Below are 56,489 nucleotides of genomic sequence, written 5' to 3'. Positions count from 1 at the left end.
GCGCTGGCGATGGTCACGCGCATCCTGTTGCTGCTGTCGATCACCTGGGTGATGCAACTGACCAACGACCTGTTCGTGGTGTTCGGCCAGGGCATCTCCGGTCGCGACCTGATCCTGTTCTTCGGTGGCCTGTTCCTGCTGTGGAAAAGCTCCCAGGAGATGTACCACGCGCTGGAAGGTGAAGACGAAACCCACGACGAGCCGAAGGGCGCCGGTGGCAAGTTCATCTACACCATCATTCAGATCGCGATCATCGACATCGTGTTCTCCCTGGACTCGGTGATCACCGCGGTGGGCATGGTCTCGCACGTACCGGTGATGGTCGCAGCGATCGTCGTGGCGGTACTGGTGATGATGCTGGCTGCCGGCACCATCAGCGAGTTCATCGACAAGCACCCTTCGCTGAAGATGCTGGCGCTGTCGTTCCTGCTGGTCGTCGGTACCGTGCTGATCGCCGAATCCTTCGATGTGCACGTGCCAAAAGGCTACGTCTACTTCGCCATGGCGTTCTCGCTGGCGGTGGAAGCGGTGAACATCAAGATGCGCACTGCCATCGCGAAAAAGAAGAAACAGCAGGATCCTGTGAAACTGCGCAAAGATATCCCGGGTCAATAACACTGACTCGCTGCTGAAAAAGGGGCTTTCGAGCCCCTTTTTCTCGTCTGCAAAAAGCTGATTTCATGACAGTTTTGTTTCAATCCCCAGTTTAGCTATGCGATGCTGGCGCAGAACCCATTCGCCAACTACAGCTTAATCACTAGACGTAGAACGGCAGCGGCAATTCTCATTTGCGTCGATTGGCGCACACCCATACGGGGGGCCGAGCATGCTGACCTTGCTCAATCTGCTTTCCGCCGTGACCCTGCTTATCTGGGGCACGCACATCGTCCGTACCGGCATCCTGCGGGTCTACGGTTCCAACTTGCGCCAAGTCATCGGGCAGAACATGTCCAAGCGCTGGCTGGCGTTTATCGCCGGTATCCTGGTGACTGCCATGGTGCAGAGCAGCAACGCCACGGCGATGCTGGTGACGTCCTTTGTCGGCCAGGGCTTGATGGGGCTGATGCCCGCCCTGGCGACGATGCTCGGCGCCGACGTCGGTACGGCGCTGATGGCGAGGGTGCTGACGTTCGACTTGTCCTGGCTATCGCCACTGCTGATCTTTCTCGGGGTGATTTTCTTCCTGTCGCGCAAACAGACGCGGGCAGGGCAGTTGGGACGCGTGGGGATCGGCCTCGGGCTGATCATTCTCGCGCTGCAACTCATCGTCGAAGCCGCTGGGCCTATCACCCATGCCCAGGGCGTCAAGGTGCTGTTCGCTTCCTTGACCGGCGACATCCTGCTCGACGCCTTGGTCGGCGCCTTATTCGCGATGATCTCCTACTCCAGCCTGGCCGCCGTCCTACTGACCGCCACCCTGGCCGGCGCCGGTGTGATCGGCTTGCACGTAGCCATCGGCCTGGTGATCGGCGCCAATATCGGCAGCGGTGTGCTGGCCTTCCTCAGCACCAGCATGCAGAACGCCGCCGGTCGCCAAGTCGCGCTGGGTAGCCTGTTGTACAAATTGATCGGCCTGTTGCTGATCATTCCGGTACTCGACCCGCTGGTGCTGTGGATGGACGGCCTGGACTACAGCGCCCAAGGCATGGTCATCACCTTCCACCTGCTCTACAACGTCACGCGTTGCCTCATTCTGCTGCCCACCATCGGGCCGATGGCACGGCTGTGTGCCTGGCTGCTGCCCGAGCGCGAAGAAACCAATGGCAAGGCCAAACCCCGTCATCTTGACCTGGCCGCGCTCGCCACGCCGAGCCTGGCATTGGCCAACGCTGCTCGGGAAACACTGCGCCTGGGCGACCTGATAGACAACATGCTCACCGCCATGCAGGAAGTACTGCGCGGCAAACAGACGGCCATCACCCAGGAAATGCGCAGCCTCAGCGACGACGTCGAATCGCTGTACAGCGCGATCAAACTCTACCTGGCGCAAATGCCCCGCGAAGACCTCAGCGAGCAAGACAGCCGGCGCTGGGCTGAAATCATCGAGCTGTCGATCAACCTGAAACTGGCCGGCGACCTGATCGAACGCATGCTGCGCAAAGTCCAGCAGCAGAAAACCTCCCAGCGTCGCCAGTTTTCCGAAGTCGGCCTGGAAGAACTCACCGGCCTGCACGGCCAGTTGATCGCCAACCTGCGCCTGGGCCTTTCGGTATTCCTCAGCGCCGACCCGGAAAGCGCTCGCCAATTGCTGCGCGAAAAACGCCGCTTCCGCGCCCAGGAACGCCGCCTGGCCCATGCCCACGTGAGCCGATTGCAGCGAAAAATCGTACAGAGTCTGGAGACCAGTTCCCTGCACCTGGAACTGATTGCGGACATGAAACGCCTCAACTCGTTGTTTTGCAGCAGTGCTTATGTAGTGTTGGAAACGTCCGACACCGGCGCGCTCTCCGCCGAAGATATTGCCGACATCACACATTCGCCCTGAACGGATGATGGCCCGTGAAGTCAGTTAACATTGACCTCACACGCCAGGAAGCTTGTTATGCGTCGCCTGTTGTTCGCTTGCCTACTCATGGGTTCTGCCCACGCCTTTGCCTTTGACCGTCTGCAAGTCGAGGGCTACACCTTGCCCAATGGCCTGCAATTGTTGCTCAAACCGGGCACCGAGCGCGGGCATGTGGCGATCCGCCTGGTGGTAGGCGTGGGCCTGGATGACTTCGGCTGCGAAGACAAGGAATTGCCACACCTGCTGGAACACTTGCTGTTCAGCGGTATCGACGGTGGCGGCGAAGGCGAGCTGGAAGACCGCATGCAGGCCCTGGGTGGCGAGTGGAACGCCTACACCAGCAACGCCGATACCACCTTCGTGATCGAGGCGCCCGCGCAGAACCAGCGCAAGGTGCTGGACCTGCTGCTGGCGATCATCACTCGCACCGAACTGACCGACGCCAATATCAACGCCGCCAAGCGCGTGGTCGAACGCGAAGACGGCGGCCACTACTCACACCTGCAACGCCTGCTGGACCGTCAGGACCTGGGCCACACGGCCAGCAACCAGCTGGCCGTTGAACTGGGGCTCAAGTGCGCCGAACGCGCCCAGGTCGACCACCTGACCCGCGACCAGTTGGAGAACCTGCGCAAACACTGGTACGCGCCCAACAACATGACCCTGATCATCGTCGGCGACCTCGACAAACTGCTGCCGGCCTATCTGGAACGCACCTACGGCCAACTCGAACCGGTCGAGCCCAGCGAACATTTGGCGCTGCCTGAGATCCAGCACGCCGCCGCCAGCCATCGTGAACTCATCCACGGCTGGGTCGGCGACGGTGCCAAGCTGCACTGGCTGTTCCCTGAACCTGTGCTGGACGACGGGCATGACGAAACCTACGACCTGCTCAAGGACTACCTCGACTGGGCGTTGTACCGCCAACTGCGCCTCAAGCATGGTTTGTCCTACGGCCCGTGGAGCGAGCGCGAAGTACTCGGCGGCGTTGGTTTCCTCAGCCTGAATGCCGACCTTGAGCGGGAAAATCTCCCCGAAGCCGAACAGGTACTCCAGGACCTCAAGGCACACCTGCTCAAGGACGGTCTCGACCCGGCGGTATTCGCCCGCCTGCAACAAGCCGCCATCGCCCGTCAGGCCTGGGCGGTGCAGGGCAACAGCGCGTTGGCCGATTACTACTGGAGCGCATCCGGGGATTACAACAAAGGTCACTTCAGCGACCCGGTCAAACGCATCAAAGCCGTGAGCCTGGACCAGACCAACCAGGCCATGCGCGACGTGTTCAAGCAGCCGGGCTACTGGCGCATCGAAAAACCGCTGCTGAGCTACGATGCTCTGAGCTGGATCGGCGCCGGGCTGCTCGGCTTCATCGCTATTGTATTGATCGGGCTACGGAGTTATCGCAAACGGATCGCGTAATGAGGCACCGAACGCCAGGCTAAGACGCTATTCTGTCTGGGATTTTTTCCTACAAAGACTGCGAACTGTCGAATGCAAACCCTGACCCGCTTGATCACCCGCATCCTCGAACTGATGAAGCGTTACCCAGGGGTGATTGCACTCGGCGGCTTCATCTCGGGTGTGGGCAGCTTCATCCTGGTGGATCGCCAGCAGGGCATGGCCAGTTGGATCGCGGTGATCATGCTGGTGAGCTGGCTGTGGCTGATGTTGGAAAACAGCTTCACCCAGCTGTTCGCCCAGGTCTTCAAGCGCGAAATCCCCGAACCGCTGCTGCGCTACGCGACCCAGATGATCCACCAGGAAAGTCTGTTTTTTGTGTTGCCGTTCTTTTTCATCACCACAGCGTGGAACAGCGGCCAATCGATTTTCACCGGCCTTCTCGGCGCGGCGGCGCTGGTGTCGATCGTCGACCCGCTGTACTACAAATGGCTGGCGCCCAAACGCTCACTGTTTCTCGCGCTGCACACCTTCACCCTGTTCGCCGCGCTGCTCACCGCGTTGCCGATCATTCTGCACCTGACCACTGCCGAGAGTTACAAACTCGCCTTGGGCGTGGCCATGGCATTGTCGATTCCAAGCCTGGCAGTGAGCTTGCCGCTGCGCAGTATCAAAGGCTGGGCGATGTTGCTCGGGGTCACGGCTGCGATTGGTTGCGCCGGGTGGTTCCTGCGCAGTTGGGTGCCACCGGCCACCTTGTGGATGACCGAAGTGGCCATCAGCACTGAGTTGCAAGACCGCACGCCAGGCGACGATCTCAAGGAAGTCACGGCCGCCCAACTGCGCAGCGGCGGGCTGTACGCCTACACCGCGATCAACGCGCCGCGCGGGTTGGACGAGCGGATCTATCACGTGTGGCAATTCAACGGTAAAGAGGTCGACCGTATCGCCCTGGATATTCACGGCGGGCGCAAAGAGGGCTATCGCGCCTGGACCCACAAGCAGAACTTCCCCGGCGACGCCGTAGGCCGCTGGCAGGTACGGGTGCTGACCGAAGACGGGCAGGTGATCGGCGTGCTGCGCTTCAAAGTGACGGACTCAGCACAAACGGACAACCCAAAGTAGGCAGGTTCATGCTATTACGTAAGAATTGCGGATAGCCAAACAAGCTCGGAGCTTATGACCCCCCCTACGACGGCCGGTGCAGCCCACCTCGATACGTCCACCACCCCGCCACAGCTGAGGATTACGGGGGACTGGACGCTTGCCCACTATGCCAGTCTGAAGAAGCTGTCAGACAAGCTCGACGGCCAATACGACGCTGGCGCGCGCATCGACCTTAACGGCCTAGGTGCCCTGGATACCGCCGGCGCCTCGCTGCTGGTGGAGTTGCTGGGGCCGACCCGCATCGAGCAATCTGCGGAGCAGACCGATTGCAGTTTGTCTGCCGCCGACCGCGCACTGCTCAAGACCGTCTACCGTTCCCTGAATGATTTTTGCGTGCCGGACAAGGCACCGGAAGAAGCTGCCGGGATTCAGGTGCTGGCCCGCATCGGTCGAGCCGTGGACACCGTCTGGCAGGACAGCAAGAAACTGCTGGGCTTTATCGGCCTGATTCTCGAAACCTTCGCCCGTGGCATTTTCCGACCCAAGCGCTGGCGCATCACGCCGATGGTCGCGCATATCGAACAGACCGGCCTCGATGCTGCGCCTATCGTAGCCTTGCTGACCTTTCTGGTGGGCGCGGTGGTGGCGTTCCTCGGGGCCACGGTGCTCAAGAGCTTCGGCGCGACGATTTTTACCGTGGACCTGGTGGCGTTCTCTTTTCTGCGCGAGTTTGGCGTACTGCTCACCGCGATCCTGATCGCCGGTCGTACGGCCAGTGCGTTTACCGCGCAGATCGGCTCGATGAAGGCCAACGAAGAAATCGACGCTATCCGCACGCTGGGCCTGGACCCAATGGAACTGTTGGTATTGCCGCGCGTGCTGGCGTTGCTGGTGTCCTTGCCGATGCTGACCTTCCTGGCAATGCTCTCAGGGATAGTCGGCGGTGGTGTGGTGTGCGCTGTAGCGCTGGATATTTCGCCAGCGATGTTTCTCTCGCTGCTGCAATCTGACATTGGTGTGCAGCATTTTCTGGTGGGCATGGTGAAAGCGCCGATCTTCGCTTTCCTGATCGCGGCCATCGGCTGCCTGGAAGGCTTCAAGGTCAGCGGCAGTGCTGAGTCCGTCGGCGCCCACACCACCTCCAGCGTGGTGCAATCGATCTTCGTGGTGATCGTGCTGGATGCGGTGGCCGCGCTGTTCTTCATGGAGATGGACTGGTGAGTCGCCTACACCGAGCGCCCGCCGAGGCGGTGATTGAAGTGCGCGGCCTGTGCAATCGCTTTGGCAGCCAGAGCGTGCACGAGAACCTCGACCTGGACTTGTACAAAGGCGAGATCCTCGCAGTGGTCGGCGGCTCCGGCAGCGGCAAGTCGGTGCTGCTGCGTAGCATCGTCGGCCTGCGTCGCCCCACTGAAGGTGAGGTGCGGGTGTTCGGCAAGAACCTGCCGAGCCTGCCGGAACATGAGCGCTCACTGGTGGAACGGCGCTTCGGCGTGTTGTTCCAGAAGGGCGCGCTGTTTTCCTCGCTGACTGTCACCGAGAACGTTGCACTGCCGTTGATCGAACACGCGGGCCTCAGCCGCCGTGACGCCGAGCATCTGGCCGCGGTGAAACTGGCCCTGGCCGGGCTGCCGCTGTCGGCAGCCGACAAGTACCCATCGTCGCTGTCCGGCGGCATGATCAAGCGCGCCGCCCTGGCCCGCGCGCTGGCGCTGGACCCGGATATCTTGTTTCTCGACGAACCCACCGCCGGCCTCGACCCGATTGGTGCGGCGCAATTCGACCAACTGATCCTGACCCTGCGCGATGCGTTGGGCTTGAGTGTGTTCCTGGTCACCCACGACCTGGACACGCTGTACACCATCACCGACCGCGTGGCGGTGCTGGCACAGAAGAAAGTGCTGGTGGCCGATGCCATCGATATCGTTTCGGAAACCGACGACGCGTGGATTCACGAATATTTCCACGGCCCCCGTGGCCGCGCGGCATTGGATGCCGCTCAATCGCTAGACGAGGTATGACATGGAAACCCGAGCCCATCATGTGATGATCGGTCTGTTCAGCGTGATCGTGGTGGTCGGCGCGATGCTGTTCGGCCTGTGGCTGGCCAAGTCCAGCGTCGACAGCGCCTTCCAGGACTACGAAGTGATCTTCAACGAGGCGGTCAGCGGCCTGTCCCAGGGCAGCGCGGTGCAGTACAGCGGGATCAAGGTGGGCGACGTCACCAGCCTGCGCCTGGACCCTAAAGACCCGCGCCGCGTTTTGGCACGCATCCGCCTAGCCGGACAGACACCGATCAAGGAAGACACCCAGGCCAAACTGGCGCTGACCGGCATCACCGGCACCTCGATCATCCAGCTCAGCGGCGGTACTCCGCAAAGTGCCGAGCTCAAGGGCAAGAACGGTGAGCTGCCGCAGATCATTGCGTCACCATCGCCCATCGCGCGCTTGCTGAACAACAGCAACAACCTGATGACCAGCATCAACCTGTTGCTGCACAACGCCAACCACATGTTCTCCCGCGAGAACGTCGAACGCCTGAGCAACACCCTGGACAATCTGCAGCAAACCACCGGTGCCATCGCCGACCAACGCGGCGATATCAAGGTGGTGATGCAACAACTGATGCAGGTGAGCAAACAAGCCAGCGCCGCCCTGGAACAGACCACCGTGCTGATGCGCAACGCCAACGGCTTGCTCAATGAACAAGGCAAGCAGGCCTTCGGCAGTGCCGAGCAGGCCATGAAATCCCTTGAACAAAGCACCGCGACCCTCAACACCTTGCTGACCAACAACAAGGACTCGGTGAACAGCGGCATGCAAGGCCTCAACGAACTGGCGCCGGCCGTGCGCGAACTGCGCGAAACCCTCGGTTCGCTGCGCGCCATCTCCCGCCGCCTGGAAGCCAACCCCAGCGGTTACCTGCTGGGCAGCGACAAGAACAAGGAGTTCACGCCATGAAGCGTGCTTACCAAATAATCGCCCCTGTAGCCTTGGCGCTGGTGAGCGCGTGCTCGATCCTGCCCAAGGCCGACCCTTCGGATGTGTATCGCCTGGCCACCGCGCAGACCACCAGCCAGGCCACGCCGGTCAGTTGGTCACTGCGTGTGAACAAGCCGCAGACCAGCGAGTTTCTCGACAGCCCGCGCATTGCCGTGGTGCCCAATGGCGACCTGATCAGCAGTTATGCCAACTCGCGCTGGAGCGACCCGTCGCCGGTGTTGCTGCGCAACCGCTTTATGGATGGCTTCCAGCGCGATGGCCGGGTGACGCTGCTGAGCACCGACGATACCAATCTGCAGGCCGACTATGAGCTGGGTGGGCAATTGCAGGCGTTCCAGAGTGAGTACCACGGCAGTACGGTGGAGGTGGTGATTCGCCTGGATGCGAGATTGGTGCGTGGGCGTGATCAGCGGATTATCGCCAGCCGACGCTTTGAGGTGAGGCAGCCGGTGAACGACACCCAGGTGCCGGCGGTGGTGGCCGGGTTTGGGCTGGCGGGGGATCAATTGAACAAGCAGGTGGTGGATTGGGTGGTTACGCAGGGCAATGCATCAGCGAAACGCTGAGGGCCTCTTCGCGAGCAAGCCCGCTCCCACAATCGACCGCGTTTCGTCAGGATGAACACGGTCTAATGTGGGAGCGGGCTTGCTCGCGAAAGCGGTACAAGCCTCAGCCAAAGAACCAGTAGCACACCGCAATCGCCGCCACGACACCGGCAAACTCTGCCAGCAACGCACATCCCACCGCATGCCTGGCGCGCTGAATCCCCACCGAACCAAAGTACACCGCCAACACATAAAAGGTGGTTTCCGTACTGCCCTGAATCGTCGCCGCCACCAGCGCCGGGAAGCTGTCCACGCCCTGGGTCTGCATGGTCTCGATCAGCATCGCCCGCGCGGCACTGCCGGAGAACGGCTTGACCATCGCAGTCGGCAAGGCATCGACAAAGCGCGTGTCCATGCCGGTCCAGGCGACCACATGGCGAATGCCTTCCAGGCCGAAATCCAGTGCGCCGGAAGCGCGCAACACGCCGACGGCGCACAGCATCGCCACCAGGTACGGCAGCAGGTTCTTCGCAACGTCGAAGCCTTCTTTAGCCCCTTCGACGAAGGCCTCGTAGACCTTCACCTTGCGCAATGCGCCGATCACCAGGAACAACATGATCAAGCCGAACAGCGTGAGGTTGCCGAGGATCGACGACAAGCCCGCCAGCGCAGTCGCGGAAAGTGTCGCCAGCAACGCCATGAAGCCGCCCAAGACCAGTGCGCCCGGAATCAGATAGGCCAGCACCACCGGGTCCCATAGCCGCAGGCGCTGCATGATCGCCACCGAAAGCAGGCCGACAAGGGTTGAGGCGCTGGTCGCCAGCAGGATCGGCAGGAACACCAGCGTCGGATCCGCCGCGCCTTGCTGGGCGCGGTACATGAAGATGGTCACCGGCAACAGCGTCAGCGACGACGCGTTGAGTACCAGAAACAGGATCTGTGCGTTGCTCGCGGTGTTGGGGATTGGGTTGAGCTCCTGCAGCGCCTTCATCGCTTTCAAACCGATGGGCGTTGCCGCGTTATCCAGGCCCAGGCCGTTGGCGGCGAAGTTGAGGGTGATCAAGCCGATGGCGGGGTGGCCGGCGGGCACTTCCGGCATCAGGCGGCGGAACAGTGGGCCGAGGGCCTTGGCTAGCCAATCGACGATCCCGGCCTTCTCGGCGATGCGCAGGAAACCCAGCCACAAGGTCAGGGTGCCGAACAGCAGCACCATCACTTCCACGGACAGCTTGGCCATGGCGAAAATGCTTTCGACCATTGCCGCGAAAATCCCGGCGTTACCGCCGACCAGCCATTGCGCCAGTGCCGACACCATTGCCACGACAAAGAAGCCAAGCCACAGGCCATTGAGCATCAGTTGAATCCCCCGAAGAATGGAGCGAATGATAGCGGGGCTGGCAGAAACGACAAACCCCGGAATTGTCCGGGGTTTGTCTTAGCGCTGTCGGCCTATCAGCTGCGGGTTGCTTGAGCAACCGGCGCGGCGTCCTTGCTGCGCCAGTGCGGCAGCGAGTTCCAGTAGCGCTCGCCCTTGGCGTCGTCGTACATGCCTTCCCAACGGGAGATGACCAACACGGCCAGGGCGTTGCCGATCACGTTCAAGGCGGTACGCGCCATGTCCATGATGCGGTCGACACCGGCGATAAACGCCAGGCCTTCCAGCGGAATACCCACGCTGCCCAAGGTGGCCAGCAGCACCACGAACGACACGCCCGGGACACCGGCGATACCTTTGGAAGTGACCATCAGGGTCAGAACCAGCATCAATTGCTGGCCGACCGACAGGTCGATGCCATACAACTGGGCAATGAAGATGGCCGCGATGCTCTGGTACAGGGTCGAACCGTCGAGGTTGAACGAGTAACCGGTCGGCACCACGAAGCTGCAAATGGCTTTCGGCGCGCCGTAGGCTTCCATCTTCTCAATTACGCGCGGCAGCACGGTTTCAGAGCTGGCGGTGGAGTAGGCCAGGACCAATTCATCCTTGAAGATGCGCATCAGCTTGACCACCGAAAAGCCGAACAGGCGGGCAATCAGGCCGAGGATCACGAAGGCGAAGAACAGGATAGCGACGTAAACCAGGATCACCAGCTTGGCCAGCGGCAGCAAGGAGGCGAAGCCGAAGTTGGCGACGGTCACGGCGATCAGTGCGAATACGCCGATCGGGGCGTACTTCATGATCATGTGGGTGACTTTGAACATGCTCTCGGACACGCCCTGGAACATTGTCACCAGCGGCTCGCGCAGCTCAGGCTTGAGGCTCGACAAGCCGAGGCCGAACAGCACGGAGAAGAAGATGATCGGCAACATCTCGCCACGGGCAACAGCAGCGAAGATATTCGACGGGATCAGGTTGAGGATGGTCTCGATGAACGCATGCTCATGCTGCACTTCGGCGGCAGTGGCGGTGTACTTGGAGATGTCGACGGTACCCAGGGTACTCATGTCGATGCCTGCACCCGGGTGGAACAGGTTGGCCAGCAACAGTCCGACCACGATGGCGATGGTGGTGACGATTTCGAAGTAAAGGATGGTTTTGACGCCGATACGCCCGAGCTTCTTCGCATCACCGACACCGGCAATGCCGACGATCAGCGAGGAAATCACAATCGGGATCACGATCATCTTGATCAGGCGGATAAAGATATCGCCCGCTGGCTGCAACACATTGCTGATCCACCAGGCCTTTTCAGCACTGAAATGGTTGAGCACTGCACCGATTGCGATCCCCAGCACCAAACCGATGAGGATCTGCCAGGCGAGGCTTAGCTTTGCCTTCTTCATGTCATTACCCTTACTTCAAGTGAACTTAAGGCAAATGCGCCAGCTGCAACGCTCGAGAGCGAAAAAGTGTGTGCATCTGCCTCCATGGAAGGTCACCGCAGCGTGGCCGAAATGGCTTACTGGCAGGCGAAAAAAGGCGCAACTATTCCCATGCAAGGGGGCGACGTCTAATGCCGTAAACGCCTACCCTATGCCGAATCGGCATGGCTTTTTTTAATAATAACTGTCCGAACGGTCAGTTCAAATGTGACATTTTGTCCAGCAAACATGCCGTGAACCTGCCAAACCCGGCTCGCGCAGAGAATCAGGACGTCTCTGGAGCGTTGGCAGAAATGCCTGGGATTACCGCTGCTTAGCGTCGGAAATGTCCGATGGGCCTGGCCAAATTTTATCGATAGATGGTCGACCCGACACACTAAGTAATGGTTGGGAAAGTGCAGAAAGGAATTTTGCGGCTATGAGGGACATAAGAAGCGGCAATGAGCCTGATAAGCCCGTCGCAGGTTCAGCAAGCCATGAGCTTGTGAACCTGCGCCGCAGCTTTTCGCCTGACCCGGCCCTTGCGCAGGCACTCCCTGTACCCGTAGGTCACGCCGATCGCAATTGATCAGAGCAACCCGGCCCCCTGGTCATGCACCCCCTCTTTTCAGGCGGTGCAGACAGAAAGAAGCGTGGGGCTTCTTTCTATGGACGCTCGCCCCGTAGACGACACTCGCGTCAGACGGAACCTAGTACCAATTAGGATCTTTCTTCAGCTGCTCCATGAGCAACTTCTGCATGCCTTCATCCGGCTTACCGATAAACCGGTAATCGGCATGCCGCGTCGGGGATTTATCCGCCGGCAGGCCGGCAGGGACTTCCACCAACATGGCGTAGGCATCTTCCTTGTCTAGGCTGAAGGCAACGATCAGGCGCTTGTTCAGGCAGGTGTCCGCGGTTTCGCAGAGCGGCCCGACCAAGTACTTGTCGCCGTCTTCTTCCACGGCATTCATCTGCTCGGCGGTGCCTGACAGGTTCATGACCCATTCCGGCAGACGCTCTTCTTTCTTCACCACGCCTTGCCAGGTCTCACGGTATTGCGGATCCGCGCTGAGCAATTCGTTGGCTCGGGACTGACCGTCGTTGGCGGCCATTGCCAAGCCGCTGCCGCCCAGAAGCAGGGCGGCAGTAATGGCTTTGAAGGACAAAGTGGTCATTTTCAGCCTCGGCCGCGACGACCAAAGAAGAAGGAAGCGATGAACATCACCAGGAAGACCACAAACAGAATCTTTGCGATACCCGTGGCGGTGCCCGCGATACCACCGAAGCCCAGGACTGCAGCCACAATGGCGATGATCAGAAATGTGATTGCCCAACTCAACATGGTGATTCTCCTTATGCTTCTTTAAGAGGTAACAGCGGTAGTGCCGTGCGGCCACTCAACACGAGTGGCCATTTGGTGCCTAGAACACCCAACGGTCTTGGGATGGCAGCTCACTCAGGGAAGAGCCCTGGTCAACCATCCGCAATTGCGGGGCTGTTGCATCGGCAGCTACGCTGCCAACGGAACGGAAATGGGTCTGGGTCATGACTGGACGTTCAAACTGGGGAATCTGCTGCTGACTCTGCTGCCAATGTTGCAGCTGCTGGCCGCCAATCAACGTGACCATCAGGGCCAGGCTGGCAAACAGACCTTGCTGCAAGCGCAGTGGCGATACACGCAGTTGGTTGAGGCTTTGGCGAGTCATGCTGCTGTTCTCCCGCATTTGATTATTCGTTGGGAGAGCTATTGCAGAGCGCATGCCAGCTTTTTTACAAAATAAAACTCAATAAAATCAATGAGTTAAATATTCTCAATCCAACCACAGCACAGCATCCTGCACGATGCCCTCTCGGAGGCCGTGCGAAATGCACGATGTCCAGCGGTCGGATCGAGGGATAGAACCGGCAAAGCGAGTTGCCGAAGTAGCAAGACGGTATGAAACGCCATCAGGCGTTGCTTTGTAGGAAGGGATGCAGATATCTGCGCGACGCGGCCTTTTATCGATCAGAATAAACCATGCAACTTGCCCGATTATTACGGGACTAACCACCATCATTCATAGTTTAAGGAGCGCGGGACAGATGGAATCAGCCAAGGAACTTCAAGGCCGCATTCTTTTAGTGGATGACGAGTCCGCGATCCTCCGCACCTTCCGCTATTGCCTGGAAGATGAAGGCTACACCGTTGCCACTGCGAACAGCGCGGCCCAGGCCGATACCCTGATGCAGCGGCAGGTCTTCGACCTTTGTTTCCTCGACCTGCGGCTGGGCGAAGACAACGGCCTGGATGTGCTGGCGCAGATGCGAATCCAGGCGCCATGGATGCGCGTAGTGATTGTCACCGCCCATTCGGCAGTCGATACCGCCGTTGATGCCATCCAGGCCGGTGCTGCCGACTATCTGGTCAAGCCTTGCAGCCCCGATCAGTTGCGCCTGGCCACCGCCAAGCAGTTGGAAGTGCGTCAGCTCTCCGCGCGCCTCGAAGCCCTTGAGGGCGAAGTACGCCAGCCGAAAGACGGCCTCGACTCCCACAGCCCGTCGATGATGGTGGTGCTGGAAACCGCGCGCCAAGTGGCCGGCACAGATGCCAACATTCTGATCCTGGGCGAATCCGGCACCGGTAAAGGCGAGTTGGCCCGCGCTATTCACGGCTGGAGCAAGCGTTCGAAAAAATCCTGCGTCACCATCAACTGCCCGTCGCTGACGGCAGAGTTGATGGAAAGTGAATTGTTTGGTCATAGCCGCGGTGCATTTACCGGCGCGAGTGAAAGCACCTTGGGCCGCGTCAACCAGGCTGACGGCGGCACGCTGTTTCTCGACGAAATCGGCGACTTTCCCCTCACGTTGCAACCCAAATTACTGCGATTTATTCAGGACAAGGAATACGAACGCGTCGGCGACCCGGTCACCCGCCGCGCCGATGTGCGCATCCTTGCAGCCACCAACCTGAACCTGGAAGACATGGTCCGCGACGGCCGCTTCCGTGAAGACTTGCTGTACCGCCTCAACGTGATCACCTTGCACCTGCCGCCGCTGCGCGAGCGCAGTGAAGACATCCTGACCCTGGCCGACCGCTTCCTGGCACGCTTCGTCAAGGAATACGCTCGCCCCGCACGCGGTTTCAGTGATGAAGCGCGTGAAGCACTGCTCAACTACCGCTGGCCGGGCAATATCCGCGAGCTGCGTAACGTGGTGGAGCGCGCCAGCATCATTTGCCCGCAAGAGAAGGTGGAAATCACCCACCTGGGGATGGCCGAGCAACCGGGCAACAACGCCCCACGCATTGGCGCGGCGCTGAGCCTGGACCAGCTGGAAAAAGCCCATATCGGCGCCGTACTTGCCACCAGCGACACCCTGGACCAGGCAGCCCGCACCTTGGGCATCGACGCGTCGACCCTGTACCGCAAACGCAAACAGTACAACCTGTGAGCTGTACCTTATGAAGTTAGCGATGAAGCTGCGCACTCGGCTGTTCCTGAGTATCTCAGCGTTGATCACGGTCGCCCTGTTGGGTTTGATCCTGGGCCTGGTCAGCGTCATGCAAATGGCCAAGACCCAGGAATCCCTGATTCGCAGCAACTTCATTACGCTGGACCTGGGGCTGAAGCTGCGCCAGAGCCTGGGCGATCAATTGATCATGATGCTGGAGGACCGGCCCGACCCCGAGGCACTGAAAGCCTCCAAGCAACATTACTTCGACCTGCTGGACCAAGGCATTGCCCATGAACAGCGCGACAATCGTGGGAGTGGATTCAGCCTGGCCCGAAGCCAGTATCAGGACCTGTTGGATGCGTTTGACGAATCCCAGCAACCGACGCCCCCTCCAGGCGCCAAGGAAAAGCTCACTGAAACCTTCAATGCCTTGCGCAATGGCCTGATCAACGAGCACAAGCAGGCACTGGAAAACATCAGCAACAGCGAACACAAGTCTCGCGAGCGCGCTTTGCTGATCGCCGGTTTGCTGGGATTGGTGGGGCTTGCGGTGTTAATCATTGGATTTGTCACAGCCCACGGCATTGCCCGGCGTTTCGGCGGCCCGATCGAAGCGTTGGCCAAAGCCGCCGACAAGATCGGCCAGGGCGATTTCGAAGTGACGCTGCCGATCTCGTCCGCAGCAGAAATGAACCTACTGACCCGCCGGTTCGGCATCATGGCCGAAGCGTTGCGCCAGCATCAGGCGACCAATGTCGATGAACTGCTGGCCGGCCAACAGCGCCTGCAAGCTGTACTCGACAGCATCGACGATGGCCTGCTGATGATCGACCGTCAGGGCCGCCTGGAACACCTCAACCCTGTAGCCCAGCGCCAATTGGGCTGGGATGAGGAACGCCTCGGTCAAGGCCTTGGCGAAGCACTGGTACGCCCCGAGTTGGATGAGCAACTGCAACTGGTACTGCGTGGCGGTAGCCTGGAGCGAGCGCCGGAGGATTTGGAGGTGGAGGTCGAAGGTGAATTGCGCCTGCTGACCTACAGCCTGACCCCCGTCAGTCATACCCAGGGGCATATTCTCGGTGCGGTGATGGTGCTGCATGACGTCACCGAACAACGCGCCTTCGAACGGGTACGCAGCGAGTTTGTACTACGCGCTTCCCATGAGCTGCGTACGCCGGTGACCGGAATGCACATGGCCTTCGGGCTGTTCCGCGAGCGTGCGAAGTTTCCGGCAGAGTCCCGTGAAGCGGATTTGCTGGATACGGTCAATGAAGAAATGCAACGCCTGATGCAGTTGATCAATGACCTGCTCAACTTCTCGCGCTACCAGAACGGCCTGCAGAAACTCACCTTGGGGCCATGCGATGTGACTGACCTGTTGGAACACGCCCGTGCGCGCTTCGTCGAGCCGGCCAATGCGCAAAACATCGAACTGCTGGTAGAAGCCCAATCCGACCTGCCCCGCTTGTATGCGGACCAGGCACAACTGGAACGGGTGCTCGACAACCTGCTGGGCAACGCCCTGCGCCACACGGCGGCCGGTGGGCAGATTCGCCTGCAGGCGCGCCGTCATGGCGAGCGAGTGATTGTCAGCGTCGAGGACAACGGCGAAGGCATCGCTTATGGGCAACAGGGACGAATCTTCGAGCCGTTCGTCCAGGTGGGCCGCAAGAAAGGTGGCGCCGGCCTGGGCCTGGCGCTGTGCAAGGAAATCGTGCAACTGCACGGCGGCCGCATGGGCGTGTATTCGCGGCCGGGACAGGGCACTCAATTCTATATGGCGTTGCCGCTTTAATTTCGGTTCAACGCACGCAGGATTGCGGCGCTTTCCGCATCCGGTGTGCCGTCGAAGAGTGACGGCCGGAAACGCATCTGAAACGCCGCAATGACATGACGCGTGGCGACATCCAGCTCGCCGGTCTGGGGCGTCTGGTAGCCCAGGCGTGCCAATTCTTCCTGGAACCAGGTGATGCTCGGCAGCTCAGCGGCATATTGCACTTGGAACCGCGCAACAGCCTGGGCATTCGGCCACACGCCCAACCCTTCATCGGCCAGGCGCTTCCAGGGAAACAAAGGGCCCGGGTCCAGTTTGCGCAACGGCGCGATGTCACTGTGGCCAATGATGTTCTTGGGGTCGATGCCGTTGCGCTTGCTGATGTCCTTGAGCAGCACCACCAGGGATTTAACCTGCGCCTCCGAGTACGGGTACCACACGCGACCGGTCGGGGTGTCTTTGTAGCCAGGATTGACGATCTCGATGCCGATGGAGCTGGAGTTGAGCCAGGTGCGCCCCATCCATTCGCTTTCGCCGGCATGCCAGGCGCGCTGACTCTCATCAACGAGCTTGTAGATGGTGCCGGAGGCGTCGTCGCCGATCAGGTAATGGCTGCTGACTTGGCCGTGGGTGAGCAATGCCAGGGAGCGTTCAAGGTTGGTGGAGGTGTAGTGGACAATCACGAACTGCACGCGGTTGTCGTGATTCACCGAAGGATGGCTGGTGTCCATGCGCGGGCCGCTGGCACAACCTGCAAGCAGAAGAAACACAAAGGCGAAGTACAAGGATTTCATGGCGGAAGACATTACACTGAAGACGATAATGCAACAGTGTAACGTACCCTTTGTGACCCGACCGTCAAATTACAAAATGGAACATCTTTTAGGCAGGCTGCACCCGGTTCCTTCCCGCCGCCTTGGCCCGATACAACGCCTCATCAGCACGTTTGAGCGCCAGGTCACTGCGCTCTCCCGGCTGGAACTGCGCCACACCCATTGAAACGGTGATCGTCACCGGCTCGCCCTTGAAGTGAAACGGGCACGCTTCAATCGCTGCGCGCAATACTTCGCCCGCCGCCAGCGCATCCGTCAGGGATGAGTCCGGCATTAGCAATACAAACTCCTCCCCACCAAAGCGCGCGATAAAGTCGGTCGAACGCAGACGCTTGCGCAGTACGTTGGCGATGATTTTCAGCACTTTGTCACCCGCCAAGTGACCATAGCCATCGTTGATGCGCTTGAAGTGATCCAGGTCCAGCATCGCCAGCGAGAGGCTGTTGCCACGCTGGTGCCAAGTGTTGACCTCCTGATCGAGGCGCTCGCTCCAGGCTGCGCGGTTGGGCAGCCCAGTGAGCGGATCGATCAAGGCTTTCTGGCGTTGGACCTCCAGATGCTCGCGATAGCCCTGAGCCTCCTGCTCCATATTGGCAACGCGCTCGGCCAAGCCTTTCAAACGCGCTGCCGTTTCCTGCTCGCGCTGGTCACGCTGCTGTTGGTGCTCGTCCATCGTCCCGAGCAGGCCTTCGAGATGGCTCTCCAGTACGTGCTTGAGGCTGTCCAGGTCGGCCGCGCCCTGCACGCTGCTTTGCAGGCCATCGACCTGTTCGCGGATCTGCGTGTCCAGCTCGCGGGCCGCGGAGCGACTATCGGCGTGGCCATCGCTGGCAACCTGCAGGTGCCCCTGGAATGCTTCTAGGCGCTCGTTAAGCTGCTTGAGGTAAGCCTCGAACTCATGCTGGCCGCTGTCGGTGATCGCCAGCATCAACACCGCCAAGTCATCAAGGATAGGCAGCAGCTCGTACCAGTTCAGGCCATGGGCCAGGCGTTCGCGCATCGCTTCGGCCTGCGGCCGGTGGCGTTCGGGCAGCGAGAGCTCTTCCAGCAGGCCGAGCAGGGTGTCCTCGATGTGTTTGGCCACGGAGCTGTAGGACGGCTCCGGCGAGTCGGGCAAGGCATAGGTGCCGTCCGCTTGCAGCTCGTCGGGATCAGGCTCCTCGACCTCCAGCACCGGAGGGAGCGACAGACTGCCAATGGCAGTCTCATCCGGGGTTTCGACCTGAATTTCAGGTGTTTCGATGAAGGCGGCGAGGGCGCTTTCCGTTGCAGGCGCTTCGACTTGAGGCTCGGGCTCGGGCTCGACACGCGCTACGGGTGTTTCAATGGGTGCGGAGCGAGGCGGGGCTTCGTAGACGAACGTTTCGCTGGAGGCGTCAGCCACCTTGATGGGCGCGGCGTGCTCAATGACAGGGGCGACCGTTTCTTGAGGCTGTGGCGTAAAGGCGCGCAACGCTTGCTTCAGTTCCTCGGATTGCTCGGGCGGCTGTGCCTCGGCAGCGGCTGGTTTGGTCGGCGCAGGCTGCGGGGCCGGGCGAGGTGTCGGTTCGTTTGCCACCACCTCATTCGCGACGTCCTTGGAACCAAACAGGCGCTGTAAAAGCCCCGGCCCCGAACGCGCGGTATCGCCATCCGGCTCCAGGTTGTTGAGCGCCTGGCCTTGCAGGCCGCTCAACTCGCTGAGCAGCAAAGGGATCTCACGTGCCTGGCTGACCCGACCGTCCAACTGCTTGGCGAACGTTTTCAGTGGCCGGGCCACTTCACGCGGTAATGGCAGTTTTTGCAGCTGGGTGACCAAGGCCGTCAGCGCGGTACTGATCTGGTCGACTCGGGTTTCGCGGCGCTGCTCTGAATCCAGCACCGCCTTTTCCAGGCGCGGCAGCAAGGCGGCGAGGGCGGCGTCCATATCATCAGTGCGGACAACGTCACGCATTTCCTTCATGCATTGGTCAACCGCGCGGTCGGTGCCTTCAGCGGCCAGGGTGCTGCGCACCAGCCCACGGCGCAGCAGGTCGAGGCGGGCGGCCCAACGGCGTTCGAGCTTTTCTTGTTGCTCGATGCTTTTAAGGTATTTTTCTTTCCAGCGCTGGGCGTCGTCGCTCATGCAAGGGGTCCGCGAGGGCCGGGGCTCAACGCGGGCAATGCATCAGCCGTGAGCGAACCCGGCAGACGAATCTCTACCGCGACCGGCAGGTGATCGGAGATGGGCTGCGCCAGCACCTGCACACTCTCAAGTGTGAGGGTAGGACTGAGCAGGATATGATCAAGACAGCGTTGCGGACGCCAGCTGGGGAACGTGGCTTCGGCTTGCGGCGCCAGCAGCCCGAGGTCGCGCAACGGAGAATTCTGCAGCAGGTCGCTGGCGTGGGTGTTCATGTCCCCCATCAGCACCTGGTGTTTGTAATTGCCAATCAGCTCTCGGATGTAGGCCAGTTGCATGGTGCGGGTGCGAGCCCCCAGCGCCAGATGCATCATCACCACCACCAAGGCTTCCGGGCCTTCGCCAAACCGTACGAGGATCGCACCCCGGCCCTTGGGGCCTGGCAGCGGGTGATCTTCGATAGCCGAGGGCTTCAAGCGACTCAGCACGCCATTGCTGTGCTGCGCCAGACGCCCGAGGTTGCGATTGAGTTGCTGGTACCAGTAAGGGAAGGCACCGAGCTGGGCCAAGTGCTCCACCTGGTTGATGTAACCGGAGCGCATGCTGCCGCCGTCGGCTTCCTGCAAGGCAACCAGGTCGAAATCGTTCAACAGCTTGCCGATCTTTTGCAGGTTGCCGGCACGCCCGTTGTGGGGCAGCAGGTGCTGCCAGCCACGGGTGAGGTAATGCCGGTACTTTTCGGTACTGATGCCTACCTGGATATTGAAGCTCAGCAGGCGCAGGCGGCTGTCTGCCGGCAGGCCCGTGGATTCCAGGTGATGTTCGTTGACCTGCGGATCATGCAGGCCAACCACACGTTCGGTACCCCAGCGGCGCATGACGGGCCCCTTACTTGGCTGCGCGCTCTTTGGCGATCAGTTGGTCGGCAACATTGAGGGTCTGCTCAGGACCACCGGAGGTGCCCAGGTCAAACCGGTATTTGCCATTGACGATCATGGTCGGTACGCCCTGCACGCCGTACTTCTGCGCCAGTTCTTTAGCCTGTTTGATCTGGCCCTGGATGGCGAAGGAGTTGAAGGTGGCCAGGAACTTGTCCTTGTCTACACCTTGGGTGGCGACGAAGTCAGCCATTTCGTCCGGCTTGGTCAGGCGCTTGCCCTGCTTCTGGATCGCATCGAATACCGCGTTGTGGACCTTGTGTTCCACACCCATGGCTTCCAGGGTCAGGAACAACTGGCCGTGGGCATCCCATGGGCCGCCGAACATAGCCGGGATGCGCCGGAAGTTCACGTCCTTGGGCAGTTTCTCAACCCATGGGTTGATGGTCGGCTCAAAGGCGTAGCAATGCGGGCAGCCGTACCAGAACAGCTCCACCACTTCGATCTTGCCAGGTTCCGAAACCGGAACCGGGTTAGCCAATTCAACATAGGTTTTACCGGCTTCAAGCGGCACGTCGGCAGCTTGTGCGGTCATGCCGAAGAGGCTGGCAGTGACGAGAGCGGCGCTGAGGATCAGATTACGCATGCTTTACTCCTGGACAAATAAAGTCGCCTCACGCGACCTTTGTTGTGACAGGTCTACGCGGGCATGAGTTCGTTAGTGTAACGGCACCGGCCACAAAAAAGGGCGGCCTGGGCCACCCTTTTTATGCTTGCATCGCGGGATTAATCGAGTGTTAACGTTACATGCACCTTAGTGCAGGCCCTGGATGTAGCTGGAGACCGCCGCAATGTCTTCATCACTCAGTTTGCGAGCGATGGTACGCATGATTGCCGTGTCGCCATCATTGGCTCGCCCTGCCTCTTCCTTGCGGAAATCGGTCAACTGCTTGGCGATGTAGGTAGCGTGCTGGCCGCTCAAATGCGGGAAGCCGGCGGCCGCTATGCCCGCGCCATTGGGCGAGTGGCAACCGGTGCAGGCAGGCAGGCCTTTCTCCAGGTCACCGCCGCGGAACAGTTTCTCACCACGGGCCACCAGTTTCGGATCGGCAGCTCCCACACTGCCTTTCTGGCTGGCAAAATAAGCCGCGAGGTCTGCCAGGTCCTGATCGCTGAGGTTGGTCAGCAAGCCGGTCATTTCCAGGACCGTACGCTTGCCATCCTTGATGTCGTGCAGTTGCTTGGTCAGGTAACGCTCACCCTGGCCGGCCAGTTTGGGGAAGTTCGGCGCCGGGCTGTTACCATCCGGTCCATGGCAAGCACCACATACGGCGGCTTTCGCTTGACCGGCAGTGGCATCACCTTTGAGGGGGCCCTCTGCAGCGACGGCAGCGCCTGTGATGCCCAAGGTCAACAGCAGACTCACGATCAGTTTGTTCATCAGCTAATCCAACTACGGCTAAGGGGTTTAAGAGTTATCTACCGGGTTTACTCACCATCAATTCAATGATGGCCTGGTAATCCTCAGTACTGCAGTCCATGCACAAACCACGCGGCGGCATTGCCTTGAAACCCTGGGTCACGTGTTGCACCAGCGTGTCCATGCCCTGCGCCAGTCTTGGCGCCCAGGCTGCCTGGTCACCCCGTCTGGGGGCGCTGGGCAACTGGCCGGCATGGCAAGCCACGCAAACTCGGTTGTACACCGCTTCCGGATCCTGTGTAGCCTGAGCGCTGTAAAGCGGGACCAGGACACCGATAGCGAGCAACCACTTGGTCATACGTCGACCATTTCAGGGTTTGAGAGCGTTTTGCGTTCTAATGCGCAATAAAGGTCTATCGCTCCCGTGAACTTCATCCTTCGCTGGGACAAAGCACACACAAAATCTGCGGCATTATATACTGGCGCTACTGAAACGGAAACGACACCGCTTGCCGCACCCTTTTTCGGCACCGCCCACATCGGAAATCTCATGCAACTCAAGAATCCCATCCTCGGTCTGTGCCAACAGTCCACGTTCATGCTCAGCGCCGCCAAAGTTGACCAATGCCCCGATGACGAAGGCTTTGAAGTCGCCTTTGCCGGTCGTTCCAACGCTGGCAAATCCAGCGCGCTGAACACCCTGACCCACGCCAGCCTGGCACGCACCTCAAAAACCCCAGGCCGCACGCAGCTCCTCAATTTCTTCAAGCTAGACGATGATCGGCGTCTGGTCGACCTGCCGGGCTACGGATACGCAAAAGTACCTATCCCGCTGAAGCTGCACTGGCAGCGTCACCTGGAAGCTTATCTGGGCGGCCGCGAGAGTTTGAAGGGTTTGATTCTGATGATGGACATCCGCCATCCGATGACCGACTTCGACCTGTTGATGCTCGATTGGGCCGTCGCCAGCGGCATGCCGATGCACATCCTGCTGACCAAGGCCGACAAGCTGACCTACGGCGCGGCCAAGAACACCCTGCTCAAAGTGCAGTCCGAAATCCGTAAAGGTTGGGGTGATGCGATCACTATCCAGCTGTTCTCGGCGCCAAAACGCATGGGCCTGGAAGAGGCCTACACCGTGTTGGCAGGCTGGATGGAATTGGCAGACAAGGGCGCGGAATTGGCCGAGTAATTTTTCTGCAGGCAAAAAAAACCCCGGACTTCGTATGGGGAGGGGAAGTTCGGGGTTCAAGTTCCGGACCGCTAGGGCGGGGTCCAGATATCTGCCAACACTTAACACAACATAGGAGCATTGAAGGGCTTCACCACCCATTCAGTAACTCTGAGTAGCAATTCACGGGTTAAGTTCCGGCAAGTTCGAAAATCTATTTGAAATAACCGACGGCGACTTTCGGACTAAAGCACTCTGCCACCACCCAAGGTGATGGCAGAGCCCGGCAATCAGTGCGCTTCGTCCCAGTTGTTGCCCACGCCCACTTCCACCAGCAGCGGCACGTCCAACTGCGCAGCAGCACTCATGTGCTCGCGGATTTTCTCGCTGACTTGCGCCACCAGGTCCTCACGCACCTCAACCACCAGTTCATCGTGCACCTGCAGGATCACTTTGGCATCCAGCCCGGATTCGGTCAGCCAATTGTCCACCCGCACCATGGCCTTCTTGATGATATCCGCCGCCGTACCCTGCATCGGCGCGTTGATCGCGGTACGCTCTGCCGCTGCGCGCTCCTGGGGCTTGTTGGAGTTGATATCCGGCAAGTACAGGCGACGACCGAAGAACGTTTCGACATAACCTTGATCAGCCGCCTGGGCACGCGTGCGCTCCATGTATTCGCGAACGCCAGGATAACGGGCGAAATACACATCGATATACGCCTTGGCCGTCTTGGTATCGACGCCAATGTCCTTGCCCAGCTTCTGCGCCCCCATGCCGTAGATCAGGCCAAAGTTGATCGCCTTGGCACTGCGACGCTGATCCGAAGTGACGTCGCCCAATTCAACCTTGAACACCTCGGCCGCCGTAGCGGTGTGCACGTCCAGGTTGTCGCGGAAGGCATTCATCAAGCCTTCGTCCTTGGACAGGTGCGCCATGATCCGCAGCTCGATCTGCGAGTAGTCCGCCGCCAGTAGCTTGTAGCCCTTGGGCGCGACGAACGCCTGACGGATCCGCCGCCCTTCGGCGGTACGCACCGGAATGTTCTGCAGGTTCGGATCACTGGAGGACAACCGCCCGGTCGCCGCCACCGCCTGGTGATAAGAGGTGTGGATGCGCCCGGTGCGCGGGTTGATCTGCTCCGGCAGCCGGTCGGTGTAGGTGCTTTTGAGCTTGCTCATGCTGCGGTACTGCATCAGCACCTTTGGCAGCGGGTAATCATCCTCGGCCAGCTTGGCCAGCACCTCTTCAGCCGTAGAGGCTTGGCCCTTGCCGGTTTTTTTCAGTACCGGCAGGCCGAGCTTTTCGTAAAGGATCGCGCCAAGTTGCTTGGGCGAACCCAGGTTGAACTCCTCGCCAGCGATCTCGAACGCCTGTCGCTCCAGTTCGACCATCTTGTTGCCCAGCTCGATGCTCTGGATGCCCAGCAGATCCTTGTCGACCAGTGCGCCCTGACGCTCGATACGGGCCAGCACCGGCACCAACGGGATTTCGATATCCGTGAGCACACTCGCCAGGCTCGGGATCGCGCTAAGTTGTGCAAACAGCTCCTGGTGCAGGCGCAAGGTGATATCGGCGTCTTCCGCCGCATACGGGCCAGCCTGCTCCAACGCGATCTGGTCGAACGTCAGCTGCTTGGCGCCCTTGCCGGCGATGTCCTGGAAAGCGACGGTGTCGTAGTCCAGGTACTTCTTGGCCAGACTGTCCATGTCATGCCGTGTTGCGGTGGAGTTCAACACATAGGATTCGAGCATGGTGTCAAAGGCGATGCCGCGCACGGTAATGCCGTGTGCCGGGTCGCCGCCGATGGCGCAGTTGGCCAGGATATTCATGTCGAACTTGGCATGCTGGCCGACCTTGAGCTTGGTCGGGTCTTCCAACAGTGGCTTGAGGGCCAGGAGCACGGTGTCGCGATCCAACTGCTGCGGCGCGCCTATGTAGGAATGGGTCAGCGGAATGTAGGCCGCCTCATGGGGCTGGACGGCGAAGGAAACACCCACCAACTGCGCCTGTTGGGCGTCGATACCGGTGGTTTCGGTATCGAAAGCAAACAACGTCGCTTCGTTGAGCTTTTTCAGCCAGATATCGAAGGTCGCCTGGTCGAGGATGGTGGTGTAGCTCGCCTCTGTTGGCGCCACTGTTTCAACAACGGCTTCAACTGCAGGGGCCGCCTTGAGTTCTACGCGCTTGGCGTCGCGCTGGATTTCATCAAACCAGCTCTTGAACTCCAGCAGCGTGTACAGCTCCAGCAGCTTCTCGCGATCCGGCTCGATCAGGTGCAGGTCATCCAGGCCGACATCCAATGGCACATCACACTTGATCGTCGCCAACTGGTAGGAAAGAAACGCCATCTCCCGATGCTCTTCCAGCTTGGCGGGCAGCGTTTTGGCGCCACGAATAGGCAGGGACGGTACGATGTCCAACTGCTCATAAAGCTCTTTGATGCCGCCATTCACGCCGACAAGTAAGCCGGAAGCGGTTTTCGGACCAATGCCCGGAACGCCTGGAATGTTGTCGGATGAATCGCCCATCAACGCCAGATAGTCGATGATCTGCTCGGGAGCGACACCGAATTTCTCCTTCACGCCCTCGATGTCCATCGCGCTACCGGTCATGGTGTTGACCAAGGTAATGTGCCCGTCGACCAGCTGTGCCATGTCCTTGTCCCCGGTGGAAATCACCACCGGGCGGTCAGCGGCCGCACTGCTGCGGGCCAGGGTGCCGATCACGTCATCGGCTTCGACCCCCTCGACGCACAGCAACGGGAAGCCCAGGGCGATCACGCTCTGGTGCAGTGGCTCGATCTGCAGGCGCATGTCATCAGGCATGCTTGGGCGGTTGGCCTTGTATTCGGCGTACATTTCATCGCGAAAGGTCCCACCCTTGGCGTCGAACACCACCGCGAACGGACTGTTCGGGTACTGCTTGCGCAGGCTTTTGAGCATGTTCAACACGCCCTTGACCGCGCCGGTGGGCAGGCCTTTGGAGGTGGTCAGCGGTGGCAACGCGTGGAACGCGCGGTACAGATAGGAAGAACCGTCCACCAGGACGAGGGGTGCTTGGCTCATGAGCAGAATCAACCTTTTCGGCGGGTCAGGCGCTAGAATAGCCGGACCAATGACGACAAAGGGACAAGGTTATCATGCGTACATTCAAACGCCTGCTGTTGACCGGCTTGATCGCACTCGCCCCGATGGCTGCCATGGCGGCAGACGATGCGCCTGGGGGTGATCCGGAAGTGACCATTCGCACGGAAGGTGACAAGACTATCCAGGAGTACCGCCAGAACGGCTTCCTGTACGCAATCAAGGTCACCCCGAAGGGCGCGCCTCCGTATTTCCTGGTGCGCGCGGACGGAACCGACGCGAACTTCATCCGCTCTGACCAGCCGGATATGCTGATCCCGTCATGGAAGATCTTCGAATGGAAATGATTTCTTAACTTCAATTGGCGCCGCACACCGCGGCGCCCGTACTGGCAGTTTTAACCATGTCTGTGTTCACCCCCCTGGCTCGGCCCGAGCTGGAAACCTTTCTCGCCCCTTACGGGCTCGGCCGCCTGATCGACTTCCAGGGGATTGCCGCCGGTAGCGAAAACACCAATTTCTTTATCAGCCTGGAGCAGGGCGAGTTCGTCCTGACCCTGGTAGAACGCGGTCCGGTCGCGGAAATGCCGTTCTTCATCGAACTGCTCGACGTGCTCCACGACGCCGACCTGCCAGTGCCCTACGCGCTGCGCACTACCGATGGCGTGGCCCTGCGCGAGCTGAAAGGCAAGCCGGCGCTGTTACAACCGCGCCTGGCCGGCAAGCACATCAAGGAGGCCAACGCCCAACACTGCGCCCAGGTCGGTGAGCTGCTAGGCCATCTGCACCTGGCAACACAGGGCGAAAAGGTGCTGGAACGCAAGACCGATCGCGGCCTGGACTGGATGCTCAGCGAAGGCGCGCAGCTGATTTCGCATCTGAACGATGCACAGCAGCGCCTGCTGCAGGACGCACTGAGCGAGATCGAAGCCCACAAGGCTGGGATCCTTGCCCTGCCACGCGCCAATGTGCACGCCGACCTGTTCCGCGATAACGCGATGTTCGAAGGCACGCACCTCACCGGCCTGATCGACTTTTATAACGCCTGCTCCGGCCCGATGCTGTACGACGTGGCGATTGCCTTGAATGACTGGTGTTCGGACGCGGATGGCGTGATCGATGGGCAACGCGCCCGGGCATTGCTGGGGGCTTATGCGAGCCTGCGGCCGTTTACCGCCAAGGAAGCCGAGTTATGGCCGACGATGCTGCGCGTGGCGTGTGTGCGATTCTGGTTGTCACGCCTGATCGCGGCTGAGTCGTTCGCCGGGCAGGACGTGTTGATCCATGACCCGGCGGAGTTCGAGCATCGGCTGGTGCAGCGTCAGCAAGTGACTATCCAACTGCCGTTCGCCCTATAAAACTCGATCAATGTGGGAGCTGGCTTGCCTGCGAAAGCGGCGGGTCTGCAACGGAGATGCTGGCTGACCTAACGCTATCGCAGGCAAGCCAGCTCCCACAGGTCAGAGCGACTCCAGGCAACCCGCCAAATCATTGCCTAACTTCTCCAGCACCTGCTCATAGCCCTGAGCGGTAGCCGGGGTATAACCGCCCAACGCATCCAACTCCGCCAGCTTCACCGGCAGACCGGAGACCAGCGTTTCCGCCAGGCGCGGACGCAACGGCGGCTCGCTGAACACGCATGTCTTGCCGACTTCCTGCAAACGCGTACGCATCGCCGCCACATGCTGGGCGCCGGGTTGTACCTCAGCAGCCACGCTGAACACGCCGGCATGCTTAAGCCCGTAAGCCTCTTCGAAGTAATCGAAGGCTTCGTGGAACACGAAATAAGGCTTGCCATCGATCGGCGCCAAGCGGGCTTTCAGGCGAGCATCCAGAGCATCCAGGCGCTCGTCGAAGGCTTTAGCGTTGCTCTGGTAACGCGCGGCATTGGCCGGATCGGCGGCAGCCAGGTCAGCAGCCATGCGCGCAGCGATCACCCGAGCGTTGACGGTCGACAGCCACAAGTGCGCATCCAGGCTGCCTGGGCGGTGATCATGGTCGTGTTCGTCGGCATCATCGGCGTGGGAGTGGTTATCTTCAGCGAAACGACGCAACTTCATGCCTGGCAGATCCTGCACTGCCACTGTCGTAGCCGTACGACCTTTCAGCACGCGCGGCAGGAAACTCTCCATATCCGGGCCGATCCAGTACAGCAGGTCCACCGACTGCACACGCCGTACGTCGGATGGACGCAGCGCATAGTTATGCGGCGATGCACCCGGCGGCAATAACACCTCGGGAACGGCCACGCCATCCTGCACTGCCGCGGCAATCAGCTGCAACGGTTTGATGCTGGTCAGTACCTTGACCTCGGCCTGAGCGGCGCCAGTGATGAACAAACTGGTGACAAATACGACAAAAACGGGAAAAAGTCGGGACACGATGACCACTCAATGGCGTAGGAACGGGTAACATAATAACGTCTCTATCAAATATCTGTCGCCGCTCATGCCTAAAACACCGCTTGCCAGCCGTCCCCACGACCACTCTCACTGCGTGCATACCGCGCTGTCGGAGGCCGAGACCCTGTGCACACAGAAGGGTCTGCGCCTGACCGCCCTGCGTCGCCGCGTGCTGGAACTGGTGTGGCAGAGCCACAAGCCGCTGGGCGCCTACGACATTCTCGGCGTGCTCAGCGAGCAAGATGGCCGCCGCGCCGCACCGCCGACCGTGTACCGTGCCCTGGATTTCCTGCTGGAAAACGGCCTGGTGCACCGCATCTCCTCATTGAACGCCTTTGTCGGCTGCAGCCACCCGGAACACGCACACCAGGGCCAGTTCCTGATTTGCCGCGAGTGCCACGCCGCCATCGAGCTTGAACAAAAAAGCATCAGCGATGCCATCATCAAGAGCTCTGCCGACGTCGGCTTTCAGGTCGAAGGGCAAACGGTCGAAGTGGTCGGCCTGTGCTCGGGTTGCCAGGGGGTTTGATGAGCAACGCGTTAATCCGCCTGGAACAGGTCGGGGTCACGTTCGCCGGGCAACACGTGCTGGATAACATCGCACTGAGCGTGGAACCTGGGCAGATCGTCACCCTGATCGGTCCCAACGGCGCTGGCAAGACCACCCTGGTACGCGCCGTACTCGGCCTGCTCAAGCCCGACACCGGCAGCGTGTGGCGCAAACCCAAGCTGCGCGTCGGCTACATGCCGCAGAAGCTGCACGTCGACCCGACCCTGCCACTGTCCGTACTGCGCTTTCTGCGCCTGGTGCCGGGCGTGGACCGCGCCCGCGCCCAGGCTGCGCTAAAGGAAGTCGGCGCCGAACAGGTGATCGACAGCCCGGTGCAAAGCATCTCCGGCGGCGAAATGCAGCGCGTACTGCTGGCCCGAGCCTTGTTGCGCGAGCCGGAACTGCTGGTGCTGGATGAGCCGGTGCAAGGTGTCGACGTCGCCGGCCAGGCCGAGCTGTATAGCCTGATCACCCGCCTGCGCGACCGTCATGGTTGCGGCGTACTGATGGTCTCCCACGATTTGCACCTGGTGATGAGCACCACCGACCAAGTGGTATGCCTCAACCGTCACGTGTGCTGCTCCGGACACCCGGAGCAGGTCAGCGGCGACCCGGCGTTCGTCGAGCTGTTCGGTAAGAACGCCCAGAGCTTGGCGATTTACCACCACCATCACGACCACGCCCACGATTTGCACGGCGCCGTGGTCGACGATCCCGCCGCCCCTCACACCCACGTTCATGGAGATAGCTGCAAGCATGGCTGATTTTCTGCTCTACGCCCTGCTGGCAGGCTTGGCTTTGGCACTGGTGGCGGGCCCACTGGGCTCGTTCGTGGTCTGGCGGCGCATGGCTTATTTCGGCGACACCCTGTCCCACGCGGCGCTGCTGGGCGTGGCCATGGGCTTCTTGCTGGATGTGAGCCCGACCATCGCCGTGACCGTGGGCTGCCTGTTGCTGGCGGTGCTGCTGGTGACCCTGCAACAGCGCCAGCCGCTGGCCTCCGACACCTTGCTGGGCATCCTGGCACCGAGCACCCTGTCCCTGGGCCTGGTGGTGCTGAGCTTCATGCACGAAGTGCGCATCGACCTGATGGCCTACCTGTTCGGCGACCTGCTGGCCATTAGCACCACCGACCTGGCCTGGATCCTCGGCGGCAGCGCCGCCGTGCTGGTGTTGCTGGTCGCGCTATGGCGCCCATTGCTGGCGATTACCGTGCACGAAGAGCTGGCCACGGTCGAAGGCCTGCCTGTGCCGAGTCTGCGCATGGCCCTGATGTTGTTGATCGCCGTGGTGATTGCTGTCGCGATGAAGATTGTCGGCGTATTGTTGATCACGTCGCTGTTGATCATTCCCGCAGCCGCCGCCCAGCGCCATGCCCGTTCGCCGGAGCAGATGGCGATCGGCGCGAGCCTGCTGGGGATGCTTGCAGTGTGCGGGGGCTTGGCGCTGTCCTGGTTCAAGGACACGCCGGCCGGGCCATCGATTGTGGTCACGGCCGCCGCCCTGTTTTTGCTGAGTTTTGTCCTGCCCCGTCGAGGGGTGTAGACTTGCTCGCTTTTTGCGCAAATAGAGAGTCGCAGGAATGAAGCCGTTCACCTCCCGTTATCTGCTCCTTGCCGCATTTTCCCTGCTGCTGGGCGCCTGTCAAAGCACACCGCCCGCCGCCCCCGAGGCCCCGGACGCTCGCGCTGCGGCCATCGCGCAGCTGGAACAAAACCTGGCCAGCAGCGAGTTGGCCACCGCTGAAGATCAACTGGCAGCACTGCAGACCCAGTCGCCAAACGACCCGGCGCTGGAGGCCTACCAGCGTCAATTGGCCGAAGCCTATCTGCAGCGCAGCCAGATCGTGCTGCAAAAAGGTGACGTAAACGCCGCCGCCACCGCACTGAGCCGTGCCCGCGCCCTGATGCCCAAGGCCCCGGCGCTGACCGGTGGCGTAAACAGCGCCATCACTCACGCCCGCAAAGCCGAGTTGGACCAAGCCGAGGCCGCACTGAAAGCCGCCGAAGCCAAACCCGCGGCCAAAGTCATCGACCCGGCAGCACCCAGCACCACCGTGGCGCTGAACCTCACCCATATCGAAGACCTGCGACACCAGCTGGATGCAATTGCCACCGACGTGGTGAATTACCAGTGCGACGTGAGCATCCAGGCGCCGCGCACAGAGGATTACCCGTGGCTGGCCACGTTGCTGACCAAACGGGTGAAGCGTATCGATTCGGACTATGACCTGAAGATTCACCGTCAGATTCTGAAGAATATTCCTGCGCAAGTTGTGCTGATTCCGCGCAAGGCGGAATAAAAGCATCGCAGGCAAGCCAGTTCCCATTTGAAGTGTGAACACATTCAAGTGTGGGAGCTGGCTTGCCTGCGATGACGATCTAACAAACAGCTAATGATTTAAGCCGGAATCGCCTTAGCCTTAGGCTCACGATCCCAAACCCGATGCTGGCCGATGGCGGCAAAAAACGCCTTGAACGCCTTGGCATCCGACCCCACGATCAGCCCCGCATCCACCTCAAGCTTCAGCAGGTCCAACAATGGCTTGGCGTCACTGGCAACGGTAATCGCCTTCAGGTGCTTGTACGCCTCCAACAGGAAGTGCAACGCCACCCCATCACCGCTCAAGGCTTTCACCGAGTCCTTTCCGCCAGGGACAAACACCGCATCAAACGCAATGGACGGCATACCTTCCATCGACGCATCCACTGGCAGGCTCTTGCCATCGGCCGTTTTCACCGGCGCCGAGGTGGGCCCCAGCAACTTGGCGTGCGCACCCTCTGCTTCCAGTGCCTTTTTCAGCGCGGCAATCGCTACGCCGTCCACGCCATTGGCTGCAAGGATCGCGACCTTGCGGGTCTTGATATCGCCCGGCAGCAGGTTCGCCTGGCTCAATGCCGGCGAACGTTCCGGCTTGGTTTGACGCTCCGGCACGGTGCCTTTAGTCGGCGCTGGCAGCCCGAGGTTCTGTGCCACGCGCTTGGCCAGTTCCAGGTCGATATTGGCCAGGATCTCGTTGACCTGACGCGCGCGAATGAACTCACGCTCCACCTTGCCCAACTCAAAGCTATAAGCGGCGATGATGTGCTCTTGCTCGTGCTTGCTCATGCTGCGGAAGAACAGGCGCGCCTGGGAGAAGTGATCGCCGAACGACTCGCTGCGCTCACGGATCTTGTGGGCATCGATACGCTCCGGATAAGTCTCGAAGCCACCATCCTGTGCCGCCGGCGGGGTTTCCTTAGGCCAGCCGCCATCAATCGAATTCGGCTCGTAGGACGCACGGCCTTTGTCGATGGTGCTGCGGTGCATGGCATCACGCTGATTGTTATGCAACGGCGTCACGGGCTGGTTGATCGGCAACTGGTGAAAGTTCGGGCCGCCCAGTCGGCTGATCTGTGTATCGGTGTAGGAAAACAGCCGGCCTTGCAGCAGGGGGTCATTGGAGAAGTCGATACCCGGCACGATATGGCCAGGGCAGAACGCGACCTGCTCGACTTCTGCAAAGAAGTTATCCGGGTTACGGTTCAGCACCATCTTGCCCAGCGGCGTGATCGGCACCAGCTCTTCCGGAATCAGCTTGGTCGGGTCGAGAATATCGAAGTCGAATGCATGTTCCTTATCCTCGGGAATAACCTGCACGCCCAATTCCCACTCGGGGTAGTCGCCCATCTCAATGGCTTCCCAGAGATCACGACGGTGGTAGTCGGTATCTTTACCGGCCAGCTTTTGCGCCTCGTCCCACACCAGCGAGCAGGTGCCTGCGGTAGGGCGCCAATGGAATTTGACGAAGTTGGATTGACCCTCGGCATTCACCAGGCGGAAGGTATGCACGCCAAAGCCTTGCATGCTGCGTAGGCTCTTTGGAATGGCGCGGTCAGACATCGCCCAGATCACCATGTGAGCGGATTCGGGCTGCAGCGAAACGAAATCCCAGAAGGTATCGTGCGCCGATCCGCCGGTAGGAATTTCATTGTGTGGTTCAGGCTTTACGGCGTGCACGAAGTCAGGAAACTTGATCGCGTCCTGAATGAAAAATACCGGCATGTTGTTGCCCACCAGGTCGAAGTTGCCTTCTTCGGTGAAGAACTTAACCGCAAAACCGCGCACGTCACGCACCGTATCACCCGAGCCACGTGGACCCTGCACGGTGGAAAAGCGCGTGAACACCGGGGTTTTATGCCCAGGATCACGCAGGAACCCAGCCTTGGTCAGCGCCGAATGGTTCTCATACGTCTGGAAATAACCATGGGCGCCGGTGCCACGGGCATGCACGATGCGCTCCGGGATGCGTTCATGGTCAAAGTGCGTGATTTTTTCACGCATGATGAAGTCTTCCAGCAGCGATGGGCCACGGGAACCGACTTTCAAGGTGTTCTGGTTGTCGGAGATCTTCACGCCTTGGTTGGTGCGCAGGGCATGGCCGGTCGCATCGGAGCGGAATTCTTCCAGGGCCTGCAGCTTGGCGTTGGTGTTGCCACGGTCCAGGGTATCGGTACCCGCGAGTTCACTCTTCAGCGGGGTGGCTGGCTTCTTGGTACTCATCAGACAAAACTCCTTATTCAAAGTGGCCAGAGCGGTCCCCGGCTCGTTTGAGCAAAACCCCAGGCACGGCACCTGGGAAATCGAGTTGCTTAAGTAGTGACTGATGGGGTTTTGGGCCGTTCCTTTTTTATGACCTTTGATCGCGTTATTGCCAAATCGCTGGTTGAATGCGAAATAAATGCTAAGAAACACTATACGGACAGGCTAAAATGCGCGCCCGGCTAACCGCTGATCCCTTTTCCATGCGCCCCACAAGGTTCGCTACGTGATCGAGTTTCAAAACGTCCATAAAACTTACCGCGTCGCCGGTAAGGATATTCCCGCGCTGCACTCCACCAGCTTGAGTGTCGAAAACGGCCAGGTGTTCGGCCTGATCGGCCACTCTGGTGCGGGTAAAAGCACCCTGCTGCGTCTGATCAACCGCCTCGAAGAACCGAGTGGCGGGAAGATCACGGTCGACGGCGAAGAAGTCACCGCGCTGGACGCCAACGGCCTGCGCCGTTTCCGCCAGCAGGTCGGGATGATCTTCCAGCACTTCAACCTCCTGGCGTCCAAGACCGTCGCCGACAACGTGGCGCTGCCGCTGACCCTGGCCGGCGAGTTGTCGCGCAAGGAGATCGACCAGCGCGTTGCAGAGTTGCTCGCTCGTGTCGGCCTGTCGGACCACGCCAAGAAGTACCCGGCGCAGTTGTCCGGTGGCCAGAAGCAGCGCGTCGGCATCGCCCGCGCCCTGGCGACCAAGCCAAAGATTTTGCTGTGCGACGAAGCCACCAGCGCCCTCGACCCACAGACCACCGCCTCGGTGCTGCAGCTGCTGGCCGAGATCAACCGCGAGTTGAAGCTGACCATCGTGCTGATCACCCATGAAATGGACGTGATCCGCCGCGTGTGCGACCAGGTGGCCGTGATGGACGCCGGCGTGATCGTCGAGCAAGGCTCGGTGGCCGACGTGTTCCTGCACCCCAAGCACCCGACCACCAAACGCTTCGTGCAAGAGTCCGAGCAGGTCGACGAAAACGAGCAACGCGACGACTTCGCCCACGTACCCGGCCGCATCGTGCGCCTGACGTTTCAGGGTGAAGCGACTTACGCGCCACTGCTGGGCACCGTCGCCCGCGAAACGGGTGTGGACTACAGCATCCTCGCCGGCCGTATCGACCGCATCAAAGACATCCCTTACGGGCAATTGACCCTCGCCGTCACCGGTGGCGACATGGAAGCCGCGTTTGCGCGCTTCACCGCCGCTGACGTCCACATGGAGATCCTGCGCTAATGGACGTCCTGTTGAGTTTCTTCGCCAATATCGACTGGTCCGAAATCTGGCTCGCCACCGGCGACACCATGACCATGCTGTTCGGCTCACTGTTCTTCACCGTGGTGCTCGGTCTGCCGCTGGGCGTGCTGTTGTTCCTGACCAGCCCGCGCCAACTGTTCGAACAGAAAGGCCTGTACGCGCTGCTGTCGCTGATCGTGAATATCCTGCGTTCGCTGCCGTTCATTATTCTGTTGATCGTGATGATCCCGTTCACCGTACTGATCACCGGCACTTCGCTGGGTGTGGCGGGGGCGATTCCACCGCTGGTCGTGGGCGCAACGCCGTTCTTCGCGCGGCTGGTGGAAACCGCCCTGCGTGAAGTGGACCGCGGCATCATCGAAGCCACCCAATCCATGGGCGCCAGCACGCGCCAGATCATCACCAACGCCTTGCTGCCCGAAGCCCGTCCCGGCATTTTCGCGGCGATTACGGTGACGGCGATTACACTGGTGTCCTACACGGCGATGGCCGGTGTCGTCGGTGCCGGTGGCCTGGGTGACCTGGCGATCCGTTTCGGGTACCAGCGCTTCCAGACCGATGTGATGGTGGTCACCGTGGTGATGCTGCTGATCCTGGTGCAAATTCTGCAAACCGTCGGCGACAAGCTGGTGGTGCACTTTTCTCGAAAATAACGGCCATTGCCGGCCGCAAGCCGGTACATGCCCGAACAAGGAGCTTGTTGGATGAAAAAACTACTGGTTGCTTTCGCCGCCGTTGCCGCGTTTTCCGCCCACGCCGAGACCATTACGGTCGCAGCTTCGCCGGTGCCTCATGCGGAAATCCTGGAATTCGTGAAACCTGCGCTCGCCAAAGAAGGCGTAGACCTGCAGGTCAAAGTCTTCACCGACTACGTGCAGCCGAACGTACAAGTCGCTGAAAAGCGCCTGGACGCCAACTTCTTCCAGCACCAGCCGTACCTGGATGAGTTCAACAAGGCCAAGGGCACTCACCTGGTGAGCGTCGGCGCCGTGCACCTGGAACCCCTGGGCGCCTACTCCAGCAAGTACAAGAAGCTGGACGAGCTGCCTAGCGGCGCAAACGTCGTGATCCCGAACGACGCCACCAACGGCGGCCGCGCGCTGTTGCTGCTGGCCAAGAATGGCCTGATCACCCTGAAGGACCCGACCAACATCCTGTCGACCATCAAGGACATCACCCAGAACGAAAAGAACCTGAAGTTCCGCGAACTGGAAGCCGCCACCCTGCCGCGCGTGCTGACCCAGGTCGACCTGGCGCTGATCAACACCAACTACGCGCTGGAAGCCAAGCTGGATCCGTCCAAGGACGCACTGGTCATCGAAGGCAGCGACTCGCCTTACGTGAACATCCTGGTGACGCGCGAAGACAACAAAGACTCGGACGCCGTGAAGAAGCTGGTTGCTGCCCTGCACACGCCTGAAGTGAAGAAATTCATCGAAGAGAAGTACAAAGGCGCGATCAAGCCGGCGTTCTGATCTGACTCGATCTCCCAAACACTGGAGATCAAAAAATGTGGGAGCGGGCTTGCTCGCGAATGCGGAGTGTCAGTCGACGAAGATGTTGGCTGGCCCCCCGCAATCGCAGGCAAGCCAGCTCCCACATCTGTTTTGTGTTGTTGGCAGGGTTGGCGTCCGACTTATTTACGCAGTAGCAAGCCGGGCAATTGCGCTACCAGCTTCTGATTGTTCAACGGCGCCCGGATAAACCCACGCTGGGTCCCATCCGGTCCGATCAGCGCCAGGTTGCCACTGTGGTCGACGGTGTAGTTGGGCTTGCTGGTATCGGCCGGAATGAACGGAATGCTCACCGCATTCGACACCTTCTGCACCTCCTCCACGTTTGCGCCGGTCAGGCCCTGGAACTGCGGGTCGAAGTAGCCCAGGTACTGCTTGAGCTGAGTCGGCGTGTCGCGGTTCGGGTCGACGCTGACCAGGATCACCTGCAACTTATCCACAACGTCCTTGGGCAGTTCGCTCTTGATCTGGCGCAGCTGGGCGAGGGTGGTCGGGCAGATATCCGGGCAGAAGGTGTAGCCGAAGAACAGCAGGCTCCACTTGCCTTTCAATTCGTTGACCACCACTGGCTGGCCGTCCTGGTTGGTCATGGTCACCGGCGGCAACTGACGGCTTTGCGGCAACAGGATGATGCCAGCGTCAATCAAGGCGGTAGGGTCACCCTGGCCTTTGCCCGAGAGCACTTTGTTAACGGTCAGGCCCATGATCAATGCCACCAGGGCCACCAGGATGAAGACAGTTTTTTGAGTTCGAGTCATAGGTTCAACAGTAGGTAGTGGTCAAGGAGCAGCGCGATAAACAGCAGCAGCAAGTACCAGATAGAGTACTTGAAGGTGTTGATCGCCGCGTGCGGCCGACCGCCACGGTACAACACCCAGGCCCATTGCAGAAAGCGCCCGCCCAACAGCAGTGCACACGCAAGGTACAACGGGCCGCTCATGTGGATCACATAGGGCATCAGGCTCACCGCCAGCAAGGCGCAGGTGTAGAGCAGGATATGCACCTTGGTGTAGTGCTCGCCGTGGGTCACCGGCAGCATCGGGATACCCGCCTTGGCGTATTCCTCCTTGCGGTGAATGGCCAGGGCCCAGAAGTGCGGCGGCGTCCAGGCGAAGATGATCAGCATCAACAGCAGGGGCTCGGCGCTGACATGCCCGGTGACCGCGACCCAGCCCAGCAGTGGCGGCGCAGCACCGGCCAGGCCACCGATAACGATATTCTGCGGCGTCGCACGCTTGAGAAAGCCGGTGTAGATCACCGCATAACCGAGCAGCGAGGCCAGCGTCAGCCAAGCCGCCAACGGGTTGGTGAACGCCAGCAACAGCGCCAATCCTGCCACAGCCAGAAACAATGCAAACGCCAACGCCGCCAGCGGCGATACCCGTCCCTCTGCCAGCGGCCGCTTGTGAGTGCGCGCCATCACCGCATCGATACGCCGATCCACCACATGATTGACCGCCGCCGCACCGCCCGCGCACAGGGCAATCCCCAGGTTGCCAAATACCAGTACCGTCCACGGCACGCCTGCACGGGTCGCCAGGAACATCCCCACCAGCGAGGTAATGAGCATCAGCACCACCACCTTCGGCTTGGTCAGCTCCAGGTAATCACGCCAGATCGCCTGACCCTGACGCGCGCCGATCAAGGTCGCCATGGCATTTCTCCTTTAAGGGTGATGAGGCCCGATACGTGTTTACGCGGAATGAAACGCCAACCGAACGGCAACTGGTTGCGCACCCGGACCAGGCTGGTGCGGGCGTGGTAGTTGACCAGAACCAGCGTCAGCAACAAGGCCGCACCACCCGCGTTATGCCCGACCGCAACCGGCAGCGGCAGGTGGAAATACACATTGCTCAGGCCCAGGCAGATTTGCGCCACCAGGGCGATCAGTAGCAAGCCCGCCAAGCGAGTCATACCTACTGCACGCAGTTGCCAGGCCAGGCCGAGCAGCACCAGGCTGACGATGACGGCGCCAATGCGATGGGTCAGGTGGATGGCGGTGCGTGCCTCACTGTCCAGCTGCCCGCCCAGGTAGTTGGGCCCGATGTGCTGTGTAAGATGAAAGCCGTTGGCGAAATCCGCTGCCGGCCACCATTCGCCATGGCACGTCGGCAAATCGATACAGGCCACCGCCGCGTAGTTGGAACTGACCCACCCCCCCAGCGCGATCTGGCCGATCACCAGCACCAGGCCCGCCGTCGCCCAATATTGCAGGCGCCTGGGCACAATCAAGGCGGGCAATACGCCGGACAAGCGCAGGGTCAGCAGAAACAGCAGGCTCAAGGTCGCAAAACCGCCTAACAAATGCCCGGTGACCACCTGCGGCCACAGCTTCAGCGTCACCGTCCACATGCCAAACGCGGCCTGCGCGAATACCACCGCCAGCACAAAGAGCGGCAACTTCACCGGCTGGCCTGGATCGCGCCGATGGCTCCACGAACGCGCGGCCAGCAGCACGATCAGCAAGCCCAGGGTGCCGGCGAAGTAGCGATGGGTCATCTCGGCCCAGCCCTTGTCCGCCTCGACCGGCGTATCAGGGAAATGCAGCTCGGCATGGGCCAACTGGGCTTCGGTCTTCGGCACGCTGATGAAGCCATAGCAGCCCGGCCAATCCGGGCAACCCAGACCGGCGTGGGTCAGGCGCGTATAGGCGCCGAGCAGCACGACGATCAACGCCAGCAGGGTGGCAAACAACGCGAGGCGAAATCCAGGCTTGGCCATGACGATGCCCTTATCCGATGTTCGACAGTTTCAGCAGAAGGCGCAGGTCGTTGAGCAAGTCCTTGCCCTTGACCTTGGCGTCATAGCGCAGCACCAGGTTGCCGTGGGGATCGACAATCCACAGCTGCGCGTCACCCGGCGCGGCGGCGTGCTTGGTGAAGGTCGACAAGTCCAGCGAGTAGCGTTGCAACTGCGGATATTCCACTTTCAGCTTGGCCTCGTACTCCGCGCTCACCGGTTGCGCACTGGCCAGGGCATGGCTGGCACGGGAGGCATCACGGCCCAGGCTGATTTGCAGTTGGCGTGCGAGGTACACCAACTGCTGGCAATCGGCTGCACAGGCGGTGGGCGCGGTCACCAGCAGTTGCCAGCGCTGCTCATCGGCCTGTACGCCTATATCAGCGCGGGTCTGGCCATTACCGATCATCTCTCCGTGGTAGCTGCGGCTCTGCGGTACCCAAAACTGCAGCTTGTACATGAAGGTGGCCAGCGCCATCGGGCCGATCACCATCATCAGAATCAGGATCAACTGCCAACGGCCTTTGCGCCGATCGGGCGTTTCAGACATGTTGAGTGGATTGGTGGCCGCTCCCATGGGGCTTCTCCTTTTTGTTGTGCAATCCGAGGTAGAGATAAAGCGCCAGCAACGCCAGCGACATGGCGAACCACTGCACGGCATACGCCACGTGTTTTTCCGGGCCCATGGCGACGATTGGCCAGGTGGTTTCGTAGGTGCCGGGGCCGGCTTCGGCCCGCAGTTCGTAGGCGAATCCGTTGCGGCCCAGCTCGGACCAGAGCGCGGCAGGGTGCAAGGCCGTCAGCAGACGCGGCCATTGCGCGGTCGTGGGGTCCGCGCGCAACTGGAAGGTTTCGCCAGGCGCGATGTACACCCAGGCGTCAAGATTCACAGGCTGATCCGGCGTGGTGAAGATGGGCGGCGTGCGCCGATCCGGCCAGGGCAGCCAACCGCGATTGAGCAACAGCCACAGGCCGCTGGCCTGGTCGTGGAAGGGTTGCAACAGCTCTACGCCGGCTTTGCCGTCGCGCAGGCGATTGTCGAGAAACACGCTGTGCTCAGCGTCGAATTGACCGCGCAACCGCACGCGGCGAAAGGCGGGGTCAGCCTTGTCGTTGAGCTGCGCGCTGCTGATCGGGTCAGCCGCGCGCCGGTCGGCATAACTGTCCACCAGCAACTGCTTTTCATGGCCGCGAGACAGCTGCCAAAACCCCAGACCCACCATCAACGGCAGCAGCACCAACACCACCACAGTGGGTGCGACGCCTGGACGAAAGCATTTTATGGCGCTGGCTATACTTGTTTTCATTGCCCGCCCATCCCATTGGAGCCAGACCATGCTCAAAGCCGCTATTGCCCTGATGCTGATCGCGACCGTTGTGAGCCTGTTCAGTGGCTTGTTCTTCCTGGCCAAGGACGAGGGCAACTCCAACCGCCTCGTCACTGCCTTGACCGTGCGTGTCGTGCTGGCCGTGATCACCGTGGCGCTGATCGCCTGGGGCTTTTTCAGCGGCCAACTGGTTTCTCATGCGCCGTGGTAGGGCGCCTCACAGCACATAGACGAAGAAAAACAGCCCGATCCACACCACATCCACAAAGTGCCAATACCAACTGGCCGCCTCGAAACCGAACTGGTGCTCGGCATTGAAATGCCCCTTGAGGATGCGCATCAGCATCACGAACAAAATAACGGTGCCAATGGTGACGTGGGCGCCGTGGAAGCCGGTGAGCATGAAGAACGTCGCACCGTACACGCCGGAGCCCAGGGTCAGGCCCAGCTCTTTGTAGGCGTGGATGTATTCCTCAGCCTGGAACCCGAGGAATGCCAGGCCCAACAGCACGGTGATCGCCAACCAAATTTTCAGCGCGCCGCGATGACCTTTGCGCAGCGCATGGTGGGCAATGGTGATGGTCACGCTGGAGCTCACCAGCAGGATGGTGTTCACCAGCGGCAGGCCCCAGGGGCTGATGGTGCCTTCCGGTGCCGGGTACATCTTCGGATCGGGGTTGTTCAGCAACGGCCAGGCAAATTCGAAGTTCGGCCACAGCATGTGCGCAATGCCCTTGTGGCCCTCGCCACCCAGCCACGGACCGGACATGTGCCGTACATAAAAAAGCGCACCGAAGAATGCGATAAAGAACATCACCTCGGAAAAGATGAACCAGGTCATGCCCCAGCGGAACGAGCGGTCCATCTGCGAACTGTACAAACCGGCACGGCTTTCCTTGATCACCGCGCCGAACCAGCCGAACAGCATGTAAGCCAGCAACAGCCCGCCGACGAAAAAGATCCACGGGCCGTGGGATTCCGCGCGCGCGGCCTTGAGGTCGTTGAACCACAGACCCAACCCGTACACCGTGATCAACAGGCCAAACGTGGCAATTATTGGCCATTTGCTTTGTGCTGGTACGTAGTACGTATCATGAGACGACATGTATTCGCTCTCCTGATTGAGGGGGCAAACAGTAGCTAGCCGCCGCTGTGGACAGCCACCGGCGGTTGGCGCGCAGTGATGTCGAACAGCGTGTACGCCAGGGTCAGATGCTTCACATCCTTGGGCATGTCGCGGTCGACGATAAAACGCACCGGCATCTCGATGCGTTGGCCCGGTTGCAGCACTTGCTGGGTGAAGCAAAAGCACTCGGTCTTGTGGAAGTACATCGCCGCTTCGGCCGGGGAAATACTGGGGACGGCCTGGGCAGTCATTGGCTTATCGGTAGGGTTGTGCGCCACGAACAGCATCTCGGTCACCGCGCCCGGGTTAACGACTACCTCGTCAGCCTTGGCATAAAAATCCCAGACCATGTCGATGGCGTTGGTGGACAAAAACTGCACTCGCACCTGGCGCGAGGAATCGACGATCTGCTCGCCCTCGTACTGCCCGGCCGTCTTGCCGTTGATGCCGAATGCCTTGCACATCACGTCGTAGATCGGCACCAGTGCAAAGCCGAAGGCGAACATCGCCACCACCAGGATCAGCAGCCGCGTGACCAGGCGCTTGGTGGGCAAGGACTCAGCCATGGCAGCCTCCCATCGTCCTGTTCATTTGACCTCCGGTGGCGTGGTGAACGTGTGGTACGGCGCAGGCGAAGGGATGCTCCACTCCAGGCCTTCAGCGCCATCCCAAGGCTTGGCCGGCGCGGGCGTACCGCCACGGATGCACTTGATCACAATGAACAGGAAGAAGATCTGCGTGGCGCCGAACATGAACGCGCCGACCGACGAGACCATGTTGAAGTCGGCGAACTGCAGGTTGTAGTCCGGCACCCGCCGCGGCATACCCGCCAGCCCGACGAAGTGCATCGGGAAAAACGCCATGTTCATGCCCACGAAAGACAGCCAGAAGTGCAGCTTGCCCAGGGTTTCGTCGTACATGTGGCCAGTCCATTTCGGCAGCCAGTAGTAGGCCGAAGCGAAGATGCCGAAGATCGCACCGGGCACCAGTACGTAATGGAAATGCGCCACCACGAAATAGGTGTCGTGGTACTGGAAGTCCGCCGGAGCAATCGCCAGCATCAGCCCGGAGAACCCACCGATGGTGAACAGGATCACAAAGGCCACGGCAAACAGCATCGGCGTCTCGAAGGTCAGCGAGCCTTGCCACATGGTGCTGACCCAGTTGAACACCTTCACCCCCGTGGGCACGGCGATCAGCAACGTGGCGTACATGAAGAACAGCTCGCCCACCAGCGGGATGCCCACCACAAACATGTGGTGCGCCCACACGATGAACGAGAGGAACGCGATACTCGCCGTGGCGTAGACCATCGAGGTGTAGCCGAACAGCGGCTTGCGCGAGAAGGTCGGGATGATCGAGCTGACGGCGCCAAAGGCCGGCAGGATCATGATGTACACCTCGGGATGGCCGAAGAACCAGAACACGTGCTGGAACAGCACCGGGTCACCGCCGCCAGCGGCACTGAAGAAGCTGGTGCCGAAGTGGATATCCATCAGCATCATGGTCACGCAACCGGCCAGCACCGGCATGACCGCAATCAGCAGGAATGCGGTGATCAGCCAGGTCCAGACAAACAGCGGCATTTTCATCAACGTCATGCCGGGGGCGCGCAGGTTGAGAATGGTGGCGACCACATTGATCGCGCCCATGATCGAGCTGATGCCCATCAGGTGGATCGCGAAGATGAAGAACGTCACGCTTTCCGGCGCATAGGTGGTCGAGAGCGGGGCGTAGAAGGTCCAGCCGAAGTTCGGCCCACCGCCCGGCGTGAACAGCGTTGAGACCAACAGCAGGAACGCCGCCGGTAACAGCCAGAAGCTGAAGTTGTTCATGCGCGGCAGGGCCATGTCGGGCGCGCCGATCATCAACGGGATCATCCAATTGGCCAGGCCTACAAACGCTGGCATCACCGCGCCGAACACCATGATCAGCCCGTGCATGGTGGTCATCTGGTTGAAGAACGCCGGCTGCACAATCTGCAGGCCTGGCTGGAACAACTCGGCCCGGATCACCATGGCAAATGAGCCGCCGAGCAGGAACATGGCAAAAGCGAACCACAGGTACAGGGTGCCGATGTCTTTGTGGTTGGTGGTCAGCACCCAGCGCATCAACCCCTTGGCGGGGCCGTGGGCATGGTCGGCGTGACCATGGTCATCGATCACAGCGCTCATGGCCGTTCTCCTGCAAGCGAGTGGGCGGGGCGGGTCGAGGTAGACGCCTTGAGGTAAGTCATTTGCTTTCCGCCTGCTTGATGGCCAGCACGTCTTTAGGCGTGACCATGTCGCCTTTGTTGTTGCCCCAGGCATTGCGCTCGTAGGTCACTACGGCAGCGATATCCACTTCCGAGAGCTGTTTGCCAAAGGCCGCCATCGCGGTGCCGGGCTTGCCGTGGTAGACAATGCTCAGGTGATCAGCTGCGGGGCCGGTGGCGATCTTCGAGCCCTTGAGCGCCGGGAACATCGGCGGCAGGCCCTGGCCTTCGGCCTGGTGACAGGCCACGCAGGTGGTGTGGTAGACCTTGTCGCCACGGGCCACCAACTCTTCCAACGTCCACTCTTTAGAGGTCAGCTCCTTGAGCTTGGCGGCCTCTGCCTTGCGCTCGCCAAGCCAGGTCTCGTAATCGGCCTTGGACTTGACCTCGACCACAATGGGCATGAAACCGTGGTCCTTGCCGCACAGTTCGGCGCACTGGCCACGGTAGATGCCGGGTTTCTCAACGCGGGTCCAGGCCTCATTGACGAAACCGGGAATGGCGTCGCGCTTGACCGCAAAGGCCGGCACCCACCAGGAGTGGATCACGTCGGCGGCCGTCACCAGAAAGCGCACCTTGGCGCCCACTGGCAATACCAGGGGCTGGTCGACTTCCAGCAGGTAGTGTTCACCTTTGGTCGCCTGGTTGTGGATCTGCTCGGCAGGCGTGGCCAGGTTGCTGAAGAACTCCACGTCCTGGCCCAGGTATTTGTAATGCCACTTCCACTGGTAGCCGGTGACCTGGATATCGATATCCGACTCACTGCTGTCGTAGATATTAATCAAGGTCTTGGTCGCAGGAATGGCCATCGCGATCAGGATCAACAAGGGCACGACGGTCCAGAGGATTTCCACGGTGGTGCTCTCGTGGAACTTGGCCGCGACCTGGCCCGTGGACCGGCGATGAAGGATCATCGACCAGAACATCGCGCCAAACACGATGATGCCGATCACCACACAGATCCAGAAAATGGTCATGTGCAGGTCGAACACAGCGTGACTGACTTCTGTCGCCCCTGGCGCCATATTCGTTGTCCAGGCGGCATGTGCCTGGCCGAATACCGACCACAACAGGAGGCCCATCCAAACGTGTGGATGTCGCATCATTGCGGGTTCCCCTTATCGTTCTTGTTATCCCGCCGGTTTGCACCTGCGTCGAAGGGAGCGGCTTCCATACTGCTTACAACCGCCTGGCCTTGCCTGCTTATGCAGTCTGGCGTCATCAGCTAATCGCGTACAAACCCGAGTATAGACACGCTCTGCAACCCTGCAATGCGTAGGGGCAAATGAGTAGAAATGACCGGAAATAGCCAATAAAACCGGGAGCGGAATCGTTTATCCGACGAACGATGGCAATTCGATATAACGGTGGCGCATAACCATGAAATAATTATGACAAATGCGTCTTAGACGCTCGTATAAACGAGCTACCTTATCCTCTCCCTTTTCCTACACCTGCATCACTGGAGCTTTCATGAACACCGCCGCATTGCGCGAGCAGATTTCCCGTGCCCATCAACACGAAGCCAGCACAGGCCAGCTTGCCCAGCAACTGGAAAAACAATTGCCGCACCTGCATTCGGCCATCTCCCTGGCTGACGGTGATCGCCACATTGTCATGACCCGCTTTGTCACCGCCTACATCGATCTCGTCCCCGATTTACTCGACGCCGCCAACGACGTGGCCCGCGAAGCGGGTATCGAAAGCCAGATCAAGCCGGTGCTGAAGATCGCCGAGCATTTCTTCCTGCAACCGCCCGCCATCCTCGCCGGCCACGAAGGGCTCGACGGCCTGCTGGACGAGGCCTACCTGGCGCATCGATTGGTGGAAGAGGTGAACGATCTCTATATCAAGCATTTTGGCCAGCCATTGATTCCGGCCGACACGACTGTCGCTAATGTCATCGCCCACCAACTGATCGGCGAAGCCTTCGCCAACCAGTTGGATGAAGCGGTACACCACGCCGTGGATGAAATGCTCAACGAAGACAGCTTTGCGCTGGAGTCGGTCGAAGCCTATCGCGAACAGCTGAAGAGCCCGGACACAGAAGCCGCGTGGAAACGCTGGCCGTGCCTGTCGCGGCAGTTGGGGGTTGAGTTGGCGTTGGATCAGCCCGCCTAGATCTTCGATCTAATACAAAACCCACGTGGGAGCGGGCTTGCTCGCGAATGCGGTGACTCAGTCAACATTTCCGGTGACTGACACCCTGCATTCGCGAGCAAGCCCGCTCCCACATTTTTGATCCGGTTTCGTCAGCTCACAGACGGCGCCGAACCTATCCCCGTCGTCGTCCGCACCCGACCTTCCAACCGGCGCTTCAACCCGCGCGCTTCGATCACCAGCGTCGAGCCCTTGGCCGCATTGGCCCGCCCCCATTCTTCCAGTAGCTCCAGGCAGGAATGGTCGATGTAACTCAAGTTGCTCAACGGCACGTGCACGGTGCTGCCCGCAGGTACCGTCGAGAGCACCTGGGTCAACGCCGGCACCTTCAGGAAGGTCGCCGCCCCCGTCAGACGCAGCTCCATCTCTCCTTCCTGGGGCAAGTCGATCAAGCTGACCTTGAGCCGCGAAGCCTTGAACGCCAGCTTGACCAACGTCAAACCAAAGCCCACCAATACACCGGTCAGCAGGTCGGTAAAGATGATCGCCAACGCCGTGGCTGCGTAGGTAAACATCGGCATCCGCCCATAGCGCCCCAGTGCCTTGAACGCCTTGATGTCCACCAGCTTGATCCCGGTGTACACCAACACACCCGCCAGGCTCGCCACCGGAATGCTTTGCAGCACACTCGACAGCAACAGCACGAACGCCAGCAGCCACAGCCCGTGGAACATCGCCGACAAACGCGTGGTCGCACCGGCCTGCACGTTGGCCGAGCTACGCACGATCACTCCAGTCATCGGCAAGGCACCAAGCAGACCACAGAGCATGTTACCGACACCCTGGGCGGACAACTCCTTATCGAAATCAGAACGCTGACCACTGTGCATGCGGTCGACCGCCGCGGCGGAGAGCAGGGTTTCGGCGCTCGCGATAAACGCCACGGCGAAGGCGGCAATCAGCAACTGGGGGTCAGCGAGGTTGAGCAGGTCGCTGGGACGCAGCCAGTCGATAGCGTCGGCGAGGTTTTCCGGGACTTCCACGCGTTTGACCTGCAACGCCAGCACCAGGCTGACCACCGTGGTCAGGCCTACACCCAACAAGGCACCCGGCACAAAGCGCAGGCGTTGCGGGCGTAATTTGTCCCAGGCGTACATCACCAGCATCGTCGACAAACCGAGCAATCCCGCCTGCCAACCCAGGCCGCCGCCCAGGATAGGAATCGCCTCGGCCAACGCCGCTGGGAACCCCGTCAGGTTATCCAGCCCAGAAGGCTTGGGCGCGCCGTCGAGCATCACGTGAATCTGGGATAACACAATCAATACGCCAATCCCCGCCAGCATACCGTACACCACCGCCGGCGCCGTGACGCGGAACCAGCAGCCCAGGCGCAAACGCCCGGCCACCAGTTGCAGGAAACCCGCCAACAACAGGATCGGCCCGAGCATCAGCATGCCGTGCTGGCGCACCAGCTCGAACACCAACACCGCCAGGCCCGCCGCCGGGCCACTGACCTGCAGCGGCGAGCCTGCCAACCAACCCACCACCAGGCCACCGATGATTCCGGTGATCAAGCCCTTGGCCGGGGGCATGCCTGAGGCAATCGCGATCCCCATGCACAGCGGCAGGGCGACCAGAAACACAACCACAGAGGCGAGCAGCTCCCGTGGCAGTACAGCTTTCAATTGAGCAGCACGCATGATGACTCTCCCGAGGCATTTACCGGGCGCGGCAAAGCCTGGCTGCGTCCATGGCAGCCACCGCTTTACCCGGCAGGGAAGTGTTTTAGAAGCGCGCTTTAGGCGTCGCGGAAGGAATCGGCCCGTCGCCGCTCAATGGGCGGAACGCAGACTGGTCCGCATCGTAGGCCCGGATTTCACTGGTCTCGATGTTGTAGATCCAACCATGAATAAATAAATGACCGTTGGCCATGCGCGAAGCCACGGAGGGGTGGGTGCGCAAATGTTGCAGCTGGGCGATGACGTTTTCTTCGGTCAGCACCTTCATGCTCTCGCCTTCGTTGGCGCAGTCGCAATTGTCATGGACCATGGTCTTGGCGACCTCGGCATGCCGCAACCAGGCTTTGACCGTCGGCATCTTCTCCAGGCTGTCGGGGTTGAGTACCGCGCGCATGGCGCCGCAATCGGAGTGCCCGCAGACGATGATGTGCTGTACGCCCAAGGCCAGTACCGCGTACTCGATGGCCGTGGACACACCGCCGTTCATCTGGCCGTAAGGCGGCACCACGTTGCCGACGTTACGCGTCACGAACAGGTCGCCAGGCGAACTTTGGGTGATCAGCTCGGGCACGATGCGCGAGTCGGCACAGGTAATGAACATCGCCCGTGGGCTCTGAGCCGTGGCAAGTTTTTTGAAGAGCTCTTCCTGCTGGGGGAAGACGTCGTGATGGAAATGCAAAAAGCCGTCAACGATATGCTTTAGCGCTGCATCGGCGGTTTCAGCCACCGAAGAGGCAGAAGCCGACGCAGCCAACGGCTGTTTATCCTTGTCACTCATGATTCATCCTCTTGATTAATGCAGGGGAGTTTTCAGGTCAGTTCGACGCTTAGCCAATGGAAAAGTTGTAATACGCCAGAGGCCAGAGCGCCGACTCATCAGTCAGTCGCTGAACAAGGTAACCGTCGAAACTTAACTCAAACTGAATGAACCGCTCTAGATCGCGGGTTTCAGTGATATCAAAACGCGACCATTCCTACAGGAGTTTCGCGTTTCACCTCTTCAGTTTACAACAAAGCCATCTGTCTGCCCGGAGGGCAAAAGGCCGTGCAATCCAGATTAAAACCTTCCCGCCGATCAAGACCAAGACGCTTGATCGCTTTACTGAAGCGTTGAGCCAGCAAGTCGGCAAACGGCCCTTCACCCCGCATGCGCACGCCAAAGCGGCTGTCATACACTTCACCACCACGCACCTGGCGCACCAGGCTCATCACATGGGTCGCGCGCTGCGGGTAATGCGCCGCCAGCCACTCCTCGAACAGCGGTGCCACCTCCAGCGGCAGGCGCAGCATCATGTACGCGGCACTTTGCGCGCCAGCGGCATGGGCCTCGGTCAGCAGACTCTCCAATTCACTGTCGTTGATCATCGGGATCATGGGCGAACACAACACGCCCACCGGAACCCCCGCCTCACGCATCACCCGAATCGCCCGCAACCGCGCCTTGGGCGCCGCCGTGCGTGGCTCCAGGATGCGCTTGAGTTCGTCGTCCAGGCTGGTGAGGCTGATCATCACGGCCACCAGCCGCTGGCGCGCCAACTCAGTGAGCAGGTCCAGATCGCGCAAAATCAGCGATCCCTTGGTGATAATGGTCACCGGGTGGCGATAGCGCAGCAGCACTTCCAGGATTTGCCGGGTGATCTTGTACTCGCGCTCGATCGGCTGGTACGGGTCGGTATTGGACCCCAGATTGATCGGCGCGCACACATAACCCGGCTTCGACAGTTGCTGCTCCAACACATCGGCGGCGTTGGTCTTGGCGATCAGTTTGGTTTCGAAATCCAACCCCGGTGACATATCCCAATAAGCATGGCTGGGCCGCGCATAGCAGTAGATGCAGCCATGCTCGCAGCCACGGTAGGGGTTGATCGAACGATCAAACGGCAGGTCCGGCGAGTTGTTGCGGGTGATGATGCTCTTGGCCGTCTCGATACGCACTTCAGTGCCCTGGGTCGGTGGCACTTCCTGAAACCAACCATCGTCCTCGGCCACGCTCACCGTAGGCGCAAAGCGGTTATGCAGGTTGGTGGCCGTGCCTCGGCCACGGGGCGGCAGGAGAGAACTCATGGGCATACCTCTATACTGTATCCACATACAGTATTTGAACCTGGCATTTCGCGCCAGCACCGTCGAGCGGGAAGTTTCGAGGCCATCTCCTGACAGCTGAAAACGCACCGTATTACATACGAACTTTCACGACATAAATCGCCACACTTGAGTCGTGGATTAAACTTTTGTTCTGCAACTATGATCCAGTCTCAACTTAGTAACCAACCAGAAGGACCTCTATATGTCTCAGGACGAACTGCGCTTAACGTGTGAGGATTTTGAAAAAGATAACAGCCCTGAAGTGTTGCTCGAACGTTTTAACAATGGGGTTCTTTCGTACGCCATGTACGCCTCTTCATCCAGGAAAGACGGCCACTACGACACCACATCATCGCCAACGGACCTGGACAATGACGGCGACTTTGACGACGAGGACAAGGCATTTTTTCTGACCATGGCCAACGCGTTTGCAATGACCTGCCAGAAAACTCGGAATTAAACTAATTACACCGACTAACTACAGCCGCCCAACTTATATCAATAACCTATAAGTTGGGCTTCCCACTCTAACTTTAGTTAATTCTTATCGCCCGATTTTTTACGTATGTCTGCAACTTGAGCAGCACTGATTGCGCCACCTGTATTACCCCAGCTGCCCCGGACAAAACTGACAACATCAGCCACTTCCTGATCCGACAGGCGCCAAGCGAATGCCGGCATGGTGAACGTGGACGGTGCCGTGTGAGTGGCCGGCAAGGTACCACCGTTCAACACGATATTGATCAATGACGTGGCATCCGCCGTCTGCAACACCGGGTTGCCCGCCAGCGCTGGGAACACCCGTGTGTAGCCATGGCCGTCGGTACGGTGGCAGGCCGCGCAGTTGTCGATATACACCGAGGCGCCCCGCTGGCTGTCGTCGCCTTTCCACAAGGCCTCGGCCACTTGCTTGTCATACGTGTGCGGTGAGTCCTTGGGGTCCACCGCCGGTAAACTCTTGAGGTAACGGGCGATAGCCGTCAGGTCATTTTCCGACATGTACTGCATGCTGTGGACGACAACGTCGCTCATGCCACCAAATACTGCGCTGCGGTCACTGCGGCCGGTCTTGAGGAACTGCACCAGTTGCTCCTCGCTCCAGCTACCGAGGCCGTCCTTGTGATCGCCACGCAGGCTTTTCGCGATCCAGCCTTCGAGCGGCGCGCTGCCGGCCAGGAAGGCGTTGCCGTCAGTGGCACTCAGGGCTTTTTCCTGCATGGTCAACGCCCGTGGCGTATGGCACGCACCGCAATGGCCAAGGCCCTCCACCAGGTAGGCACCCCGGCTGATCACCGGGTCGACGACGGCTTGCGCCTGATGCTCCTCGACGGCAGGCGCAAACATCCAGCGCCATGCCGCCAACGGCCAGCGCATGCTCAAGGGCCACGGAATGTCACTGTCCTTGTTCTCTTGAGCGACGGGTTCCACCCCCTTCATGAAGTACGCGTACAACGCCTGCATATCGCTGTCGCTGACACGTGCGTAAGACGGGTAGGGCATCGCCGGGTAGAGCGTACTACCGCTCTTGGCGACGCCATGGCGCACAGCCTTGTCGAAGTCTTCGAAGCTGTAGTCGCCCAGGCCGGTCTTGTCCGGGGTGATGTTGGTGGAATAGATCACGCCAATGGGGGTTTCCATTGGCAGGCCACCGGCAAACGGTTTTCCACCCTTCGCGGTGTGGCAGGCCACGCAGTCACCCGCGCGGGCCAGGTATTCACCTTGCTTGATCAAGTCAGTTTCAGCGGCGCTGACAGAGCAACTGCTGAAAAGCGCGAAGGTCGCGATAACAAGTGCTTTCATGGTCATCGCTCCTTATGCCTGAACCAGTGGGCCGGGGTTTTTCAGGTACTGCTCGCGGATCGCCCGCGCCGACCAGTAGGTCAACGCCGCCACCAGGCCTGTAGGGTTGTAGCCCAAGCCTTGTGGGAAAGCGGATGCACCTGGGACAAACACGTTGTGCACATCCCAGCACTGCAGGTAGCGATTCAATGCACTGGTTTTCGGGTCGGTGCCCATGATCGCGCCACCGTTGAGGTGGGTGGTCTGGTACGACGCCGTGTTGAAGTGTTCGCCGACTTTTTTGCCGAGCACAGCAATTGCCTTGGGGTTCATCGCTTCAGCGACCTTGCCCATTTTCTCGACCATGAAGCGGTTCATCTTGATGTCGTTTTCCTGCCAATCGAACGTCATCCGCAGCAACGGCTGGCCGTAGGCATCGCGGTACACCGGGTCCAGATCCAGGTAGTTACCCCGGTAGGACTGATGGGCACCGTGGGCATCCATCGACACCTGGTGGGTGTAGTAATCGGCGGTGGCGCGCTTCCAGGCGCTGCCCCACGCCGGGGTGCCCGGCGGGTTGGACGTACCGGCAATCGGTCGACTGCCGGCCTGGTTGACCCACATCGGCGAACCGCCCACAAAGCCATGGGGCCCGTGGTCGAAGTTGTCGGCGTTGAAATCATCGATGGCCACGCCATTGCCGCCGGCGCCGATGAAGTTGTTGGTGTGGGTGTCCTTGTCGAAGAACGCCTTGATGGTGGCCATGTTCTGGTAGGCGAAGTTTCTGCCCACCACGCCCTCGTTGGTGATCGGGTCGTAGGGCTTGCCGATACCGGAGAGCAGCATCAAGCGCACATTGTGGAACTGGAATGCGCCGAGGATCACCAACTCCGCTGGTTGCTCGCATTCCCGGCCCTGGGCGTCGATGTACGTCACGCCAGTGGCCTTGCTCTTGGTGCTGTCGAGGTTGACCTTGAGCACGTGGGAATTGGGCCGCAGTTCAAAGTTCGGCACCTGGCGCAACGCCGGCAGGATGTTCACGTTCGGCGATGCCTTGGAATACATGTAGCAGACGTAGCCGCTGCAAAAACCACAAAAATTGCACGGCCCCATCTGGGCGCCATAGGGATTGGTGTAAGGCCCCGAAGTGTTGGCTGAGGGCAGGTTGTAGGGTTTGTAACCCACCTCGGCAGCCGCTTTCTGAAACAGCTGTGCGGAGACGGTGTTTTTCTGCGACTCCAGCGGGAAAGGGTTGGAGCGATCCGGCGCATACGGGTTACCGCCACGGCCTTCGCCTACCAATTGCCCTTTTACGGTCCAAGCCTGTCCAGAGGTGCCGAAGACTTTTTCCGCGTAGTCGAAAAACGGTTCCAGCTCTTCGTAGCTCACGCCGAAGTCCTGGATGGTCATGTCCTTGGGAATGAAGTGTTTGCCGTAGCGTTCTTCATAGTGGCTGCGCATGCGCAACTCGATCGGGTCGACACGGAAATGCACGCCGGACCAGTGCAGGCCCGCTCCGCCCACCCCATTGCCCGGCAGAAATGCGCCCAGCTGACGGTTGGGCAGGGCAACGTCATTCACGCTATGGCGAATGGTCACTGTCTCCTTGGAGATGTCCTGGAAGAGTTTTTTACGCACGCTGTAGGTCAATTCGTCGATGACCTGGGGATAGTTGCCGTCGGGGTAAGTGTCCTGCATAGGACCGCGCTCCAGCGCTACCACGTTGAGGCCTGCTTCTGTCAGCTCCTTGGCCATGATCGCGCCGGTCCAGCCGAAGCCTACGATCACTGCATCCACTTTCTTCATAATGGTCGCCACGTTTATGCCCTCTCGCCGCGGATGGAAACTGCCGGGAAGGGGTATTGCTCGTTGCGTTCAACCCAGTCCATGAAATCGGCGCGGGCGCCGGGAAAACCGATCATGGTCCAGCCGACCATGCCTTTGTTGCCGCCGTGGATCGGGTCGCAGAAGAAGCCTTCCTTGGTGTTTTGCAGCAACAGGTTGAAGAACAGCTTTGGTGGCACCGCCTCGAAATGCGCCGTCACCTCACTGCCGCCCGCCTCCAGACGACGTAACATGTCGTCTCGGGTAGCGCTGTCTTGCGCAGCAAAAACTTTGCCGTTGAACGCTTTCGACCATGCATCCGTCGCGGCAATGCCCAGGCGATAGATCTCCTTGGGCACCAATTTGCTCTGCCACCCCATCTCCGGCGGCGCATCGGCGTTGAATGGGCCTTGCATGAACCACAGGGCTCCGCTGGCGTAAGGCGTGTTCATCTGGCGGTCGATGTATTCCGGCGCACCCGCTTCCAGAGCGCCTGGGCCTTGGGCATCGGCGGGGATCAATTGCGCGACGGCGGCATTGATAAACGTCCACTCCTCAGCCGTGAAATAAGTTGGCTCGTAGGCCTTTTCGCTGGCTGCAGGCTGGACGGGCGCGGCCTGGGCCGGCTCAGGCGTCGCCATCAGCATCGAGCCGCCAAGGCCGGTGCTGGCAACCGTGACCACCGGGATCAAGGTCAAGGATTTGCGCAGAAAGTCACGCCGGGGGTTGTCTTGATCTTGATCAGACATGGTGGCACCTCATCATGTGGTCACGGGTTTATCAGCCGGCTTCTAGTGAGCGATTTGGCTTTTTAAGAAATCAATAGTTACAAATGATAGCAGGCTATGTATCAGGAAAAGCGTTTCAGCGACTAAAGACTGAGTATTCACAGTCCTTTGACGGGCCCCAACCTGAGTGCCATTCACCGAGCTCCTGCTCGGCCATGTCAACAATGCTCAAGAATCAAGGGCTGCCGGTCTTCGGCCCCAGCAATGGCTTCAAGGATGGTGTTCGCTACATGATGGGAGCCGATGTCGACAAATTGCGCACGACTTTGGGGAATGGCGATTGCAGCATCAGCGCGTTTGCGTTGAGCGCGATGAGGGACTGGATCACGACAACGGGAAAAGAAGAGAAACAACAGTAGGAGCCGGCTTGCCGGCTCCTGCAGTGGGCCATCCGTTAGTCTTTTTTCAGCTTCGGGTTAGGAAAGAACTGCACCGCCTGCACCTTGGGGTCCGCAGGCGCTTTCAACGCCGACGTGTTCACCCGTGTGCCCAATTCCTTGGGGACCGACAACCCTTGGTCATTCAGCGTGTCGGTGTAACCGCAGGCCACGCACTCGCGATGCGGCACGTTGTCCTCGGTCCACATCTTCAACTTGTCCGGCTCGCTGCACGCCGGGCAGACCGCCCCGGCGATAAATTGCTTTTTAGTAATCACAGGCCCTTCACTCATGCTGCCGCGTCCTCACTCAGGCCGCTGTGGCGCAAGAGTGCGTCAATCGACGGCGCACGTCCGCGGAAGTCGACGAACAGCACCATCGGCTCCTGAGAACCGCCACGCGCCAGGATTGCCTCGCGGAAGGCGCGGCCAGTCTCAGCGTTGAGCACGCCCTCTTCTTCAAACTTGGAGAAGGCATCCGCCGACAGCACTTCGGCCCACTTATAGCTGTAGTAACCCGCGGCGTAACCACCGGCGAAGATGTGCGCGAAGCTGTTCGGAAAACGGTTGTAGGCCGGTGGACGCATCACCGACACCTCATCGCGCACGCCTTCCAGCACTTGCGCCACGCTGCGGCCATCACCGTGGGTGGCGTGCAGTTCAAAGTCGAACAGCGAGAACTCCAGCTGACGCACCATCATCAAACCAGACTGGAAGTTTTTCGCCGCAAGCATTTTTTCCAACAAGTCCTGGGGCAGTGGCTCGCCGGTTTCGTAGTGACCGGAGATCAGCGCCAGGCCTTCCGGCTCCCAGCACCAGTTCTCCATGAACTGGCTCGGCAATTCCACCGCATCCCAGGCCACGCCATTGATGCCCGACACGCCAGCATGTTCAACACGGGTCAACAGGTGGTGCAGGCCGTGGCCGAACTCGTGGAACAGCGTGGTGACTTCATCGTGGGTCAGCAGGGCAGGCTTGCCACTGTCGGCCGGGGTGAAGTTGCACACCAGGTTGGCCACCGGGCTTTGCAGCACGCCATCGATCGTGCGACGACGATCGCGGGCGCCGTCCATCCAGGCACCGCCACGCTTGTTGGCGCGGGCATAGAGGTCGAAGAAGAAGCGGCCGACGTGCTGGCCGTTTTCCTTGATTTCAAACAGGCGGACATCCGGGTGCCAGGTGTCGAAGCCTTTCTGCTCGGCGATTTCGATGCCGTACAGGCGCTGCACGATGGCAAACAGGCCGCCCAATACTTTGTCGATCGGGAAGTAGGCGCGCAGGGCCTCCTGGGAAACGCTGTAGCGTTGCTCACGAAGTTTTTCGCCGTAGAAACCGCTGTCCCAGCTTTGCAGGTCCGCGCAGCCTTGTTCGGCGGCATAGGCCTTGAGCTGTTGCAGGTCCTGGGCGGCAAACGGCTTGCTGCGCTTGGCCAGGTCGCGCAGGAAGTTCAGCACCTGATCGCTGGACTCGGCCATTTTGGTGGCCAGGCTCAGTTCGGAGAACGACGCATACCCCAGCAGCTTGGCCAGTTCCTGACGCAGGTCGAGGATCTGTTCCATGACCGGACCATTATCATTCTGACCGGCATTCGGGCCTTGGTCCGACGCACGGGTACAGTAGGCCGCGTAGACTTCTTCACGCAGGGCGCGATCCTGGGCGTAGGTCATCACCGCGTAGTAGCTGGGGAATTCCAGGGTGATCAGCCAGCCGTCGAGGCCTTTGGCCTGTGCGGCGGCCGCCATTTGCGCCTTGGCCGAATCGGTCAGGCCGGCGAGGGTGGCTTCGTCGGTAACGTGTTTGGTCCAGGCCTGGGTGGCATCCAGCAACTGGTTGGAAAATTTGCTGCCCAACTCGGACAGTTTGCTCTGCACTTCGGCGTAACGCTTTTGCTGCTCCGGCGGCAAATCGATACCCGACAGGCGGAAATCACGCAGGGCGTGTTCCAGGATGGTTTTTTGCGCCACGTCGAAACCGGCGGCTTCCGGGCTGTT

At 60.2% G+C, this 56,489-nt stretch carries 54 protein-coding genes and 1 pseudogene (2 of these 55 only partly in view); 24 read left to right on the top strand and 31 right to left on the bottom strand.

Annotated features, from left to right (window positions below):
• From BMZ57_RS13535 to BMZ57_RS13500, 8 genes are all read left to right on the top strand, one after another.
• Window positions 1-615, top strand: the 3' portion of a protein-coding gene (locus BMZ57_RS13535) for a TerC family protein (protein ID WP_010207863.1). It extends 153 nt beyond the left edge of the window; only the last 615 of its 768 coding nucleotides appear in the window; its start codon lies off the left edge, out of view; it ends in the stop codon at window positions 613-615.
• A 211-nt stretch (window positions 616-826) separates the two neighbouring features.
• The gene (locus BMZ57_RS13530; protein WP_038452474.1) at window positions 827-2,485 is read left to right on the top strand and encodes a Na/Pi cotransporter family protein; all 1,659 of its coding nucleotides are present in this window, start codon (window positions 827-829) and stop codon (window positions 2,483-2,485) included.
• A 57-nt stretch (window positions 2,486-2,542) separates the two neighbouring features.
• Window positions 2,543-3,925, top strand: coding sequence for a M16 family metallopeptidase (locus BMZ57_RS13525; protein ID WP_010207858.1), 1,383 nt, complete (start codon window positions 2,543-2,545; stop codon window positions 3,923-3,925).
• 72 nt (window positions 3,926-3,997) lie between these two features.
• Window positions 3,998-5,029 (top strand): DUF5924 family protein, encoded by a 1,032-nt coding sequence (locus BMZ57_RS13520; RefSeq protein WP_010207857.1) that lies wholly within the window; start codon window positions 3,998-4,000, stop codon window positions 5,027-5,029.
• A gap of 54 nt (window positions 5,030-5,083) precedes the next feature.
• The gene (locus tag BMZ57_RS13515) at window positions 5,084-6,232 is read left to right on the top strand and encodes an ABC transporter permease (RefSeq protein WP_047542361.1); all 1,149 of its coding nucleotides are present in this window, start codon (window positions 5,084-5,086) and stop codon (window positions 6,230-6,232) included.
• Window positions 6,229-7,032: an ABC transporter ATP-binding protein gene (locus BMZ57_RS13510; protein ID WP_044286413.1), complete on the top strand. Its 804-nt coding sequence runs from the start codon at window positions 6,229-6,231 to the stop codon at window positions 7,030-7,032. Before BMZ57_RS13515 ends, BMZ57_RS13510 begins: the two co-directional genes overlap by 4 nt.
• 1 nt (window position 7,033) lies before the next feature.
• Complete coding sequence (locus BMZ57_RS13505) at window positions 7,034-7,972, top strand: MlaD family protein (protein ID WP_069672987.1); 939 nt, start codon at window positions 7,034-7,036, stop codon at window positions 7,970-7,972.
• Window positions 7,969-8,580, top strand: a complete 612-nt coding sequence (locus tag BMZ57_RS13500) for an ABC-type transport auxiliary lipoprotein family protein (RefSeq protein WP_021491396.1) — start codon at window positions 7,969-7,971, stop codon at window positions 8,578-8,580. Before BMZ57_RS13505 ends, BMZ57_RS13500 begins: the two co-directional genes overlap by 4 nt.
• Before the next feature lie 103 nt (window positions 8,581-8,683).
• On the opposite strand, the gene BMZ57_RS13495 is transcribed toward BMZ57_RS13500, so the two are convergent.
• The 5 genes from BMZ57_RS13495 to BMZ57_RS13475 all read right to left on the bottom strand — a co-directional run bounded on the left by BMZ57_RS13495 (window position 8,684) and on the right by BMZ57_RS13475 (window position 13,070).
• Complete coding sequence (locus BMZ57_RS13495) at window positions 8,684-9,913, bottom strand: nucleoside recognition domain-containing protein (protein WP_010207849.1); 1,230 nt, start codon at window positions 9,911-9,913, stop codon at window positions 8,684-8,686.
• 98 nt (window positions 9,914-10,011) lie between these two features.
• A complete protein-coding gene (gene gltP / locus BMZ57_RS13490; protein ID WP_010207848.1) occupies window positions 10,012-11,343 on the bottom strand; it encodes a glutamate/aspartate:proton symporter GltP in 1,332 nt (443 codons plus the stop codon).
• A gap of 728 nt (window positions 11,344-12,071) precedes the next feature.
• Window positions 12,072-12,539: an inhibitor of vertebrate lysozyme family protein gene (locus BMZ57_RS13485; RefSeq protein WP_010207846.1), complete on the bottom strand. Its 468-nt coding sequence runs from the start codon at window positions 12,537-12,539 to the stop codon at window positions 12,072-12,074.
• Window positions 12,540-12,541: 2 nt separating this feature from the next.
• Complete coding sequence (locus BMZ57_RS13480; protein WP_003170804.1) at window positions 12,542-12,706, bottom strand: DUF1328 domain-containing protein; 165 nt, start codon at window positions 12,704-12,706, stop codon at window positions 12,542-12,544.
• Window positions 12,707-12,785: 79 nt separating this feature from the next.
• Window positions 12,786-13,070 carry a hypothetical protein gene (locus BMZ57_RS13475; RefSeq protein ID WP_029529043.1) on the bottom strand — a complete coding sequence of 95 codons (285 nt, stop codon included), beginning with the start codon at window positions 13,068-13,070 and terminating at the stop codon, window positions 12,786-12,788.
• Window positions 13,071-13,446: 376 nt separating this feature from the next.
• Between BMZ57_RS13475 and algB the strand changes: the two genes are divergently transcribed.
• Window positions 13,447-14,793, top strand: a complete 1,347-nt coding sequence (gene algB / locus BMZ57_RS13470) for a sigma-54-dependent response regulator transcription factor AlgB (protein WP_042571122.1) — start codon at window positions 13,447-13,449, stop codon at window positions 14,791-14,793.
• Between the two features lie 10 nt (window positions 14,794-14,803).
• Window positions 14,804-16,591: an ATP-binding protein gene (locus BMZ57_RS13465; RefSeq protein ID WP_069672986.1), complete on the top strand. Its 1,788-nt coding sequence runs from the start codon at window positions 14,804-14,806 to the stop codon at window positions 16,589-16,591.
• On the opposite strand, the gene BMZ57_RS13460 is transcribed toward BMZ57_RS13465, so the two are convergent.
• The 6 genes from BMZ57_RS13460 to BMZ57_RS13435 all read right to left on the bottom strand — a co-directional run bounded on the left by BMZ57_RS13460 (window position 16,588) and on the right by BMZ57_RS13435 (window position 22,160).
• Window positions 16,588-17,364 (bottom strand): N-acetylmuramoyl-L-alanine amidase, encoded by a 777-nt coding sequence (locus BMZ57_RS13460; protein ID WP_010207840.1) that lies wholly within the window; start codon window positions 17,362-17,364, stop codon window positions 16,588-16,590. The genes BMZ57_RS13465 and BMZ57_RS13460 overlap by 4 nt on opposite strands.
• Before the next feature lie 88 nt (window positions 17,365-17,452).
• Window positions 17,453-19,507: a GGDEF domain-containing protein gene (locus tag BMZ57_RS13455; RefSeq protein ID WP_042571121.1), complete on the bottom strand. Its 2,055-nt coding sequence runs from the start codon at window positions 19,505-19,507 to the stop codon at window positions 17,453-17,455.
• The gene (locus tag BMZ57_RS13450; protein ID WP_010207836.1) at window positions 19,504-20,382 is read right to left on the bottom strand and encodes an endonuclease/exonuclease/phosphatase family protein; all 879 of its coding nucleotides are present in this window, start codon (window positions 20,380-20,382) and stop codon (window positions 19,504-19,506) included. Before BMZ57_RS13450 ends, BMZ57_RS13455 begins: the two co-directional genes overlap by 4 nt.
• A gap of 10 nt (window positions 20,383-20,392) precedes the next feature.
• On the bottom strand, window positions 20,393-21,028 hold the full coding sequence (gene dsbA, locus BMZ57_RS13445; RefSeq protein WP_010207835.1) for a thiol:disulfide interchange protein DsbA: 636 nt from the start codon (window positions 21,026-21,028) through the stop codon (window positions 20,393-20,395).
• Between the two features lie 168 nt (window positions 21,029-21,196).
• On the bottom strand, window positions 21,197-21,823 hold the full coding sequence (locus tag BMZ57_RS13440) for a c-type cytochrome (RefSeq protein ID WP_010207834.1): 627 nt from the start codon (window positions 21,821-21,823) through the stop codon (window positions 21,197-21,199).
• A 34-nt stretch (window positions 21,824-21,857) separates the two neighbouring features.
• Entirely contained in the window at window positions 21,858-22,160 is a 303-nt protein-coding gene (locus BMZ57_RS13435; RefSeq protein ID WP_021491398.1) for a c-type cytochrome, read from the bottom strand.
• Window positions 22,161-22,352: 192 nt separating this feature from the next.
• On the opposite strand from BMZ57_RS13435, the gene yihA reads away from it, so the two are divergent.
• Window positions 22,353-22,994 carry a ribosome biogenesis GTP-binding protein YihA/YsxC gene (gene yihA / locus BMZ57_RS13430; RefSeq protein WP_010207832.1) on the top strand — a complete coding sequence of 214 codons (642 nt, stop codon included), beginning with the start codon at window positions 22,353-22,355 and terminating at the stop codon, window positions 22,992-22,994.
• Between the two features lie 269 nt (window positions 22,995-23,263).
• Here the strand turns inward: yihA and polA are convergent, their stop codons facing one another.
• Window positions 23,264-26,041, bottom strand: a complete 2,778-nt coding sequence (gene polA, locus BMZ57_RS13425; RefSeq protein ID WP_010207831.1) for a DNA polymerase I — start codon at window positions 26,039-26,041, stop codon at window positions 23,264-23,266.
• A gap of 74 nt (window positions 26,042-26,115) precedes the next feature.
• On the opposite strand from polA, the gene BMZ57_RS13420 reads away from it, so the two are divergent.
• A complete protein-coding gene (locus BMZ57_RS13420; protein ID WP_010207830.1) occupies window positions 26,116-26,406 on the top strand; it encodes a DUF2782 domain-containing protein in 291 nt (96 codons plus the stop codon).
• Window positions 26,407-26,462: 56 nt separating this feature from the next.
• Window positions 26,463-27,416, top strand: coding sequence for a homoserine kinase (locus BMZ57_RS13415; RefSeq protein ID WP_010207829.1), 954 nt, complete (start codon window positions 26,463-26,465; stop codon window positions 27,414-27,416).
• 102 nt (window positions 27,417-27,518) lie between these two features.
• On the opposite strand, the gene BMZ57_RS13410 is transcribed toward BMZ57_RS13415, so the two are convergent.
• The gene (locus tag BMZ57_RS13410) at window positions 27,519-28,448 is read right to left on the bottom strand and encodes a zinc ABC transporter substrate-binding protein ZnuA (RefSeq protein ID WP_021491401.1); all 930 of its coding nucleotides are present in this window, start codon (window positions 28,446-28,448) and stop codon (window positions 27,519-27,521) included.
• Window positions 28,449-28,506: 58 nt separating this feature from the next.
• Here BMZ57_RS13410 and BMZ57_RS13405 point away from each other — a divergent pair, with 58 nt between their 5' ends.
• The 4 genes from BMZ57_RS13405 to BMZ57_RS13390 are packed head-to-tail and all read left to right on the top strand — an operon-like array spanning window position 28,507 to window position 31,312.
• On the top strand, window positions 28,507-28,989 hold the full coding sequence (locus tag BMZ57_RS13405; protein ID WP_010207825.1) for a Fur family transcriptional regulator: 483 nt from the start codon (window positions 28,507-28,509) through the stop codon (window positions 28,987-28,989).
• Window positions 28,989-29,774 (top strand): zinc ABC transporter ATP-binding protein ZnuC, encoded by a 786-nt coding sequence (gene znuC / locus BMZ57_RS13400; RefSeq protein WP_010207823.1) that lies wholly within the window; start codon window positions 28,989-28,991, stop codon window positions 29,772-29,774. Before BMZ57_RS13405 ends, znuC begins: the two co-directional genes overlap by 1 nt.
• Window positions 29,767-30,555, top strand: a complete 789-nt coding sequence (gene znuB, locus BMZ57_RS13395; protein ID WP_010207821.1) for a zinc ABC transporter permease subunit ZnuB — start codon at window positions 29,767-29,769, stop codon at window positions 30,553-30,555. The genes znuC and znuB overlap by 8 nt, the downstream gene beginning before the upstream one ends.
• A 37-nt stretch (window positions 30,556-30,592) precedes the next feature.
• Window positions 30,593-31,312: a PA5502 family lipoprotein gene (locus BMZ57_RS13390; protein ID WP_021491402.1), complete on the top strand. Its 720-nt coding sequence runs from the start codon at window positions 30,593-30,595 to the stop codon at window positions 31,310-31,312.
• Between the two features lie 98 nt (window positions 31,313-31,410).
• On the opposite strand, the gene katE is transcribed toward BMZ57_RS13390, so the two are convergent.
• Entirely contained in the window at window positions 31,411-33,624 is a 2,214-nt protein-coding gene (katE, locus tag BMZ57_RS13385; RefSeq protein WP_302622380.1) for a catalase HPII, read from the bottom strand.
• A 193-nt stretch (window positions 33,625-33,817) separates the two neighbouring features.
• Here katE and BMZ57_RS13380 point away from each other — a divergent pair, with 193 nt between their 5' ends.
• From BMZ57_RS13380 to BMZ57_RS13370, 3 genes are read left to right on the top strand one after another with little or no spacing between them, the layout of a single operon-like run.
• Window positions 33,818-34,825, top strand: coding sequence for a methionine ABC transporter ATP-binding protein (locus tag BMZ57_RS13380; protein ID WP_010207815.1), 1,008 nt, complete (start codon window positions 33,818-33,820; stop codon window positions 34,823-34,825).
• Window positions 34,825-35,499 carry a methionine ABC transporter permease gene (locus tag BMZ57_RS13375; RefSeq protein WP_010207814.1) on the top strand — a complete coding sequence of 225 codons (675 nt, stop codon included), beginning with the start codon at window positions 34,825-34,827 and terminating at the stop codon, window positions 35,497-35,499. The genes BMZ57_RS13380 and BMZ57_RS13375 overlap by 1 nt, the downstream gene beginning before the upstream one ends.
• A 51-nt stretch (window positions 35,500-35,550) precedes the next feature.
• Window positions 35,551-36,321 (top strand): MetQ/NlpA family ABC transporter substrate-binding protein, encoded by a 771-nt coding sequence (locus tag BMZ57_RS13370; protein ID WP_010207813.1) that lies wholly within the window; start codon window positions 35,551-35,553, stop codon window positions 36,319-36,321.
• Between the two features lie 161 nt (window positions 36,322-36,482).
• Here BMZ57_RS13370 and BMZ57_RS13365 read toward each other — a convergent pair whose 3' ends face one another.
• From BMZ57_RS13365 to BMZ57_RS13345, 5 genes are read right to left on the bottom strand one after another with little or no spacing between them, the layout of a single operon-like run.
• Window positions 36,483-37,118 (bottom strand): SCO family protein, encoded by a 636-nt coding sequence (locus tag BMZ57_RS13365; RefSeq protein WP_010207811.1) that lies wholly within the window; start codon window positions 37,116-37,118, stop codon window positions 36,483-36,485.
• Entirely contained in the window at window positions 37,115-38,014 is a 900-nt protein-coding gene (gene cyoE, locus BMZ57_RS13360) for a heme o synthase (protein ID WP_069672984.1), read from the bottom strand. The genes BMZ57_RS13365 and cyoE overlap by 4 nt, the downstream gene beginning before the upstream one ends.
• Window positions 38,002-39,081 carry a COX15/CtaA family protein gene (locus BMZ57_RS13355; protein WP_010207809.1) on the bottom strand — a complete coding sequence of 360 codons (1,080 nt, stop codon included), beginning with the start codon at window positions 39,079-39,081 and terminating at the stop codon, window positions 38,002-38,004. The genes cyoE and BMZ57_RS13355 overlap by 13 nt, the downstream gene beginning before the upstream one ends.
• Window positions 39,082-39,091: 10 nt before the next feature.
• Window positions 39,092-39,676, bottom strand: coding sequence for a PA_0111/PP_0108 family redox-active disulfide protein (locus BMZ57_RS13350; protein WP_021491405.1), 585 nt, complete (start codon window positions 39,674-39,676; stop codon window positions 39,092-39,094).
• Window positions 39,642-40,406, bottom strand: a complete 765-nt coding sequence (locus BMZ57_RS13345; RefSeq protein ID WP_029529042.1) for an SURF1 family protein — start codon at window positions 40,404-40,406, stop codon at window positions 39,642-39,644. Before BMZ57_RS13345 ends, BMZ57_RS13350 begins: the two co-directional genes overlap by 35 nt.
• A gap of 28 nt (window positions 40,407-40,434) precedes the next feature.
• Between BMZ57_RS13345 and BMZ57_RS13340 the strand changes: the two genes are divergently transcribed.
• Window positions 40,435-40,638 carry a twin transmembrane helix small protein gene (locus BMZ57_RS13340; protein WP_010207805.1) on the top strand — a complete coding sequence of 68 codons (204 nt, stop codon included), beginning with the start codon at window positions 40,435-40,437 and terminating at the stop codon, window positions 40,636-40,638.
• Window positions 40,639-40,644: 6 nt separating this feature from the next.
• Here BMZ57_RS13340 and BMZ57_RS13335 read toward each other — a convergent pair whose 3' ends face one another.
• Genes BMZ57_RS13335 through coxB form a run of 4 tightly spaced genes read right to left on the bottom strand, consistent with a single transcriptional unit; the run spans window position 40,645 to window position 44,913 of the window.
• Window positions 40,645-41,532, bottom strand: coding sequence for a cytochrome c oxidase subunit 3 (locus BMZ57_RS13335; protein ID WP_010207803.1), 888 nt, complete (start codon window positions 41,530-41,532; stop codon window positions 40,645-40,647).
• Window positions 41,533-41,567: 35 nt separating this feature from the next.
• Complete coding sequence (locus BMZ57_RS13330; protein WP_010207802.1) at window positions 41,568-42,119, bottom strand: cytochrome c oxidase assembly protein; 552 nt, start codon at window positions 42,117-42,119, stop codon at window positions 41,568-41,570.
• Window positions 42,120-42,140: 21 nt separating this feature from the next.
• Window positions 42,141-43,727 carry a cytochrome c oxidase subunit I gene (ctaD, locus tag BMZ57_RS13325; protein ID WP_010207801.1) on the bottom strand — a complete coding sequence of 529 codons (1,587 nt, stop codon included), beginning with the start codon at window positions 43,725-43,727 and terminating at the stop codon, window positions 42,141-42,143.
• Between the two features lie 58 nt (window positions 43,728-43,785).
• The gene (gene coxB, locus BMZ57_RS13320; RefSeq protein ID WP_010207796.1) at window positions 43,786-44,913 is read right to left on the bottom strand and encodes a cytochrome c oxidase subunit II; all 1,128 of its coding nucleotides are present in this window, start codon (window positions 44,911-44,913) and stop codon (window positions 43,786-43,788) included.
• Window positions 44,914-45,280: 367 nt separating this feature from the next.
• Between coxB and BMZ57_RS13315 the strand changes: the two genes are divergently transcribed.
• Complete coding sequence (locus tag BMZ57_RS13315) at window positions 45,281-45,928, top strand: hypothetical protein (protein ID WP_021491407.1); 648 nt, start codon at window positions 45,281-45,283, stop codon at window positions 45,926-45,928.
• Window positions 45,929-46,059: 131 nt separating this feature from the next.
• On the opposite strand, the gene BMZ57_RS13310 is transcribed toward BMZ57_RS13315, so the two are convergent.
• The 3 genes from BMZ57_RS13310 to BMZ57_RS13300 all read right to left on the bottom strand — a co-directional run bounded on the left by BMZ57_RS13310 (window position 46,060) and on the right by BMZ57_RS13300 (window position 49,710).
• A complete protein-coding gene (locus tag BMZ57_RS13310; RefSeq protein WP_010207793.1) occupies window positions 46,060-47,607 on the bottom strand; it encodes a SulP family inorganic anion transporter in 1,548 nt (515 codons plus the stop codon).
• Window positions 47,608-47,692: 85 nt separating this feature from the next.
• Window positions 47,693-48,424: a carbonic anhydrase gene (locus tag BMZ57_RS13305; RefSeq protein WP_010207792.1), complete on the bottom strand. Its 732-nt coding sequence runs from the start codon at window positions 48,422-48,424 to the stop codon at window positions 47,693-47,695.
• Between the two features lie 227 nt (window positions 48,425-48,651).
• The gene (locus BMZ57_RS13300) at window positions 48,652-49,710 is read right to left on the bottom strand and encodes a PA0069 family radical SAM protein (protein WP_010207791.1); all 1,059 of its coding nucleotides are present in this window, start codon (window positions 49,708-49,710) and stop codon (window positions 48,652-48,654) included.
• 223 nt (window positions 49,711-49,933) lie between these two features.
• Here BMZ57_RS13300 and BMZ57_RS13295 point away from each other — a divergent pair, with 223 nt between their 5' ends.
• Window positions 49,934-50,191 (top strand): hypothetical protein, encoded by a 258-nt coding sequence (locus BMZ57_RS13295; protein ID WP_010207789.1) that lies wholly within the window; start codon window positions 49,934-49,936, stop codon window positions 50,189-50,191.
• A 77-nt stretch (window positions 50,192-50,268) separates the two neighbouring features.
• Here the strand turns inward: BMZ57_RS13295 and BMZ57_RS13290 are convergent, their stop codons facing one another.
• Genes BMZ57_RS13290 through BMZ57_RS13280 form a run of 3 tightly spaced genes read right to left on the bottom strand, consistent with a single transcriptional unit; the run spans window position 50,269 to window position 54,083 of the window.
• Window positions 50,269-51,531: a cytochrome c gene (locus BMZ57_RS13290; RefSeq protein WP_032882676.1), complete on the bottom strand. Its 1,263-nt coding sequence runs from the start codon at window positions 51,529-51,531 to the stop codon at window positions 50,269-50,271.
• Window positions 51,532-51,543: 12 nt separating this feature from the next.
• Complete coding sequence (locus BMZ57_RS13285; protein WP_010207781.1) at window positions 51,544-53,328, bottom strand: GMC family oxidoreductase; 1,785 nt, start codon at window positions 53,326-53,328, stop codon at window positions 51,544-51,546.
• 2 nt (window positions 53,329-53,330) lie between these two features.
• Complete coding sequence (locus tag BMZ57_RS13280; RefSeq protein ID WP_010207780.1) at window positions 53,331-54,083, bottom strand: gluconate 2-dehydrogenase subunit 3 family protein; 753 nt, start codon at window positions 54,081-54,083, stop codon at window positions 53,331-53,333.
• A 221-nt stretch (window positions 54,084-54,304) separates the two neighbouring features.
• Here BMZ57_RS13280 and BMZ57_RS13275 point away from each other — a divergent pair.
• Window positions 54,305-54,481 (top strand): annotated as a pseudogene (locus BMZ57_RS13275) (protein tyrosine phosphatase); the annotation flags it as partial.
• Between the two features lie 35 nt (window positions 54,482-54,516).
• Here BMZ57_RS13275 and BMZ57_RS13270 read toward each other — a convergent pair.
• Complete coding sequence (locus BMZ57_RS13270; protein WP_010207776.1) at window positions 54,517-54,792, bottom strand: YheV family putative zinc ribbon protein; 276 nt, start codon at window positions 54,790-54,792, stop codon at window positions 54,517-54,519.
• A protein-coding gene (gene prlC, locus BMZ57_RS13265; protein ID WP_175439657.1) for an oligopeptidase A crosses the window boundary here: on the bottom strand, window positions 54,789-56,489 show its 3' portion. Its footprint extends 399 nt past the window's final position; the window shows 1,701 of its 2,100 coding nt (coding positions 400-2,100); its start codon lies beyond the right edge, outside the window; its stop codon occupies window positions 54,789-54,791. Before prlC ends, BMZ57_RS13270 begins: the two co-directional genes overlap by 4 nt.

It is taken from the genome of Pseudomonas simiae, assembly GCF_900111895.1.
Taxonomy (GTDB): Bacteria; Pseudomonadota; Gammaproteobacteria; order Pseudomonadales; family Pseudomonadaceae; genus Aquipseudomonas; species Aquipseudomonas simiae.
Note: the sequence above shows the minus strand (reverse complement) of the source record. Positions and strands in the feature narration are given on the sequence as shown.

Coding starts and splice junctions, on each gene's coding strand:
- BMZ57_RS13335 (WP_010207803.1), bottom strand. CDS start 41,532: ATGTCGTCTCATGATACGTACTACGTACCAGCACAAAGCAAATGGCCA.
- BMZ57_RS13485 (WP_010207846.1), bottom strand. CDS start 12,539: ATGACCACTTTGTCCTTCAAAGCCATTACTGCCGCCCTGCTTCTGGGC.
- BMZ57_RS13415 (WP_010207829.1), top strand. CDS start 26,463: ATGTCTGTGTTCACCCCCCTGGCTCGGCCCGAGCTGGAAACCTTTCTC.
- BMZ57_RS13440 (WP_010207834.1), bottom strand. CDS start 21,823: ATGAACAAACTGATCGTGAGTCTGCTGTTGACCTTGGGCATCACAGGC.
- BMZ57_RS13465 (WP_069672986.1), top strand. CDS start 14,804: ATGAAGTTAGCGATGAAGCTGCGCACTCGGCTGTTCCTGAGTATCTCA.
- dsbA (WP_010207835.1), bottom strand. CDS start 21,028: ATGCGTAATCTGATCCTCAGCGCCGCTCTCGTCACTGCCAGCCTCTTC.
- BMZ57_RS13330 (WP_010207802.1), bottom strand. CDS start 42,119: ATGGCTGAGTCCTTGCCCACCAAGCGCCTGGTCACGCGGCTGCTGATC.
- yihA (WP_010207832.1), top strand. CDS start 22,353: ATGCAACTCAAGAATCCCATCCTCGGTCTGTGCCAACAGTCCACGTTC.
- gltP (WP_010207848.1), bottom strand. CDS start 11,343: ATGAAGAAGGCAAAGCTAAGCCTCGCCTGGCAGATCCTCATCGGTTTG.
- BMZ57_RS13435 (WP_021491398.1), bottom strand. CDS start 22,160: ATGACCAAGTGGTTGCTCGCTATCGGTGTCCTGGTCCCGCTTTACAGC.
- BMZ57_RS13475 (WP_029529043.1), bottom strand. CDS start 13,070: ATGACTCGCCAAAGCCTCAACCAACTGCGTGTATCGCCACTGCGCTTG.
- BMZ57_RS13450 (WP_010207836.1), bottom strand. CDS start 20,382: ATGCGCCGCTGGGGTACCGAACGTGTGGTTGGCCTGCATGATCCGCAG.
- BMZ57_RS13280 (WP_010207780.1), bottom strand. CDS start 54,083: ATGTCTGATCAAGATCAAGACAACCCCCGGCGTGACTTTCTGCGCAAA.
- BMZ57_RS13270 (WP_010207776.1), bottom strand. CDS start 54,792: ATGAGTGAAGGGCCTGTGATTACTAAAAAGCAATTTATCGCCGGGGCG.
- BMZ57_RS13515 (WP_047542361.1), top strand. CDS start 5,084: ATGACCCCCCCTACGACGGCCGGTGCAGCCCACCTCGATACGTCCACC.
- BMZ57_RS13305 (WP_010207792.1), bottom strand. CDS start 48,424: ATGAGTGACAAGGATAAACAGCCGTTGGCTGCGTCGGCTTCTGCCTCT.
- coxB (WP_010207796.1), bottom strand. CDS start 44,913: ATGATGCGACATCCACACGTTTGGATGGGCCTCCTGTTGTGGTCGGTA.
- BMZ57_RS13480 (WP_003170804.1), bottom strand. CDS start 12,706: ATGTTGAGTTGGGCAATCACATTTCTGATCATCGCCATTGTGGCTGCA.
- BMZ57_RS13405 (WP_010207825.1), top strand. CDS start 28,507: ATGCCTAAAACACCGCTTGCCAGCCGTCCCCACGACCACTCTCACTGC.
- polA (WP_010207831.1), bottom strand. CDS start 26,041: ATGAGCCAAGCACCCCTCGTCCTGGTGGACGGTTCTTCCTATCTGTAC.
- BMZ57_RS13375 (WP_010207814.1), top strand. CDS start 34,825: ATGGACGTCCTGTTGAGTTTCTTCGCCAATATCGACTGGTCCGAAATC.
- BMZ57_RS13525 (WP_010207858.1), top strand. CDS start 2,543: ATGCGTCGCCTGTTGTTCGCTTGCCTACTCATGGGTTCTGCCCACGCC.
- cyoE (WP_069672984.1), bottom strand. CDS start 38,014: ATGGCGACCTTGATCGGCGCGCGTCAGGGTCAGGCGATCTGGCGTGAT.
- BMZ57_RS13420 (WP_010207830.1), top strand. CDS start 26,116: ATGCGTACATTCAAACGCCTGCTGTTGACCGGCTTGATCGCACTCGCC.
- ctaD (WP_010207801.1), bottom strand. CDS start 43,727: ATGAGCGCTGTGATCGATGACCATGGTCACGCCGACCATGCCCACGGC.
- BMZ57_RS13340 (WP_010207805.1), top strand. CDS start 40,435: ATGCTCAAAGCCGCTATTGCCCTGATGCTGATCGCGACCGTTGTGAGC.
- BMZ57_RS13310 (WP_010207793.1), bottom strand. CDS start 47,607: ATGCGTGCTGCTCAATTGAAAGCTGTACTGCCACGGGAGCTGCTCGCC.
- BMZ57_RS13365 (WP_010207811.1), bottom strand. CDS start 37,118: ATGACTCGAACTCAAAAAACTGTCTTCATCCTGGTGGCCCTGGTGGCA.
- BMZ57_RS13370 (WP_010207813.1), top strand. CDS start 35,551: ATGAAAAAACTACTGGTTGCTTTCGCCGCCGTTGCCGCGTTTTCCGCC.
- BMZ57_RS13530 (WP_038452474.1), top strand. CDS start 827: ATGCTGACCTTGCTCAATCTGCTTTCCGCCGTGACCCTGCTTATCTGG.
- BMZ57_RS13345 (WP_029529042.1), bottom strand. CDS start 40,406: ATGAAAACAAGTATAGCCAGCGCCATAAAATGCTTTCGTCCAGGCGTC.
- BMZ57_RS13350 (WP_021491405.1), bottom strand. CDS start 39,676: ATGGGAGCGGCCACCAATCCACTCAACATGTCTGAAACGCCCGATCGG.
- BMZ57_RS13295 (WP_010207789.1), top strand. CDS start 49,934: ATGTCTCAGGACGAACTGCGCTTAACGTGTGAGGATTTTGAAAAAGAT.
- BMZ57_RS13315 (WP_021491407.1), top strand. CDS start 45,281: ATGAACACCGCCGCATTGCGCGAGCAGATTTCCCGTGCCCATCAACAC.
- BMZ57_RS13300 (WP_010207791.1), bottom strand. CDS start 49,710: ATGAGTTCTCTCCTGCCGCCCCGTGGCCGAGGCACGGCCACCAACCTG.
- BMZ57_RS13290 (WP_032882676.1), bottom strand. CDS start 51,531: ATGAAAGCACTTGTTATCGCGACCTTCGCGCTTTTCAGCAGTTGCTCT.
- BMZ57_RS13505 (WP_069672987.1), top strand. CDS start 7,034: ATGGAAACCCGAGCCCATCATGTGATGATCGGTCTGTTCAGCGTGATC.
- algB (WP_042571122.1), top strand. CDS start 13,447: ATGGAATCAGCCAAGGAACTTCAAGGCCGCATTCTTTTAGTGGATGAC.
- znuC (WP_010207823.1), top strand. CDS start 28,989: ATGAGCAACGCGTTAATCCGCCTGGAACAGGTCGGGGTCACGTTCGCC.
- BMZ57_RS13520 (WP_010207857.1), top strand. CDS start 3,998: ATGCAAACCCTGACCCGCTTGATCACCCGCATCCTCGAACTGATGAAG.
- BMZ57_RS13500 (WP_021491396.1), top strand. CDS start 7,969: ATGAAGCGTGCTTACCAAATAATCGCCCCTGTAGCCTTGGCGCTGGTG.
- BMZ57_RS13355 (WP_010207809.1), bottom strand. CDS start 39,081: ATGGCCAAGCCTGGATTTCGCCTCGCGTTGTTTGCCACCCTGCTGGCG.
- BMZ57_RS13455 (WP_042571121.1), bottom strand. CDS start 19,507: ATGAGCGACGACGCCCAGCGCTGGAAAGAAAAATACCTTAAAAGCATC.
- znuB (WP_010207821.1), top strand. CDS start 29,767: ATGGCTGATTTTCTGCTCTACGCCCTGCTGGCAGGCTTGGCTTTGGCA.
- BMZ57_RS13390 (WP_021491402.1), top strand. CDS start 30,593: ATGAAGCCGTTCACCTCCCGTTATCTGCTCCTTGCCGCATTTTCCCTG.
- BMZ57_RS13460 (WP_010207840.1), bottom strand. CDS start 17,364: ATGAAATCCTTGTACTTCGCCTTTGTGTTTCTTCTGCTTGCAGGTTGT.
- BMZ57_RS13495 (WP_010207849.1), bottom strand. CDS start 9,913: ATGCTCAATGGCCTGTGGCTTGGCTTCTTTGTCGTGGCAATGGTGTCG.